This is a genomic window from Sporomusa sp. KB1, assembly GCF_007830295.1.
Lineage (GTDB): Bacteria > Bacillota > Negativicutes > Sporomusales > Sporomusaceae > Sporomusa.
On sequence record NZ_VLKC01000002.1, the window covers coordinates 2,791,920 to 2,840,099 of the forward strand.

Genomic DNA, 48,180 nt, shown 5'->3' on the forward strand with positions numbered 1-48,180 from the left:
TGCGTGGAATCGGCTCTGGCTAAAAACAGGAGGGAATTAACAAGGTTTTTCATGCAGATACTTTCCTCCTGGATGTTATTGAGCCATTTGCTTTGACTGGCTACCGTTTCGTCCAGGCTATCCTGGACAATATCCAGATTGGTTTGAATAATGGTCAGCGGTGTGCGCAATTCATGGGACGCATCAGAAAGAAAATCTTGCTGTTGCCGCCAGGCTTTTTTTATGGGAACCATAGCGCGGTTGGCCATATAGAAGCTGGCACCAAAGGAAAGGATTGCACAGACAAGGCCGACAGCAAGGAGAGTTGTCAGTACAAGTTGCAGCATATTGGTTTCTTGGGTTAGATCATGGAAAACGATTACAGTGCCATACTGGTTGTCCAGCGGGGCTTTAAGATAAATGTAGCTTGTTTCTTCTAATATAAGGGTGTCTTGATTGGCGGTCGCCTGCAAAGCCTGGTTGGTAAGCGCTGTCAGGCGGCTTGCATCAAGGGGCTGATTGGAGGACTGAAAGGTAATCGCATCCTCAGGTGAAGTCTTAACAAAGAAGAAATTAGGTCCGGGCGGAGGCCCCGGGGGTGAAATCGGTGGCGGTCCAGGCGGAAGAGGACGGGGATCGCGGCCGGTACCACTCGGCCGCTGCGGCAAATCACTGATTATCCCTGCTTGAATATCAGCGGTAATTCTTTGCAACCCGGCATTGGTATGTTTGGTCATATCGATTTTGGCAAAAAAATAGGTGCCGCAAATAAGCAAAAAAAACAGGGCCAGCATGATTGCTACATTAATTAAGGTAAGTTTAAGGCGCAGCTTCTGAAACAATACTATAGAACTCCTTTATTCACAGCCTTGTGAAGAGTACCCATCCGTGGAAATATAAATTCATTCTCTCAAATAAATATTAAGAAAATGTTGTTTTCGGTTAATAATTTACCAATAATTTGTCGAAAAACCCCTAGTATATTGTAAAGCAAGTAAGGGCTTTTTGCCAAGTATTACATAAAATTAATCTCAACATACAAAATCTAAAAAAATGTCTGAATAAAGCTTTATTGTATGCATGGATAACCGAGCAAGTTAATAGGATGTTAGTAGCAAATACTGAGCAGGAGTAAAATATGAACATGCATTTTTTTAATGTAAATACCAAGCGGACCAAAACCCGGTTTAGTATTATTATTATTGCAGCGCTATTTGTTCTATTTGGCGGTATCTGGTTGTTTGAATATCTGGATGCTGCTGCTCTCAACTACTCAGTCAGCCAACCGTCGCAAGCACCAGAGGGTGAAATGCATCTAATCATCAGGATTCCCGACCGGGTGCTTGAACTATATAATAATGGGAGGCTATTTAAGCGTTACCGGGTTGCTGTCGGCAAACGGGCGACACCAACGCCTTTTGGGGAATGGAATATTGTGTATAAAGGCTGGAGCCCCCAAGAGGTGATGGGCACCCGCTGGATGGGGCTTGATATACCATGGGGAAGCTACGGTATACATGGAACAAGCGCCCCTTGGTCAATTGGTAACTTTGCCAGCCATGGTTGTATTCGCATGCGCAATCAGGATTCGGAAGAACTGTATGAATGGGTGCCTGTTGGGACGGCTGTTGACATTCTTGGCCCGAAACCCGGTCTGAACCGGGTGCTGCGCCGGGGAAGCCAGGGGCCTGATGTTGTTGTATTGCAGCTCAAACTAGTGCAGCTGGGCTATTACCAGGAACGGGCCAAGGGAACCTTTGGCAAAGAAACCGAGGCGGCGCTGCGGGCTTTTCAACGGGACAACAGGTTGCCGGAAACTGGTATTACAGATGAAAAAACCTTGCAATTGCTTCAACTGTAAAGCAACAAAAAACAGGCTCCAGTGGCGTTTTGCCGGCGGAAACCTGTTTTTTGTTTCGGCCTATGACAGGCGCATTGCCTTTTTGATACGATCAAGGCCTGCTGCAATATTTTCGCAGGAGGTTGCATAAGAGAAACGGAGATATTCCTGAGTTTCCCCGATATTTCGCCCCCCAAAAGCTGAGCGGGGCAGTACGGCTACATCGGCGTTATAGAGCAGATGCTGCTGCAGAGCCTTGCTGTCAGGCAGGCCTAAACGCTCACAGGCCTCGGTGACATTAGGGAAAACATAGAAGGCACCAGTAGGTGTTTGGCAGGAAAAGCCGGGAATGCTGTTTAGTCCGGCGGCAATTAAATCACGTCTGGCTTTAAACTCGCTAACCATGTTGCTGACAAAATCCTGCGGGCCAGTTAACGCCGCCAAACCGCCATATTGTACAAAGGTGTTTGTGCAGGATTCACAGTTAGTGATTAGGCGGGCAATATGTACAGCTAACTCTTCCGCCATAACTCCATAGCCTAGACGCCAGCCAGTCATAGCATACGATTTAGAAAAGCCATCAAGAATGATGGTTCGTTCCTGCATACCTGGCTGTGAGGCGATGCTCACAAAAGTTCCCTCATAGGCAATTTGGCTGTAAATTTCGTCAGATAATACCCACAAATCGTGTTTACGGGCAAGTGTGGCGATGTTTTCAATATCCTGGGCAGTCAACATACCGCCAGTGGGGTTATGGGGACTGTTTAAAATAATGAGTTTGGTTTTGGGAGTGATACGATTTTCCAGTTCATTCGTATCCAGGCTGAAATTCTTTTCTTCCAATATCGGGGCGGCTACCGGTAGACCACCGGTGAAACGGATGACCGACTCATAAATGGGAAAACCCGGATTAGGGTAAATGACCTCGTCGCCGGGGTCAACTAAGGCGTGCAGTACATAGTAGATGATTGGCTTACCACCAGGGGTGATCACTACTTGTTCGGGTTTTACCTGTAGCTGGCGGGTAGTGGAAACGTGGCTGGCAATGGCTTCTTTAAGCGGCAAAATACCAGCCGAGGGACTATAGTGGGTAAAATTGTTCTGGATAGCGGTAATACCGGCTTGTTTAATGTTATCAGCAGTGTCAAAATCAGGTTCACCAATGGCAAAGCTAATAATATCGCGGCCAGTCGCTTTGAGACGGTTTACTTCATTAAGTACATCAAAAGCGTTTTCTGTACCAAGATTGCCTAAACGAGCAGCTAGTTTCATAGCGCGATTATTCCTCCTGAATATGATATGGGTAGCTCCTGGCTATGCATGAATGCAAAATAAATATGATTCAGTAACAAAAGGAAACAATTAAAAACTTAAATAGTAAGAAAAGGAGCCTGTCAGTGACAGTCTCCTCCTATATTACTGTGATTTTCTCTAATAGTCAAGATTGACTTAACACTGTTGTTATTCCCGAAACACAAAATTCCGTATCCGGTGGCTCTGTCATTCGTAAAAATATCGCAAGGATATCAATTCCCATAATCGCGCCAAACGGTGCTAAACCGTTTGGCGTCAATTTTAAAATCGCCATGCGCCGAATAAACGCGTCTCAAAATATTGGGCAGAGCCTGTTCACCATGAAAACCCTTTAATTCAGCCATGACCTGAATAATCTGAAAGGCCATTTCACTAAGGCCAATGACTCCCTTTGACTTATGAATGACTTCACCAAGATTTACCTGGCAAGTAGACCAGAGATTGGCTTGTTCGACAGCTTGAATAAGCATAGCCATTTCTACGCCGTAATTTGCCGGTATGCGCATTCTGAGCAGGGAATCGCGGTATATCGCCACCGTTCCGGCTAGCGGTTGAATATAGCCGGAAAGCTCAGGACTGAAGGTGTTAATCCAGGGGCGGGCTAATATTTCCGTAACACGGCCGCCGCCCAGTTCTAGTCCGGTTGCTTCGACACGCACCGGGCGGGAAAAGTAGCCTTTGGAAAACTTTATCTCAGGATGGGTAAGCATCGGCCCTAATAGACCATAGAAAAAGCGGGGTGTGATTGTTTCAATATCAGTGTCTACCCACGCCAGAATATCAGCGTCGGTAACATAGGCACTTTTGTACATAGCCTCGCCTTTACCCCGGTAACTGCCCTGTTCCGGGACTATTTCGGCATGCTGATAAACGGGAATTCCATGGGACTGGGCAATAGCTGTCGTGTTGTCTGTAGAATTAGAGTCTATGAGAATAATATCGTCAATGACTCCGGCATCTTTTACCTCAAGGGCAGTTTGTATCACATTGCCAACTGTTTTTTCCTCATTTAGACTTGGTAGAATAATAGCAATTTTGACACCTAAGTTTTTTTTGCATGCCCGCAGAACCGAGGGTAGAGAAAAGTCAGCTGCTTCATAGGTTCTCTCCCGCACCCAACGGTAAATGGCATCACTTTGATCGAAATCAATATCCTGTACCGGCCCGCGTACTAGGGTTATACTGCCTTCATATACTTGTCTCAATTGCTTATAAAGGGGATCAATTTCTGATTGTGCCAGCGGTGCACCAAAGAATAACATGTTATAGTGGGAGCCGATGCCTTTGATCAAATCAAAAATAGTAGCCTCACGCCGCCAAGTAATATTCACATTGTCAAACAGTGTGTGGGCAGGTGCTACTACTGATGACAGGAAGACTTCCTCCAATTGAGGAATTTTTTCTTCTAAGTGATATATATGCGCCTCTTTGATACCTGCTTGCACCATAACATCAAGTACTGATCGGGCATTACTGCCACCGCGGAGAACTGCTGCGACTGGGCCGTCGACCCAACCGTCGGTAACGGCGGCGATCTGCTCGTGATAATTTGGCAGCTCTGTTATATCAGCAATATCCTTAATTATGATTTGAGGGTTACCTTGAAAGGGCCATTTTTTCATAGAGGCAGTCATAACAATTCCTCCCATACATATCTGGTAGAGTCTTGGCGAAAGTACAAAACAACGTTATTTTTACCCTGTTTTTATAAAGTGATACATTCTGTTAGGTAATAAAAGGAGCCTGCCGGTGACAGTCTCCTCCGTATTCAATAACAAGTCCTATTATTTTACATATATTACCACAAAAAACCCTCAATAGTCAAGTCAAAGCTATTATTTGCCCAGAAGAATTATAAAGGCCGACAAGTGAGGAGTATGCTTTCCGCCTGTCGGCCCTAGATTAGATTAGTTAAAAATAGCGCTAGAGGTAGATATGAGAGATAATAATCGATACTATCATCAGCGGAAAAGCAATCTTCAGATAGTGATTAAAGGTGAGCGAAATGCCATTTTTTTCGGCGGTTCCCGCTACAATAACATTAGCTGAGGCGCCGATGAGGGTGCCGTTGCCGCCAAGGCAGGCACCCAGCGACAGTGACCACCACAGGGGAGCCAAATCAGGTTCTTCCCGGTTGACCAGCATCAGCAGGATAGCTCCTGGAAAGGCAATAGTAGCCTGATTCCAAATGTAACATTCCGTGGAAGATGAAAGCAATTATAGTAATTTTTGCATGCTGTATTTACCACTCTATTCCTTAATAGGGAATTTAGTCCGCATAAGGTAAGCTTGACAATCAATCTGGTTTTGATTATGATTGAATCACAAAAAAATATGTTTTATTTTAAGGAGGAGCCTGTCACCAAGGGCTCCTTCTGTTTTTTTAGAAAATACTAGTTGGAGGAGTAAAAAATGGAAAGTAATCAGGCAGCTATTGCTGTAGGTGTTTTTCTTGTGGCCTATGCGTTCATTATTTCCGAAAAAATTCATCGCACTGTTGTTGCTCTAGCCGGGGCGGTACTTATTATCATGCTGGGGGTTGTCAGTCAGGAACAGGCCATTCATCATATCGACTTTAACACCCTGGGGCTGTTGGTAGGTATGATGGTCATTGTCGCCATTACCAGCGAAACAGGTCTGTTCCGCTTTTTGGCTATTTGGGCTGCCAAGGCCGTTGGTGGTGATCCCCTGAAGTTAATGATCGCCTTAAGTGTTATTACGGCGTTATGTTCAGCCCTGCTAGATAATGTGACAACTGTGCTGTTAATTGTTCCGGTAACGCTGAGTATTACAAAGCAGCTCAATGTTAAGCCAGCTCCTTATTTGATATCGCAAATCATTGCGTCTAATGTTGGCGGAACAGCGACCTTGATTGGAGATCCGCCTAATATCATGATTGGCAGTGCGGTTAAGGAGTTAGACTTTCTCGCGTTTGTTAATAATCTTACTGGCATAGCAATGCTTATCCTTATTGTCAATATCATTATCCTTGTACTAATCTACCACAAGCAGCTCAAAACAACTGCAGAGTTGAGTGCAAAAATCATGAGCCTTGATCCAGGCAACCAGATTAAAAATGCAAAGCTGCTAAGGATTTGTCTAGCTGTTCTGACTTTGACAGTAACGCTCTTCTTTTTTCATCAGCAGCTGCATCTGGAGTCAGCGACAGTGGCTATTTTCGGCGCTGCGTTATTAATGCTGTTAGGGAAAAAGAACTCTGATCATGACCTGGAGAGTATTTTCCACAAGGTAGAGTGGGTGGCGCTTTTCTTTTTTGTCGGACTGTTTATTTTAGTTGGTGGACTTGTCGATACAGGGGTAATTTCTCTATTGGCCCAAAAGGCGATGGAACTTACTGCAGGCAATCCTACAACTACGGCTATGATCATTCTGTGGCTTAGTGCGATTGCCTCAGCTTTTGTTGACAATATTCCGTTTGTTGCGACGATGATTCCATTAATCAAAGATATGGGCGCTCTAGGAATGACTAATTTGGAACCGCTCTGGTGGAGTTTGGCGTTGGGGGCTTGTCTGGGCGGCAACGGTACGATCATTGGTGCCAGTGCCAATGTCATTGTGGCAGGATTGGCAGCACAAGAGGGGTACCCAATATCTTTTGTAAGATTTATGAAAGTGGGTTTTCCACTGATGCTATTGTCGATACTGATTGCCAGTATATATGTGTATCTGAGGTACCTTATCTAATTGTCGCCGGGTTGGCAACTTAGGCAGGGTAGCATATATCTTGTATATGATTCCTAGTCAAGGGTTTTCTTATATGCTGCTTTTGATTATGATAAATTGAAAACAGCATATATTTATATTCACGATTACAAATAGTAGATATAACTAGATGAAAGGTGTGTTTTAGAATATTTGCATAACTAACAATTTTACATTATAATTAAGTTGGATGTAATAAAATTGAAAACTATTGAAAATAGTAAATAGTAGTTGGTTATTGATATCGCTGTGAACGCTTGCTAACAGGAGGGAAAGAGGAATGAGCCTTAGCTTGAGACTAGAGGTTGACTTGGACAAAATCAAGTACAACGCGGCTAAAGTCATAGAACTGTGCCATAGCCGTGGGATTGCAGTACTTGGAGTTACCAAAGGATTTTCCGCAATTCCGCAAATTGTTATTGCGCTCCGCGAAGGAGGCGTTGATGGGTTAGCTGATGCCAGAATGGAAAATATTTTTGAATTAAGAAATGAAGGGTGCTTGGAGTCCATAACTTTACTACGCATCCCCCGGTTAAGCGATGTGGACAATGTAGTAAAATACTGTAACGTAAGTGTCAATTCAGAAGTAGCTGTTATTCAAGCTTTGGGGCAGGCGGCTAAGAAAATGGGGGTAGCTCACCAAATTATTTTGATGGTTGATGTGGGTGACTTGCGTGAAGGGATTATGACCGAGAATGTGCTGGATACTGTTCGCAAGGTAGTAAAAGTGGAAGGGATAAGGCTAGTGGGGCTGGGAACCAATATGGGGTGTTTTGGTGGTATTTTGCCAGAGTACAATAACCTCAACATTTTAGTGAACCTTAGTAAAATGATCGAAGCCAGACTAGGTGTACCTATGGAGGTTCTTTCTGGTGGTGGTACGTCATCACTATTACTTGTGGAAAAAGGGGAAATTCCTCCAGGTATTAATCAACTACGTATTGGGGAAGGAATATTGCTTGGAACTGACACGACAAATCACCGAATAATAGATTGGCTCAAAAATGATGCGTTTGTATTAAAAGCTGAAGTGATTGAAATTAAACTCAAACCATCGGTTCCCATTGGCAATATTGGCCGCGATGCTTTTGGCAATATTCCGGAATTCACAGATGTGGGTATTCGAAATAAGGCTATTGTTGCTTTAGGTAAACAGGATGCATATATTGAAGGCCTTATTCCTGTTGATAAGGGCATAAAGATATTAGGCGCTAGCAGCGATCACACGATTCTTGATATTACTGATACAACAAGCAAGATACATGTTGGTGATGAACTGGCATTTCATGTAACTTATTCAGGGTTGCTTTCAGTGAGTCAATCCAGATATGTAAAAAAAGTGTTTAGAAAGGATAATATATGGTCGAATTAATCATTGGGGCAGAAGCAAAATTGCTGGAACGTTTAGTAGAATTGGAACAAGAAGCTTTTGGCTGCGGGGGAATGAACGAGTGGCATCTGGTGCCGATTATACGGCACGGCAAAGTATTTGTCAGTAAGGATAACGATGTAATAGTCGGGGCAGTACAATATATGCGGGACTGGAATAACCCTGAAGTGGCCTATATGATTAGTGTCTCGGTTATTGGTGAAGCTCGCGGCAAGGGAATAGGTACTGAACTTCTTGCCAAAAGCATCGAAATTCTGTTTGATGATAAAATTATTGCAGTTGAGCTTACGGTAGAAGCTGACAATGTAGCTGCTGTTAAGGTGTACAAAGAAAAGCTGGGATTTGAAGTAACTGAGTTTAGAAAAAATGAATATGGGCCAGGTCAAGACCGGTTAGTTATGGTGCTTACCAGAGAAAAGTTTACAGGGAGACAGGCTGAAATAACAACTAAGTGAACTCGTTTCAGCATAGCTGAAACATTGGGGATTCGGGTGGAGAGTCTACTCCACCTGAATTAACGCCGCCTATAGAGGCGGGAGTCTTGACTCATATCCAAGATAAAAGGCTAGTTCGATTTTCGCTAAGGGAGGCATCTATTAATGAAGGGGAATGCCCCGATATTTCGGGCAATTGCACTGGATATAGCGCAGCGTATTATCAACAGTGAATTTGAGGAAGGAAGTAAGATTTCTGGCAGGACGTTACTTGCCGGCCACTATAATGTGTCACCCGAAACCATTAGGAAAGCCATATCACTACTGAAAGATGAGGATGTTGTTGAGGTATCACAAGGAAAGGAAGTAACAATACTCTCGGTAGAAAAGGCCTATAATTTTATTGAACACTATAAAAGTTCAGAATCGGTATACTCATTGCGCCAGGATATAGAAATCCTCTTGAAGGACAAGCGTCAACTTGACGAAAAATTTGAGGCAGTGCTTACAGAAATAATTAATTACTCTGATAGATTGAGAAACCTTACGCCTTATAATCCGGTGGAAATTGCAATAAAACCTGATGCTCACATTGTAGGACAAACCATCGGGCAACTCAGATTATGGCAGCATACAGGCGCTACAGTGATGGCTATTCGCCGCGGGACAGAAATAATTATATCCCCTGGCCCAAGCGCCGTAATCGCGGCCTATGACAGAATTGTTGTAGTTGGCGAAAACGGCATATATCAGCGGACCTCAGAGTATTTTAATCGAACTAGTAGATTAGTCGTTCAATCCAGGGAAAGCTAACCTTTCTATCTGGATAAATGAAACCGCCAGGGTCAGAGCGAATGCTCTGTTCCTGGCGGTTTGCGTTTAGTCTATTTTCTCAAACGTTTAGTTATAATTCGGGCAGCATGGATGCCACTGGCACTGGCCTGTGACAGGCCGCGGGTAATACCGGCACCATCACCGATGGCAAACATGTTCTCAATCTCGGTTTCCAATTCTTCGGTTAGTTTAAGGCGCGAGCTGTAGAACTTGACTTCAACTCCGTATAGCAGCGTGTCGTCATTTGTCATGCCGGGAGCAATTTTATTGAGGGCATAAATCATCTCAATAATATTGTCCAGATGGCGTTTGGGCAATACTAAGCTCAAATCACCGGGAGTGGCTTTTAGAGTAGGTTTGGTAAAGCTTTTGGTCATACGGTGTTCATTGGAACGGCGGCCTTTTAACAGATCACCAAAACGCTGCACCAGTACACCGCCGCCGAGCATGTTGGAGAAGGAAGCAATGCGTTTACCATATTGGTGGGGTTCGGTGAACGGTTCGGTAAATTTATTACTAACCAACAGCGCAAAATTGGTGTTCTTACTATGAAGCTTTTCGTCGCGGTAGCTGTGGCCGTTTACAGTAACAATGCCGTCCGTGTTTTCGGCAACAACATAGCCTTTGGGGTTCATACAGAAGGTTCGGACTAAATCACCATATTGTTTGGTTCGGTATACCAGTTTGGCTTCATATACTTCATCGGTTATGTGTTGGAACACCTCTGCCGGGATTTCCACCCGCACTCCGACATCCACCTGGTTATTGGTTAGTGACAAACCAAGGTCATGACATTGATGGGAAAACCACTCAGAACCGGCGCGTCCAGGCGCAGCTATCAGATAGTCGCATTCAATGGCTCCGTTTTTGGCTGTTTCCAGGATAAAGGTACTGTCTTGTTTTTTTATGGTATTTACCGTTACGCCGAATAGCATAGTGATATTTTTCTGAAGATAGTCATAGATCGATTGTAGGATTTTTAAATTATTTTCAGTGCCTAAGTGGCGAACTTTAGCATCTAATAAGTGCAGGTCAACTTTTAAGGCCTCTTTGCCCAGCCCACTGTTTTGCGTGCTGAAATATTCTGCTGGTGCACCGTACTTCAAGTTGATTTGATCAACATAATCAATTAAATCAAGTACGGTTTGATCAGGAAGATACTCATTGAGCCAGCCGCCAAACTGGGTGGTGAAGTTATACTTGCCGTCAGAGAATGCTCCTGCACCGCCAAAACCGCGCATAATACCGCAGGGGTTGCAGTTAATGCAAGTAAGAACTTTTTTATCGGAGATGGGGCAATGGCGCGAATAGATGTCCTGTCCGGCTTCTATCAGAATAATGTTGATAGCAGGATTAGTGCTGACAAGCTCATAAGCGGCAAATACGCCAGCTGGGCCGCCGCCGACAATACCAATGTCAAATTTATCAGCCATAGTAAAATCACCTTCCTTGTGCTTATGGTATAAACCATTCCACAATATACTTTATCAAATAATGATTGCAAAAAGCAAATTAATCATAAAAGTGTTCATTCTTTGTTCACAGTTTGGTCACACTTTGGTAAAAAAAGTACGCTATACTAAAGTCAAATACTATCAAGGAGTGATTGACATGAAAAAGTTCACTAGTTTTGCTTTAATCGGTACGCTCGTATTGTCGCTAGCGGGTGCAGTCGCATTCGCGGCTCCAGGAAACAATCCCGGTCAGGCTTGCCCATTCTTCGGAGCGGCCGGACAACAAGCCAATCTGACTGACGAACAAAAGGCCCAGATGGCAACTTGGCAACAAGAGCGATTTGAGCACAGAAAACAAGTGCTGCAAAAAAAGGTTGAATGGGGCTGGATAACCCAGGCTCAGGCTGATGAGCAAATTTCTTTTATGGAACAGCAGCAGAAAGACGGTAATTTCGGCATGATGGGTATGGGACGTGGTCATGGTCATATGGGGCAAGGACGGGGCATGGGGCCGATGAACGGCAGTTGTGGTAATAACAACGTTCAGGCTCAACAATAATACCGGTTGAAAGAGCCTGTCGCTTTTGCGGCAGGCTCTTTTGAGCAGACCTATGTGGGCGTCGTTTGACTTCCATTGTTGTAAGCGCACCGGTCGACTGCAAAAAGTTAGCGTGTTGTATATAGCTTGTGGTATGCTGTTGCTAAGAGGTGAAAGTTATGACAGGTAAAACAGTATTGCTTGTTGATGATGAACAGGCCATCAGGGAGTTGTTGGCTTTATACCTAAATAAAGAGGGCTTCACAGTGCATGAGGCGGCTGACGGTGCAGAGGCACTTATAAAAAATCAGGAATACAAGCCGGATATTATCATTTTGGATATTATGATGCCTGTTTTGGATGGCCTTGAGGTCTGCCGTCAGATCCGTAAGTTTTCCAATATACCTATTATTATGTTGACTTCGCGGGCTGAAGATGAGGATCGCATTATGGGTCTTGAGCTTGGGGCCGATGATTATGTGACAAAGCCCTTCAACTCCCGGGAGGTGGTTGCCAGAGTTAAGGCGGTATTGCGCCGTTTGGCTGCGCCGCAGCAACAGCCAGCACCCGCTTTAAACTATCCACACCTGACAATTGACATGGCTAAGCATACGGTCACGGCTTTTGACCAGGAAATTTCCTTTGCTAATAAGGAAATAGAGCTGCTCTGGGAGTTGGCCGCTCAGCCAGGACGGGCATTTTCTCGCGACCAGTTGTTAGAGAGTGTCTGGGGTTACAGCTATTGCGGCGATACGCGTACTGTCGATACCCATATTAAACGGATTAGAAAAAAGTTGGCGATAAATGCGGCTTCACCCTGGGATATAAAAACAGTATGGGGTATAGGTTACAAATTTGAGGTGAAAAAGTGAGAATATCGCTGCAACACAAATTGCTAAGCAGTTTCATTATTGTTGTTGCCTTGGTATTGGTAATTGTATCTACCGGGGTTTCGCTCTTAATCCGCGATTACTTTTTTGCCAGCAAGCAGCGTGAACTGACTGACAAGGCCTATGAAACCGCGCGGGTGGTAAACAGCTATTATAATGGCGAGATCAATTATGGTCAATTGGCTAATTTTATTAACAGCATTGACAGTTTGCTCAGTGCCAGAGTCTGGGTGGTAGACAACTCTTTTAACTTAATCGCCGCCTCCGAAGAGCAGCAGGCACCATCAGGCGGCATTCGCCGCCGGGCCGGGATGATGAAAAAAAGTCCTATGGATCAGGATTGCGATATAACAAAAGGTCAGGGCAGGATGCGGCGGCATGGCGCTGGTATGGGCCATGGCATGATGTCTGCTGCGACGCCAGACGGGTCTTCAGACAAGGCAGCAGAGCCGCAGACCGGGCAATCGCCAAGCCTTGCAGCCATAAGCGGCATTGATGAAGTAAGGCAGCAGTTGGAAGCAGCTAGCGGGACAGCTTGGACAAAAAAGGTATATCATCCCTATTATGAGGAAAACATGCTGCTTGTTGCTGTGCCACTGAACCAAACGGAGAATCAGCCGCAGGGTACTGTGCTAATTAATGCGCCTTTATCCGGATTTGACGGTTTTCTCAGCCGGATTTACTGGTATATTGCCGCAGCCGGAACGGTGGGGATACTGATTACGATAGTTATCGCCAACTATCTTTCGACAAGCATTATCCGGCCACTGCGATCCATGCAGGCAGTTGCCTCAGCTATGGCGGGCGGTGACTATTCAGTTCAGGCCAAAGTCGAGACCAACGATGAGGTCGGCGATTTGAGCCGGTCATTAAATCTGCTGGTTAAAGCACTTAATGAGTTTGTGAGTAAAACCGAAAAAACAGATAAACTCAGACGTGATTTTGTTGCCAATGTGTCACATGAACTCAGAACACCGCTGACGATTATGTGCGGCTATAATGAGGCGCTCTTGGACGGGACAATCTCCCAGCCTGAGCAAGTGGAGAAATACCACAAAGTCATGCGCGATGAATCCATACGGCTGCAAAAGCTAATCAATGAGTTATTGGATCTTAGTCACCTGGAAGCCGGTACGGCCACGCTGGAGAAGGAACCGGTATTCCTGGCAGAAATTGTGGATAATATTGTAACTTTGTTTAAAAAGCCAAGTCAGGAAAAGGGGGTTACCTTGCAGACCGCGCTTGCTGATGGCTTGCCGGAAATGCAGGCCTATGGTGATCGCCTGACCCAATTAGTCCTGATTTTGCTGGACAATGCGCTTAAATTTACCCCGGCGGGCGGAACAATTACCCTAAGTGTGGGGGCAGTTAACAATATATTGACACTTAGCATCGCAGATACTGGCTGCGGTATTCCTCCCGAAGACTTGCCGTATATTTGGGAGCGGTTTTACAAAGTAGACAAGTCCCGTACCCGCATCACTGGCGGTACTGGTCTGGGCTTAGCCATTGCCAGGGAAATCATCAACCTGCATGGTGCTGCGGTTGATGTAGCAAGTGAAGTAGGCAAAGGAACGGTGTTTACTATTCAGTTTAACATATAGAAAGCGCCTGCTGCTTGATTGAGTGCAGCAGGCGCTTAGCCTTTTTAGGAGAGTATACTAAGTTCTTTGTGGCAGTTTCTCTGTAACCTTCCACCACATAATTCCAACAGTGGTTGCTGATTGTTCAGTACACAGGCCATCAACGGCGCGGGACTCTAAGAAGTCGCGAATACTGGCTTCAATATCTGGCCCGCTTATGCCAAACACAGTAAAATAGCGGGTGTAGTGCTCAATCAGATAATCAAGCGGCTCTTGCTGGTCTTGACTGTAGCTGTAAAAAGTCAAGTTAGGACGATAGCCTTCTTGGTAGAGGATGTTGAGAGGGTAAATAATGTTAAAAGAGGGGCCGGGCGGAGCTTGGCCGCGAAGTCTTTCCCACAACAGGCGGCGCAAAGTAAGGCTGTGCTGACCGGCAAAGCCAATGAGACAGCAAACTTTGCGGGCTACTTTGATCATTTTCATGAGGCTGTCATAGTCATCAATGGCCGGGCTTTTGGCGGCAAATGTAATATCATAGGCCGGTTTGGCCGCTAAGTCATTCCAATCGGCATGCAAGCAATCAATATGAGCGGATAGCCCTGCTTTATCAGCCTTGTGTTGGAGTGCAGACAGCATTTGACTGGCTGTGTCCAGACCAGTCACTTTAACGCCTTTAGCAGCCAGGGGCAACGCATAGGTGCCAGGACCGCAGCCAATATCAAGTAAGCTATCGCCTGGCTTGACGGCTCCCTGCGCTATCAGCTGTTCAATGATATCCTGATGGGTTTGCCGGTTGGTGTTAGTATTTTTTGTATAACTGCTGGCAAAGCTGTTCCAAAATTCGATCCAGGCTTGGGGATCAGGACTCTGTTTTCGTACAGTTTGGCGGTACTCGTCCCACGCCTTGGCCCAAAATTCGGCATTGTACATAAAATCACCTCGCTCTTGTCTTTACCATCCCCGGCTATATTCTTCGGTACAGGCCAGACAAGCAATTTTGCCATTTCTCAACCGGGCGCGGGCTTCCATGACTTTTTCGCCGCAGTACTCGCAGATAACAGAGTTGAAGATTTTGGCTTCTGAGGGTAGTTTGAGTTCGACGTCCTGGATTTTAAATATTTCCTCAGGCGGGGCAGCTAGCAGACAGGCAATGCGCTCAGACTGAAGCTTTTGCCAGGATTCTTCCTGCGCTGGCGTAGCTTGTCCGCTGAATACGGCAGTTTTACTGATTTCCTGCTCAGGTGTCAGGGGTATTCTATCGCCTGTTACAACAACCCGCACAGCCTTACCTGTGCTGCGATTGCCAACCGTATAGGCTTGCTTGCCATGATCTTTGTAGATCAGATTGCCTTTACCGATGGTGCAGCCTAAAATAGCCTGTATGGCATCAATGCCACAGCCGTCAGATTCGACAATAGCAACAAGTTCTTCATCGGCGGCGCGTTCTACCTTGAGATGTGCCAAGGCAGCCTTGGCGGCCAGGTAGCCGATAGTAAGTCCGGGACAGCAGTGCCCATGAAAGTCGATGGCCTTTTGAAAATCGGCAGGACGATTGTTCATGATAACCTCCAGTATTTTTTATTTATTTATTGTTATGCGGTCTCAATTCGGCTGTCTGCCTGTAAGCCTAATTTTTGAATTTCCTGTTCGCGCATCTTATATTTCATGATCTTTCCGGCGGCATTCATCGGGAATTCAGTAACGAAATCGATGTAGCGGGGGGTTTTATGTTTGGCCATGTGGGAACGGATATAATCCTTAAGCTCGTCGGCCGTTAGGATCATCCCCGCCTTGAGGATCACGCACGCAACAATCTCCTCGCCATACTGCTTGTCTGGCACGCCAATCACCTGAACATCCTTGACTTTGGGATGTGTATAGATAAAATCTTCGATTTCCTTAGGATAGATATTTTCACCACCCCGAATAATCATATCCTTGATGCGTCCGGTAAGTTTGTAGTAGCCATTTTCATCACGCCTTGCCAGGTCGCCGGTGTGAAGCCAACCGTCCTTGTCAATGACGGCTGCTGTTGCTTCAGGCATTTTGTAGTAACCCTTCATGATGTTGTAGCCGCGGGCTACAAACTCGCCATCCATATTGTCAGGCAAATCTTTGCCGGTTTTGGGATCTACAATCTTACACTCAACGCCAGGTAACTCACGGCCTACGGTGGTAACGCGCAATTCAACAGAATCATCTACGCGGCTTTGGGTGCAGCCGGGCGCAGATTCGGTCTGCCCGAACACTATTGTTATCTGAGTCATGTTCATCTTGTCTACAACATCCTGCATTACCTTGACAGGACAAGGGCTGCCGGCCATAATGCCTGTTCGTATATTAGAAAAATCTGTTTTCGGAAAGTCCTCATGCTCTAACATCGCAATAAACATGGTGGGGACTCCGTGGAAGCAGGTTATTTTCTCCCGGTTGATGCATTCCAGTGATAGCTTAGGTGAGAAATACGGCATCGGCGACATGGTGACGCCATGCGTCATTGAAGCTGTCATGGCAAGCACCATACCGAAGCAATGGAACATGGGTACGTGAATCATCATGCGGTCGGCTGTAGAAAGATCCATGCAGTCGCCGATATTTTTCCCATTATTCACCACGTTATAGTGGGTGAGCATGACACCCTTCGGAAAACCGGTGGTCCCTGAGGTATACTGCATGTTGCATACATCATGTTTGTTGATGGAACGTTCGCGGCGATAAACCTCTTCAATGGGAACGTTATTAGCCATTGCTATGGCATCTTCCCATGTCAGGCAACCTTTCTGCCTTGAATCAACCGTAATTATATTGCGCAGAAAAGGCAGACGTTTTATGTGCAGTGGTTTCTCCGCATCGGCGGTTTCAAGCTCTGGGCAAAGCTCTTTGATAATACCGACATAATCGGAATCCTTATAACCGTCGATCATCACCAGTGTATGTGTATCTGATTGACGGAGCAGATATTCTGCCTCATAAATTTTGTAGGCTGTATTTACAGTGACAAGCACCGCACCAATCTTGGTCGTGGCCCAAAAGGTAATGAACCACTGCGGGACATTAGTTGCCCAGATGGCAACATGATCACCTGGTCTGACGCCTAAGGCAATTAGCGCACAGGCAAAGGTATCGACATCGTCCCGAAATTCCGAATAGGTTCGGGTATAATCTATTGTGGTATACCGAAAAGCATACTGATCGGGAAACTCATTAACCATGCGGTCAAGCACCTGAGGGAAGGTCAAGTCAATGAGCGTATCTTTCTCCCAGACGTATTTGCCGGTTTTGGCGTTATTGTCGAATAGACGGCCTTTGGCTGTGGTTTTCTCAATGAAACGGCTCATATAGTTTGCGAAATTTGGGAAAATAACGCCTGTATCATCAAGGTCTGGTGCCCAGTGCCTGATCCATTCAAGTGATACATAACCATCGTATTTTATGGAGCTTAATGCCATCATGATGGCGTCAATTGGCAAATCTCCTTCACCCATTACGCGGTAGTGGATTATGCCATCTACCATAATGGAATCCTTAATATGTACATATTTAATATAGGCACCAAGATTTTGTACCGTCTGTCCTGGTGTCTCACCTGCAAAGCGGTAGGGATGATGTATATCCCACAGGGCGGCCACTGCGTCGCTTGCCACTTGATTAAGCAGCAGGCATAGGCGGGCGGTATCGGAATAAACACCATTGGTTTCCACCAGCAGGGTTACGCCATTTTCTTCGGCTATGGGAACCAGGCGCTTTAAGGCGTTAAGTACAACCCCATCATCAACATCACCGTTTGGTTGGGGATCAAGGTCGGCCAGAATGCGGACATAGGGCGTGCCAAACTTGGCGGCTAGTAAAATATACTGCACAAGCTGTTCATGGTTTTCTTCCGCCTTTTCCGCGTACTTCAGGCAGCAACCGGAAGAAAAGCAAGGAATTTCGAGGTGTAATTCTGAGAGCTTTTGGACTGCTTGCGGGATCTGAGTTGCAGTAAAAGGATGTACAAGAACAGTATCGTTGCCTTGTCCGCGGATTTCAATGCCGTCAAACCCAAAATCCTTGGCCATGGAATAGATATCTGTCCAACTGAAGTTGGGACAACCAAGGGTAGAAAAAGCAAGTTTCATTGCAGTCTCCTCACAAATCTTTTTTAGAACCATTATTAATTGGTCTGCTTATTTAGCTATGCCCAGCAATGAAAAAAGCTTTCGTCCTTGAAGCATTTCTGCTAAGAGACGAAAGCGTAAACTTCCGTGGTATCACTCTTGTTGATATGAAATATATCAACTCTGCGGCATTGTCAAAATGACGAATGCTGTCTCATAATAACGGCGAGAAAACCGTTCACACCTACTCGCTTCAACCACCAGGAAACGATTTTGCCTTCAGTTGACTGCTAGGGTGAGTTTCACGACTGCTCTGCGCGCTGTTTCTCAGCAACCAACAGCTCTCTGGAGCGTCATACCGCAGTGTATTTTCCCTATCAATGCATTAACTACTTATTTATAAACCATTTTATAGTTTTTGTCAAGATGATTTCAGTAAATCCAGTACCATAAAAGGTCTAAATATAAAATATGATGCCAATGATTTTAGATAATTCATACTATGTCTTGACATATAAAAGTGAATTTTGCTACAATCAGAATAATGAAGGTAGCTGAAGCTGCCGAATGCCGTGTGAAGTACGGTTGTTTGTTTTACTGAAGACTGGTAATAACTTATAATGTGAAATGCAGCCATGAAGGTTTCGTGTGAAGCGATTTTCATGGTTTTTTTCATTCTAAGCATTCTTCTGTCGTCTGACAGTTTACCCGGTGTTGCCGTATCCCGGGAGGTGCTAAGGGTTTGCAGGAGTTTGATTGTTGCTGGCCGAATATATACGGCAATCGTCCAGTTCTAGCGGAAGGTGGTAATAAGGTAATGTTAATCGCGGTTATTGATGGCATGGGCGGAGGCCTTGGTGTGCAGCTGGTTGCCCAGTTATCAGCACAATTGGGGCAGAAAGCAGATATTATTGCGCTGGGAACAAATGCATTGGCGACCAACAATATGGTACGGGCGGGAGCTATGCGTGGTGCGACAGGCGAAAACGCTGTTGTTGTTTCCATCCGCAAAGTCGATATAGTAGTAGGGCCAATTGGTATTATTATTCCTAATTCCTTGATGGGTGAGATTACGCCTAAAATTGCCGAAGCCGTTGCTTCGGCGGATGCGCATAAAGTACTGGTACCTGTTAGTCAACAACACTTCGATATAGTCGGATTAGAAAACCGGCCACTGGTGGTGTCTATAAAAGAAGCGGTTGCGAAGGTAAATGAGCTTGTTCAGGGTAGATCGTGGTAATTTATTACAGCAAACAGAACTCCCCCTCTATTTTATAATAATTGTAACAACTACTATAAAATAGGGGGGGAGTTCTGTTTACCGTAAAAGATGGTAGGAGGCATTGTATGGAAATGATTAGTAAATCCACCAAGAAAAAAGATCATGAAGCGAAAATAAGCGGTCGTGCTCTTTATGTGGATGATCATGTAATGGACGACATGCTTTATGGCAGGTTGTTGCGCTCTGCAAAAGCAAAAGCACGCGTCACCAGGATTATTCTTCCGGCATTGCCTACAGGTTATTTTGTTGTTGACAAGAACGATGTTACTGGTGAAAATCGTGTTGCTATAATAGTTCATGACACTCCGGTTTATGCCGAAGATACGGTAGAATATGTTGGTGAGCCAATTTTGATGGTTGTCGGCCCGGCTGTTAAAGAAGTTGAGAGAATTTTGCATGATATTGTCGTCATATACGAAGAGCAAGTTCCAATTCTCGATATGCGCCAATCAGATACTGTTTTTTTCAATTACAATTATGCCAAAGGGGATATCGAGCAGGCTTTGAAAGCAGCTGATTATGTTTTCATCGAGACATTTCAGACTGGTTATCAGGAGCAGGCTTATCTTGAGACACAGGGGCTAATTGCTTATCCGCATGCAGGACGAATGACTGTACGCGGTTCCATGCAGTGTCCTTATTATGTGCATGCTGCAGTCGCTAACGCATTAGGCTGTGAGGAACAGGATGTTCAGGTTATCCAAGATGTTACTGGTGGAGCTTTTGGTGGCAAAGAAGCGTTTCCCTCCATACTTGCGTGTCAAATCGCAGTAGCGGCCAAAAAGGCAAACAAACCAGTTAAGGTCATATTTGACCGGCGCGAAGACATGGAGTTTACGTCCAAACGTCATCCATCACTATGCACCTATAAGGTGGCTATTAAAAACGGTGAAATTACTGGCATGGATATTGATGTGCTGTTTAATAGTGGTGCCTACACCACACTTTCCGCCGTTGTTTTGCAGCGTGGCTTAATTTGTGCAAACGGTGTATATCGCATCGATAATCTGCGTGTTGCCGGACGGGCAGCTAAGACTAATACGGTACCTTGCGGAGCATACCGCGGTTTTGGCGCACCGCAGACTTTCTTTGCAGTAGAAATGGTTATGGCTCATATTGCTAAGAAAATGGGGCTTGATTCGCTTGAACTTAAAGAAAAATATATTGTGCAGCAAAGCGATGCTACATCTACAAGCGGCAAGTTTCATTTCCATGTACCTTTACCGGAAATGATTCAGCGGCTTGATGAACTTACTGATTACCGTGCCAAACGTAAGCTGTACCAGAATCAGACAGGGCGCTATCGTAAAGGTATTGGTATGTCGATGTTTTTTCATGGCTGTGGTTTTACTGGCAGTGGCGAGCGTGATATTATTAAGGCCGTTGCCAGGATTCGAAAAAATGCCGCTGGTACGGTAGAGATTCTGGTGAGCAATACCGATATGGGTCAAGGTATCAAAACGACTTTCTGTAAAATTGTTGCAGATACTCTTGGCATTTCTTATGACAAGGTGTATATTGACAACCCGGATACGGATCGTGTGCCAGATTCAGGTCCGACTGTAGCAAGCCGGTCGCTCATGACAGTTGGCGGTTTGTTGCAACAGGCAGCAGCGAAGCTTAAACAAGAATGGATCGAGGGAGAAGAACAAGTTATCGAAGAACATTTCAGCGAGCCTGATTTTGTAATTCCGTTTAGTCTGGACGAATTCAAAGGAGATGCTTACCCAACATATTCCTGGTCTGTTAATGCGATTGAAGTGGAAGTAGACACGCTTACTGCAACGACAAAGATTTTGGGGGCCTGGGGGATTTTCGATGTTGGTGTTCCTGTTGATATGAATATTATCCAGGGACAGATGCAGGGCGGTTTCCTGCAGGGGATTGGTTATGCCGCGATGGAGCAGATGGATTACAATGAGAAAGGGATGATTCGTAATAATAGTTTCAGCGATTACATCATTCCTACAGCGCTAGATGTGCCAAAGCTTGTGACTGAAATTATGAACAATCCCTATACTCACGGCCCATATGGAGCAAAGGGGGCAGGTGAACTTCCTCTTGTCGGTGCCGCTCCGGCTTATGTGGAAGCAATGGAAAATGCACTTGGCACTAATTTGCATAAGGCGCCGTTCACCCAGGAAGATACCATGAGAGTTTTGCAGGGAGGCGATAAACGATGATAAAATTTACGCTTAACGGCCAAGAGGTTACATCGTTTGCCAAAGCAAATGAGCGTTTACTTGATGCTTTGCGCAATGAATTTAGTCTCACTGGTGTAAAATGTGGCTGCAAAGCAGGAGAATGCGGCGCCTGTTCTGTTATTCTTGATGGTAGATTGGTTAACTCGTGCCTGGTAGCCATGGGGCATATTGAAGGCAGTACGCTGGTGACTATTGAAGGTTATCGTGAAACAGACCGTTTTGCGGCTCTGGCTAAAGCTTATGCTGCTGTCAGTGCTGTACAATGTGGTTTTTGTATTCCAGGCATGATTCTTGCTTCCGAATGTATCCTTGCCAAAAATCCAAACCCTACCGAAGCAGAAATTCGCGAAGGTATTTCTGGTAATCTGTGCAGATGTACTGGCTATAATGCGATTGTTGAAGCGATTGGTATTGCAGCAAAGGAGGGGCAAGGATTATGGTAAATGGCTATCAAGCAACATCGCTAAACGAGGCTTTGGCTATTCTGGCCAAGGAAGCGGTTACCCCTTACGGCGGAGGTACTGATTTAATGATTGCAGCAGATGAAAAGGCAAAGTATTTGTTCCTTATGAAAGTACCTGAGATGAAAAATATAGTGGAAGACAAGGAGTATATTCGTATTGGTGCTGCCTGTACGTTTACTGAGATTATTGAAAGTACATTGGCTCCCGCTATATTAAAGGAAGCAGTAGCACAGATTGCGGCACCGTCAATCCGCAACCTTGGTACTGTTGGCGGCAATATCTGCAACGGCTCGCCGAAGGCTGACAGTGCGCTGATCTTTTTTGCGACAGACGCTAAACTGCGCCTTGTTAGCAGCAAGGGCGAACGGGTGATTCCTATTACCGAGTTTTATCTTGGTAATAGAAAAACATCCCTTCAGGCAGATGAACTGCTGGTAGAGATTTTGATGAAGCGAACAGGTTGTAATAATTACTACTATAAGAAGGTCGGGGCCAGAGCTGCTTTGGCTATTTCCAGAGTATCGTTTGCAGCCGTACTTAACATCGAGCAAGGTAAGATTGTTACTTGTAAGACAGCTTTTGGTGCAGTCAGTGATGTTATCATCAGACGGGCAGATATTGATGCTATGCTTGTTGGGAAGACAATCAATGAAGCAAGGGCTGTCAAGGAAGACTATCTTGCCGCCTTTTCGCAGGCGATTGTTCCTATTAGAGGTAGAATTTCGGCAGAGTATAGAAAGACTGTTTGTATGAATTTACTGCGTGACTTTCTTGAAAGCAATGGAATCTGATTTTCACTTGGCACAGGAAAACACCCCGCTGCCTGATAAAGTGGAGTTGCAAACACTTTACCAGGCGACGGGGTGTTTTTATAGGATACTATATGTATGCGCATGATATATAGCCAGGCTATTCTAAGATAGTTGTCTTTCGGTCAGCACGCCACCACAGCACACCAATTGTTGTATTAATTAGTTCGGAGCAATAATCCTCGACAGCCCGGTTGGTCAGAAACTCGGTAATTTTCGCTGTTGTTTCCGGTCCTTCCAGTCCAAACAAAGCAAAATAGCTGGTGTAGTACTCAATCATGTAGGCTAAGGTTTCCCGGTAACGCTCGCGGTAACTATAGAATTTGAGGTTTGGCAGGAAGCGCTCATGGTAGAGAATGTTAAAGGGATATTGGATGTCAAAGGCCATATGCTCAGGTGGTTCTCCCATAAGATGTTCCCAGAGGAGGGCCCGAACTTTAATATGGTAGGTGCCGGCAAAACCGATAAGGCAGCAGACACCGCGGGACACCGCATTCATTTTCATTAAGCTGTCATAATCATTGATGGCAGTTGTGTTGGCCGCAAAGACGACATCATAGGCAGGCTCGGCCGGAAAATCCAGCCAGTCTGCTTGTAACGGCTCAATCCGGCAGGTAAGTCCTTCATGTACGGCCTCGGATTTCAGCATCGACAGCATCTGGCCGGCCGTATCCAGGCCAGTCACTTGTCTGACCTTGGAAGCCAGGGGTAAGGTATAGGTACCGGCACCACAGCCTATATCAAGAACCATGCTGAAGGGACTGATCACACCATCAGCCACGAGTCCCTCAACAACTGCATTATAGATAGAACGGCTTTGGCGGTTGCGCAAGGCATATTGTTCGGCGAATAAATTCCAGAACTGCTGCCAGCCCTGCTTATTGCCATAACTGGGAGCCTGATTTGAGGTATCTCGGACTTCCTGCCAGGCATCTGTCCAAAACTTAGTAGTGCACATATATTTTCACCTTCCTGAATGCAGTTAAAAAAGGCATGAACATCCAAGGAGCTATTCCACGGATTTCATACCGAAATGTTGAATCTTCATGATTCAAAACAACTACTTTAACTATAAGTTGTTTTGTCATAATTGTCAATTAGTAATCCTTGCACTGGTATTGACACTTGTTTATGGATATGGTATGGTAACAATAGTATACCAAAACTGAATAGTTTGAGATAGGTGCCTTAGAGGCTTAATAGGGAAGACCGGTTAAACGCCGGCGCGGTCCCGCCACTGTAACGGGGAGCAAGCTTAAGATATGCCACTGGGATGTATTTCCTGGGAAGGTTTAAGCAAGCAACGATCCGGAGTCAGGAGAACTGCCTGTCTGACAATCACCGTTTGTTACCCACGAGGTATGGGGAGGGGATTACAGTAGGCACTTTTAAAAGTGTAGCATAGCTTAATTCACTCCTGGTTAACTGCCAGGAGTTTTTTGTTAGCTTACTGGTTATAACTCCTGATTTTACGCGGTCAGGGGTTTTACTATTTTAATCACATCTAAAGGAGTTGTTGCTTACCTATGAAAAATATCTATTCTTTTATTACTACTCTATGTCTGCTGGCAGTATTTGGCTGCGTAAGCCTGATACCTTCGCTGGCAGCCGCCGCACCAGGCAATACCGGCAAAAAGGCTATTCTGGTTGTAAGCTTTGGCACTACTTATCCGGAAACTATGAAGGCAACTATTGAAGCTATTGAAAACAAAATGGCAGCTGAGTTTCCTGATTATGAAATCCGCCGGGCGTTTACTTCGCGGATTATCATCAAAAAACTGGCCGAGCGGGATGGCGTAAAAATTGATACCGAGGAAGAAGCGCTTGCCAAGTTAAAAGCCGAAGGCTTTAGTGAGGTTATTGTACAGCCGCTGCATATTTCGGCTGGAGAAGAATTTGACATGGTGAAGGATGTTGTCAGGCGTCTTGAAGCAGCTAACGCGTTTGACAGCATCGTGCTAGGCAGACCGATTCTTTACTATATGGGCCAAGCAGGCAAGATTGACGATTATCTGGCAGCTGCCAAAGCATTAGAACTACAATATCCGAAGCGGAAAAATAACGAGGCGATTGTTTTAATGGGGCACGGCGGGGTACATCCTGGCAATTCGTCCTATGCAGCCATGCAGCAACGCTTGAGTGATGCAGGTTATAAAAATGTATATGTGTATACAGTCGAAGGCTACCCTTCGCTTACTGGGGTTATAACTAAGCTTAAAGCGAATAAAGTGAAAAAAGTTACGCTGATGCCGTTTATGCTGGTAGCAGGTGATCATGCTACCAATGATATGGCAGGTGATGAAAAGGATTCGGCAAAAAATGTCCTATTAGCTGCTGGATTTAAAGTTAATACCTATCTTCATGGCATGGGAGAAAACGTCAATATTCAGGAGATTTATGTCCAACACACGAAAGATGCTATTGCTGAATTGAGTAAGCCCAAAACTAAAAAACACTAGGAATTCGTAAAACAACTCTTGGTGCAAAAGGCTCACCATTGCTCGGGTAAAGACAACAAAGCAGCGCTCCCTTATGGAAGCGCTGCTTGAACATGGAATTACTGGTGTCCCATATGCTGCATATGTCCACCGCTGGCAGAGGGATTCCACCCCATAATTGTTGGATCAACCATACCAAAAACCATGGCTACGTGGGCCACAATGAGAAAGACGGTCAAAAGGATAAAGTGAAGCTTCATTTTATCATCCGCGGATTTTCCTTTGCCGATTACGCCAAGCTCCAGTAAGGCAATGCTAAAAAGAGGAATAACCCCGCTAAGATAGGAGCCGACTGCCAATATATCCGCAGTACCGCGCCATTGAATGTTGGGAATAACGGTAGTTATTAAATTGAGAAAAACGCCTAGGAAATAAAACCCCAGAATAATTCCAATCCATTTATTCCAGGTTCTCCAACTACTGTTATTGGAACCTCGAAGAAAAACGGTGAAAAATTCTGTTGCAACAAGTGCTTCCGCTAATGCAACCGGAATGACCATGTACATAATAAGATTCCATGGTTGATTAACAGCCAATAATTCCATATAGTGTGTCATTGTCATAATGCTAACACCTTCCTTAAATTAAGATTTAAGTATAGTATAGATACCAAATGTGAAGAACTTATGAAGAACCTATGGTTTTTTTCAGACGATGCTCATTTATCGGTTTACTGTTGGTCTTGCTGGAAAGGAAAAGAAAGCGCCAATATCGAACGTAATCCCAATACTATGTAAATAATTGATATTATTGAACATTGAACACGGGTTGGCGATACGGTAAATGACAAAAAAATATTGGATCATAGGATTATTGGCATTTCTGACCATTATTTCCAGCGGCTTTTTCGATAGAGCCTATGCTTCGCAAAAGTCGGAACATAGTGCATATCCGATAACTACTTTTGAATTAATTGAGGATGTAAGGGGAGAATATGACTTTGCGGCCATAAGCTCCTCTGTTTTTGCTAATCAATTTAAGCAGTATCCCCACCAAATCATTTCTCTGGGTATTACAAAATCAATCTACTGGCTGCGCTTTCAACTACCGCCCAATAATCCAGGCGCTATTACGGCTAGTCAAATACTGGAGCTTAAGAATCCTAATATTGACAAAATAGATTTGTTTATACCGGTTAACGATAGCAGTGCGGTTGCCGGTGTAGGTTATCTTGCAAAATCGGTGGGGGTAAGCAGGCCTGCCGCCAATAGGGATGTCTTGGATAATAGCTGGGTGTTTTCCATTCCAGATCAATACCGGCAGGACCAGTTTTTGTATCTTCGGCTGGAAAGTAGTTCGGCTCTTAGGCTGCCGGTAGTGCTATGGCGGGATAACTCTTTCTATACAGAGGCTTTTTTGAAGAATCTTGGTTTTGGCATTTTCTATGGGATTTTGCTAGCCATGTTTTTTTATAATCTGTTTATATTTTTCGTTTTGCAGGACAAATCTTATTTGTGTTACGTGTTATATATCGGCTTTATGCTGCTCTATCAATTTCAAGTGCACGGGCATCTCAAGCTGTGGCTTGATATTGCTTATCAAAGCTATAATGCGATTTTTTGGGTGTGGCTAACTGCTGCCTTCCTTGCGTCGATTTACTTTACTCATTATTTTCTGCAGGTTGAGTTCAATGCTCTTTGGAATAAAACGAGGGCAGTACTTGTGGTAGCAGCTTTGGTTCAAGGTTGCTGGGGCTTTTTTGGCTATACTATTTGGGCTAATCAGCTGGCACATGGGCTGGGTCTGTTTGGCCCGATCGCATATATGGCGGTGGCTGTTTGGCGTTTACGTCAGGGATTTCGTCCAGCTAGGTATTATTTACTAGCCTGGGGTGTGCTTGCGGTAGGGATTGTAGTATGGGTAATGGCCGCATATATCCCTGATACATTTACTGCAGTCAATTATCTATTAGTGGCAACAGCCTGCGAATCAATCTTACTTTCTTTTGCCTTATCGGAAAGATTTAAAACTTTGCGTTTAAAAGAAATGGTATTGACAAAACACATGAAATACTATCGGAATTTAAGTCTCACTGACGAATTGACCGGCTTATATAATAAACGTTATTTTACTAAGGTTATGGAGCAAAAAATAGATGCAGCCCTGGAGTGTGACAGGTTATTGACATTAATGATAATCGATATTGATCATTTCAAAATCTATAATGACAGATATGGACACCTGCGGGGTGATCAAGTGCTTAGCCAGCTTGCCCAAGTATTGCTGAATGTCCTTGAACAGTCCCAAATGGCTTTCCGGTATGGGGGAGAAGAGTTTGTTGTCTTACTGCCAGGCAGCAATTGCGAGGCGGCCGTACAGATTGCAGACAGTATTCGTGGTCAACTCCAGGCCGAAGCATTTATGCCTGCAGGGGAGGCTAAGGTAACAGTAACTGCCAGCATAGGTATTGCTGAGCTGCGGCAGGACGATACGCCGGCCAGGCTTTTTCAGCGGGCTGATGATGCCTTGTACAAAGCCAAAGCGGCCGGAAGAAACCAGGTTGTCTGCATGTAACGTGATGCATTTATCATTATGTAAAATGAGGGGAAATACTTATGAATCAAGAACAAGCTGTGAAAAAGCAAGCCATCGTAGTTGTTAGTTTTGGCACTTCTTATCCGGAAACATTGATGCTGAATATTGAAAGTGTGGAGAATCGCATCCGTGCTGCTTTTCCTGATTATGAGGTGCGCAGGGCATTTACTTCCCGGACTATTATCAAGCGGTTAGCTGAACGCGATGGTGTCCGGATTGATAATGAGAGACAAGCTTTAGAACGTCTCCAGACGGAAGGGTATCAGGAAGTGTATCTTCAGCCGCTGCATATTGTGCCTGGGGCCGAATATGATAAGATAAAGGAACTTGTCTGCCATTATGCCCAAGGGAAAGAAAAGGTTTTTGAAAAAATCCGGCTGGCTCGTCCGCTGCTTTACTGCATGGGGCAGGACAACCATCCTGATGATTATGAAATTGCTATAAAGGCACTGGCAACTCAGTTGCCAGAAGCTGACCCTGCAAATGCCGTTGTACTTATGGGGCATGGCGGGATGCATCCGGCTAATGCCGCCTATGGTATACTGCAGTTAAAACTCGAAGATGCCGGCTTTAGTAATGTCTTTGTCTACACGGTGGAGGGATTTCCATCTTTGAGCCGGATTATCAATAAACTAAAACAGAAGCAAGTTAAAAAAGTTACCTTGATGCCATTTTTGCTGGTAGCTGGCGATCATGCCACTAACGATATGGCTGGTGAGGCAGAAGGCTCTGCCAAATCCCAGCTAGTGGCGGCTGGTTTTGAGGTAGATGTATATTTCCGGGGCTTGGGTGAAAACATAGCCATTCAAGATATCTACGTAGGCCATCTCAAAGCCGCCATTCTCCAACCGCCTCATGGGTACAGAGATTCATAAATCTCTGTAACTTCAATTAGTTTTTTGAAAAACAAAGCTCATTTCTGATATATTGAGTGATCCTGTTATGATGCAACTTTGCCAAAAAGATAAAGAACGTGTACTGAATGCTATAAAAAGCGGACATATCAATGCTATTGATTTAAGCTTACCGAATAAATATCAGTAATAACAACTATGAAAAAACCGGCATAGTCAAAATTGAAGGCGAGACTTTCAGCGGATACAAACTTGGCGTACTCCGTGGCCTTCTGGATGATGCAGGTGCTGTTGAAGAAATTGTTTTTGGCAGCATTCAGATACATGATCTTGAATTATGCCGGGAAATGTTGAAGACTACAGCATGCTTCAAAGAACACGATATCTTGATCAATGACCGAGGATTCCTGTCCCGTGACGTGATGAATTTTCTAAAAAAGGAACGACTTGTAGATACCTATATTCCGGCAAAAAAGAATATGATAATCTATGAAGATGCTGTTAGCCTAGCTAAGTCCTGTGATAAATGGAATAAGCATGTGTAATGGTTTAGATCACGTTAATAGCTTTCCACTTACCTCCTACAAACCTCTTCGTTAATACTAGCAACATAATTATTCTGTACCCTATTAGTATAATCCATAGTATTTCCAGTGAAAGTGAGCCCCTTACGCAGATTATGTATGGCATAATCACATAAAATATAAAAGGAATCACAGTATACGTGACCATCATAAATCTGGTGTCGCCAACGGCTTGAAGCGCACTACCAATAGTCGAGAACACCATTTCGAGTGCAACACATATTGAGGTAAGTCTGACCAGTGGAATAGTGGCATTGTTAATTAATACAAGCCGCTCCTTATCATGTTCACTATTAAAAATAGAAATTAGAAATTCGGGCAATAGATTGAAAAAAATAACGATTAAAACGACATAACAGAAACCTATTAAAATTCCTTTTCTTAGGATTATTGCAAGATTATTCGGTCTATTAGCTCCTCTCTCTTGACCGGCTAAAATACCTACTGCAGTTGTAATCCCATATGCTGGCAATATCGCTGCAGCTTGAAGCGCAACAGCGATGTTGGCACAAGTCAAATCAAATTCACCCACCATTCCAATAATGAGAAGAAAAATACTGAAATATCCTGTAATAGTAAACGACTGTATACCGGAAAACAACCCAAATTTCACTATTTTATGAAGTAGAAATTTGTTAAAGCCAAAGTTTGTGAAAAATTGAAATCGACTTTTAAAGCTTCTTTGGTTTAACCGCAATAAATATACTGCTAGACCAATTGCGCAACTAATATTCGTCGCCAGACCTGACCCAAACATCCCCATCTCAGGAAATCCGCACTTCCCAAATACCAAGAGCCAAGCAAAAACCATGTTTACAACATTGGTAAAAATTTCTATACGCATTGTCGTTTTGGTGTCACCAATGCCGTAACAAAGGCCGGATAAAGCAGTAGTGAATAATTGGAAGCAATTTGCAGATATAATAAGATAGAAATACTCCTTTTCAAAATGTATTACAGATTCATCATGTCCTAATATTTGAAATATATTTTCTAACCCTACTGAAGAGACAATTAACAGAACGGCAAATAGCGCACTTAAATACACTGCTTGCCACGTGGACGCAGAGCAATCATTATATCTGCGGGCACCAAAGTACTGTGAAACTAGCACCGAAGAGTAACCAACAATTCCTCCAAAAATACTTGCTATTGAGGTGGCAAACAAACCGGCGGGAATCATGGCCGCAAACTGCGTAAGATTATATTGCGACACAAACATTCGGTCAACAAATATCATTGCATTCATTGCTAGCATAGAAAGTGTAGCGGGATAAGCAATCTGCACAATATGCCGATAAGAAACTATATGTCTATCCATGAATTTTCTCCATTTAGCGTTAGCGCTCCTTGGTTAGCCGGTCTCAAATTAAAATCTGATGCTCTTAACTGTTTTGTAAAACAATCAACCTTTTCGGTGATCAGCTCGTGGAACAGTTCACCATGTCCTTTGCCTCCTATTACTTCTACATGCGAACCATATTTTAAGTATATAGGTCCTCAGATAACAAGCATGTTTATCAGTCTAGCCGAAGTTATATTCTAAACCGAATGAAATATAATATCATCTTTCTTCTTAGGACAGCCAATTCTACACGGGGAAAAATCATTGCTCAATTACTGGAAGAGGCTGTCCGTGTACGATCCATTGTCCGACCCAACAGAAAATTTGGCAGATACCGAAAAAACACTCGAAGAAGGTACTATATACACATGAAAAGTTGTATTTGACTTTTTATCTTTAATCTTAGGAAGATTAAGGCTATTTCTTTTTCATAATTGCGATAGCCTTGTTTGTGTTGGAATTCTTTTTTCGTTTGTCTAAAAATACCCCTTTTAATAAGGGGTATTTTTAGACAAACATCCTTAAGTTGACGACATTGCTAGCTTAGCTGGTGGTTTAGGCATTTAATGACAACGCATGCAACTACTTGGTTCAAATAAGCCCTCGCCTCTACTGGGCGAAAATAGTCAATTAGAACAATTTAAAAACAACTATATAGTGTTATAAAACACTAATATTCCTAAGCTAAATATAAGAAATAAAAATGTGGCTATATGCATTAGTTTAATTGCTTTGCGTATATCAGATAACTCTACTTCTTTCACTAACTCGCCTATAGTTTGTTTTTTAACTATTTTACCAAAGTGAGGGTAGGGACCTCCTAACCTAATTCCAAGAGCTCCTGCTACCGCTGCTTCAGGATATGCGCTATTGGGACTTTTATGATTTTTTCTATCTCTTATCATTATAGAGAAGCTTTTTAAAAAACCCATCCCACAAAAAAAGGAACTCAAAGGAATTAGAATTCCTGATAATCTCGCAGGTATATAGTTTGTGACATCATCTATTTTTGCAGAAAATTTTCCAAAGTTTATATATTTCTCATTCATATGGCCTACCATAGAATCCAATGTGCTAGCCGCTTTAAAAGCATAAGCTAAAGGAGCACTTATTCCCCAAAATGATCCTACGATTGCATAAAACAAAGGTGATATAACACCATCGACAGTATTTTCTGAAATACATTCAATAACTCCAAGCATTATTTCCTTTTTACTTAAGTCTTTTGTATCTCTATTGAGAAGCATTACGAGCTGCTTTTTCGCTGCAAGCATATTCTCGTTTTTCAACATAATATATATCTTCATGGCTTCATCGGCAAGACACTTTACTGCCATAGAAGAATATATAAAATAAACATTTATGATGTGAAATAAAACCATGCTTATTGATGCAGCTATTTTTAGAATTGAAAAAACAATTATAAAAGTTACAAATACAACAAATGTTGTCAAAATAAATCCAGCAAGCCTTTCTATTTTCACTATATTAACATTTCCAATTTTATTACAATAAATTTCTATTAAGCTTCTCAAAAATTGTTCCAACCTTATTATCAGCCAACCTATAGCTCTAACTGGATGAGGTAGCCAATAAGGATCTCCAATAATTAAGTCAAGTAAGTATGCCAAAACAATGTCAAAAATCAAATCTAAAGACATAAACCCTCCAAATTTAGACCATCGAAGCCTTTAAGCAGGTATGGCAAAGATTAAAACAATAATAGGTATGTTATATAAATTACCATTTTATAATTTTTTTGTCAATAATGTTATTAACTACCTTTAATTAGTTTTTTGAAAAACAAAACTCATTTCTGATATAATGAAGTGGAATTTACCACGGATCTTTATAAAACGGCTCGTCAGATTTTGCAAGTTTATGAAATACGTCCTGAAATTGAAGAAGATTTTCGCCAACTCAAAGACTTCTGGAAATTGAAAGATTTCAAAAGTACGAAATTCAACTACATTACGTTTTACATCGTGATGACATTGCTGGGATACCTATACTTCCAAGTCTTTAAAAACATAGATGAAGGATAGAAATACAGAGGAAAATCGCTGCCAGTTGTATTGAAAAATTATAAAGAGAAGAAGACTCAATCCGTCATTATCTACGCTGGACAATATTTTGGTGTATTTCCATTTTTGGAATTCATGCAGCTATATGCTGGATGTAGCCCTGCGATACGCAAACTTCTTGATCAAATCTTAGGTCAAGTATAGCAATGTTTACGGTTAAATTCCAAAAGACTAATTGAAGCTCAGTAAGGTAAACCTTGACAACTATTTTGACTGAGGTATATACTAATACTGAAAACAGAATATTCGAGGTAGGTGCCCAATTGGGCTTAATAGGGAAGACCGGTGAAAAGCCGGCGCGGTCCCGCCACTGTAACGGGGAGCAAGTTTAAGTTATGCCACTGGGATGGATTTCCTGGGAAGGTTTAAGCAAGCAATGATCCGAAGTCAGGAGAACTGCCTGTCTGACAATCACCGTTTATTACCCACGAGGTTTGGGGAGGGGATTACAGTAGGCGTTTTTGTGGCGCACTAGTTGATTCGCTCCTGGTTTTATATACCAGGAGCTTTTTATTAGCTTGCTGTTAGTACTCCCGACTGTAACCGGTCGGGAGTTTTGCTATTTGCATCTGTTTTCTTAATCAGCAGTGAATAAAAATAACACCGGTTGCTCTATTATGGCTATAAAGATGCTGCACAGCAGCGGCTGAGGAGACAACCCGTAGGAGATGATGCTATGACATTTGTAAATCCAGCTAAACGACCATTCCTCCACTGGAGCATGCTCGTGGTTTTAGGACTGCTGCTGCTATTCGCCGGTGGCTGTACCGAAAAGAATAATAGTAGTTCGCCCTATGGCAAAAGTACAGCTGGTTCTGGTGGCTACGAAGTGGTCGATAGTACTGGTTATGTATTGCAACTTCCACAAAAGCCCCGGAAGATTGTGTCGCTATCGATTAGCACTGATGAAATTCTTATGGCTCTGGTAGCCCCAGAGCGTATTGCGGCTCTGACGCATTGGTCTGGTGACAGCGGGGTATCCAATATTGTTGAACAAGCCAAAATTGTTCCTAAGAAAGTACAGGCCAATGCCGAAAGTGTTATTGCGCTGCAGCCAGACCTTGTCATTATTCCCGACTGGCTGCCGCCGGCGTTACCCCAAACACTCAGGGAAGTAGGTATTCCGGTCTATGTCAATAAAACAGCAGCCACCGTTGATGAAGTCAAACAATCTATTGCTACAATCGCTCAGGTTGTTGGTGAAGCGCAGGCCGGTGAACGGTTGGTAGCCGAGATGGAAAACCAACTGGCACAAATTAATGAGCAAGTGCGGCAGATTCCGGCAGGAAGCCAGCAGGTAGCCATCCGGTTTTCAACGATGGGTGACAACGGCGGCAAAGGCAGTACCTTTGAAGATATTTGTCGTCAGGCAGGGGTAATTGAAGGGGCGGCATTGGCCGGACTGAGCCGTGAGGACGTAATGTCCAAAGAACAAATTGTCAGTGTTAATCCAGATGTAATTTTGCTGCCTGTCTGGGATTATAGCGGCAAAACCGATATGAAGAAGTTTGCTGAGGATATACAGAATGACCCAGCCTTGCAGTCGGTCAAAGCCATTCGCAATAAAAAAATGATTGTCGTGCCTGACAGACACTTAACTGCTACCTCACAGTACATTGTACTTGGGGTGCAGGACGTAGCCCGGGCTGTTTATCCACAGTATTTTTAGGTCGAAAAAGTGAGCTTGTTTCAGCATAGCTGAAACATCGGCGGGTTCAGGTGGGGACTCTACCCCACCTGAACAAACGCCGCCTGCAGAGGCGGGAGGCTTAACTCGTCGCAAAAGATAAAGAGTACGAGGAGCAGTATCATGAAAATTTGTACCTTAGCTACTGGCGATCATGTTTACCGTTATTATAAAAGTATTGTCATTTTATTTGAGCAGCCACGCAAGGTAATCAGTACGGCTATTGTCAATGGCGGTTACCGGGAAGATTTGACAGCTGTGTTTAATAATGACTGTAATCCAGGGGCGGGGATGGCCTGCACTCTGCGTGCACCCACCTACCAGGAACATATAAAGCTCATTACTGAGGAAATTGGGCTTGACCCGCTGGCAACGGCCGGGATGGAGACGGCAGCCTCGATGCAGAATGTGGCTATCCATACAGAGCGCTATGAAACTCTGACGGTAACCGCCATTGTCACTGGTGGGATTGAGGTCAATGGTGGACGTGTTGGCGATCCGGCAGACTACTATCAGCCTATTGATAAAGGTACAGTGGAGAAACCTGGCACGATCAATATTATCCTGATTATTGACGCTGATTTGCCACCAGGCATTGTAAGCAGGGCCCTGGTTACCTGTACCGAAGCCAAGACAGCTGCCTTGCAGGAACTTATGGCAGGCAGTAATTACTCGACAGGCTTGGCTACCGGTTCGGGTACTGATCAGACGATTGTCATTGCTAATCCTGCTTCGCCGTTGCACCTAGAGTGTGCAGGCAAGCATTCGAAGCTGGGAGAACTAATTGGCCGGACAGTAATGCCGGCAGTCAAGGAAGCTGTATTTAAGCAGACCGGGTTGTCGCCAGAGCAGCAGCACAGCATGCTGCGCCGATTTAAACGCTATGGATTAGCGGAAGAAGAACTGTGGCAGGCTTATGCAGACAATACGGACAAAGCTGTGATCAAACCCAAGTTTTTACACGAGCTATATCAGCTAGACAGTGATAATTGCTTAGTGACTTATAGTGCTCTGTATGTACATCTTCTGGACGAACTGCAGTGGGAACTATTATCTGGTAGAGAAGTGCAGCAGGCAGGCAATGAACTGCTGACGGCAGTCGCTGCTAAATACGGTGTGGCGGCACCTGTGATTGCCGATACAAGCATGGTATCTTGCCTGAAAGCCTGGCAGGCATTGCTGCTGAGCATTATCACAAATACTATACATAAAACGGAGGAAGAAAAATGAGTATTATAGCAGAATCCTTTGGCATTTTTCATAAAGGCGGCCCGGTTATGTATTTGATTGCGGCCTGTTCCTTACTGGTAGTGGCCATCGGGGTGGAACGGTTTTTATATTATAAAAAGATGAATACCAATATGTGCAAGTTTACCGAACAGCTGACGCCATTGCTGGAACAGGCTGAGTGGGCGGCAGCCTATGAATTATGCCGGCAGACCCAAGGTATTGCAGCTGTTGTTGCAGCTAAGGGTATTGGTTATGTTCAGCGTAGCTGTGCCAATATCGAAAGTGTACTGGAAGGAGAGGCGGCGTTGGCTGTTGCCGGTCTGCGAACCAATCTAAGCCATTTAGACACCATTGTTACCATAGCGCCGCTCTTGGGCCTCTTGGGAACGGTTGTTGGCATGATTGGTTCTTTCAGTATCATGAATATCAAAGCCGGTCAACCTCAAGCCATTACGGGTGGGGTCGGGGAAGCGCTTATTGCTACTGCCTCCGGCTTGTGTGTAGCTACCTTAGCTATGATTGTATATAGTTATTTCAACCACCGGCTTGATAAACTGATCACCCAGATTGAACAGACTTGCCTATTGCTGATAGGGCATATCAAACAGGAGAAACGTCATGAAATTGCGTAATCTGCGTACTGAGCGCCAGCCTAAGCTGATGATTATTCCCATGATTGATATTATCTTTTTTTTGCTGGTGTTTTTTATTATGAGTACTCTCTATATGGTTGATCAGCAGACCATACCTGTTAATTTGCCACAAGCTGCCTCAGCGCAAAGTGACAAACCACGCAGTGTGGCGATTGCGGTTACTAAAGAGGGACGAATTTTATTTGAACAGGAAGATGTACCACTGGAATTGCTGAAAAAGCGGGTACAGTTGGAAATGAGTAAGCAGAGCGACCTGGTTTTTATCCTGCGTTCTGATAAAGCGGCTGAATATGGCAAAGTGGTAGCTGTCCTTGATGAATTGAAATTAGCGGGGGCCCAGCGGGTGGCTATCGCGACGGAAAGGAAGGATAAGTAATGGATTGGGCGGCAGGTTCGCGTTGGCGCAAAGCTACGGTTATCTCTGCGCTTGTACACAGCATTGTGCTTTCCGGTGTCGGTTACTTCGCCGGTACAGCTGTACTGCCAGCTCCCATACCGGAGACACTGATTGAACTGGAGCTAGCCAGTGATGAGCAGGCAGGCCTACCAGGCCTACCCATGACAGATGCACCGGCGGTAGCGCCGCCCAGCCAGGAGGTCGTCCCGCAGCTACCGCAAACCACACCTGCAGCTGAAACGGTAGCACAAGAGGCGATAGTGGCTGTTAGTGCGCTGGCGGTAGTAGCTGTTGACAGTGGGACTGGTACGCCGGCTGGTGCGACTGCAACTGGTGCTATCGGTGCTGGCGAGCCGGGTGCCGGCATTGCTGGCGGTAATTTAGGTTCAGGGGAAAGTACGGGCACAGCCAGAGAAGTCATTCCTCCTGGAATATTGTCACGCCGGGAACCGAATTATCCGGAGAAAGCACGCCAGGCAGGCATTGAAGGCACTGTAGTACTCAATATTGAAATTTTGGAAAATGGTCATGCCGGACAGGTTAGTATCTATCAATCAAGTGGTTCAGAGCTGTTGGATGATGCTGCTGCGGCTGCAGTGCAGCGCTGGCGGTTTGTACCAGCCAAAGTGCGGGGAACCAATCAAAGTATTGCCTGTCAAACTACCTTACCGGTGGCATTTAGGTTGAAAGCATAAAATAGGAGTGAATAATGGTGAAAAAAAAGAAGTCTGCAAGTACAAGCAAAGCATGGCTATGGGCTATGGTGACAAGCGCATTGCTAGTTCAGGTACCGGGTGTTTCATTGGCGGAAGAGGCAGATAAGCAAGACCAGTTTTCGTTTGATGAAGTGGTAATAACGGCTAACCGGGTGCCAACAGCAGCAACGAAAACAGCTGCAAATGTTGCGGTTGTTTCCAAAGAGCAGATTGAAAAAGGGGCTTTCGCCAACTTGGGAGATGTGCTTCGAGACGTTAATGGAGTGATTGTTACCACTAAAGGTTTTGCTGGTGCCAATCAGACAATTCGATTAAACGGCGATGACCGGGTGCTGGTTATGATTGACGGACGCAGGATTAGTCAGCCCCAGGGCGTCATTGGCAGCCGGGCCGGTATTGATCTAAACTCAATTATTTCTCTGGATAATATTGAACGTATTGAAATTGTAAAAGGCGGTGCCTCTGCCCTATATGGCTCTGACGCTGTCGGCGGGGTAGTTAATATTATTACCCGCAAAGGCGCAGAAGCGAAAACCACAATGGACCTTTCTGTCGGTTCCTGGGGCAAACGCAATTATGGGTTTAGTACCCAGGGCAGTGAAAACGGATTTAGCTGGTATATTACCGCCAACAAAAAGGAACAGGATTATACGAAATACAATGTGTTAAATCCAGCCTTAACGTCAGGCAGTAGTAAAGGTGACAGCTATCGGTGGCCTAATAGCAAATATGAGGGACAGGGCTTTACCATGCGGTTAGATAAAACAATTGATGATAATCGTTCGGTTACCTTTAACTTTGAACATTGGAATGATGAAGGCGGACAACCATTTGGGGTAAGTTACCCAAGTCTGGGATCGCTCAATCAATTGACAAAATTATCAAACAACTGGGCGCTAACCTATGATTTTAATAAACAAAAAGACGTGCCGGGTTTTGCCCGTATCTATGCTAACTATGCGGATCAAGGCTTTTACGGTACCTATAAAAGCAGAACACAAGGCTTTGCCTACCAAACAGGCTGGCAATTAGGTGACAAACATAAACTGATTACCGGCCTTGACTGGGAAAAGGGTGAAGTCCTGGAAAGTACATATCACGATGAATATTATGATATTGTAAACTACAAAAATAAATCGGTTACTAATACGGCATTTTACTTACAAGATATTTTTACAGTAACAGACAAATGGACGATGACACCAGGCGTGCGCTATGACCATCACAGCAAATTTGGCGGACAAACCACGCCGAAAGTGAATATAAATTATAGTGCTGATTCATCTACTGATATTTACTTATCCTACAATAAAGTATTTAAGGCCCCTAATTTGGATGACCTGTATTACGATCTGGAATATTATGGAACGTCAACGAAAGGGAATCCTAATCTTAAACCGGAAAAAGGACATGTACTTAGTGTCGGGGTGAATAAAAAACTTAATAATAATACATCAGTAACGGCCAACTGCTTTAGTAGCAAGCTTACAGACGCCATTGAGTGGGATTATGACAACAATTATAATGCGTGGGCACGTAATATCGCGAAACAAAAGAAACGTGGCTTTGAACTTGATATTCATCACAAGCTTTCTGAACATTATTATAGTGAAGTTGGTTATTCCTACGTGCATACGGAAAACAATCAAAATAATGCCGGTTATGTAGTTGAAGACAAAAACAGCCAACCAAACGGGTATCGTGTGAAAGTAGGTTATACTGATACGAAGTGGGATGTGAATGTCAATGGTCTGAGTGCAACTGGACTAAGTCGCAATCGATTTATTGACAGCAGTTACTGGGTCTGGAATCTGGCGGCCAACTATAAAATGACGCCGGCTGCCAGTGTCTACTTAAATGTTTACAATTTAGGAGACAAGGCCTATGAACTCACTTCCAGTGGAACCGGAAGTGGCCGGGGTAACTATCCCATGGCGTCTCGTAACTTCCAGCTAGGCATTAAGTATTCTTTCTAAATCATGAACAGAAGGACTAGATGATATGATAGGCAGGGTAAGAAATAAAGCTATGTTGTTTAGTGGGCTGGGTGTGCTGCTGCTGCTGATACTCGTATGCTCGCTAGCTTGGGGTCAGGTAACCGTACCTATCAGTGCCACGCTGACAGTTATTGGTCAACAATTACACCTGCCTGGCATGCAAGGCAGCGATATTAATCAGGAATATACATCTGTTATCTGGCATATTCGTATGCCGCGCACGCTGGTAGGGCTGTTGGCGGGTGCGGCACTTGCGGTGTCAGGAGCAGTTATGCAAGGAGTATTTGGCAACTCGCTGGCCGATCCAGGCATTATCGGTGTGTCAAGCGGTGCGGCATTAGGAGCCGTTATTGCCATTGCTTTAGGTTTGACAGCTAAAGGGATTTTTTACCTACCATTTTTTGCGTTACTGGGTGCGCTGTTGGCAGTGGGAGTGACGGTTACGTTAGCTATGCGTGATGGCAAAATCCCGGTAATGGTGCTTCTCTTGGCTGGTGTTGCCATAAGTATGCTAATGGGCGCTTTGACCTCCGGGATATTGACCTTTATAAATGAGTACCGGCTGCGAGAATTTTTATTTTGGACGGTGGGCGGACTGGATTACCGCCGCTGGGAACATGTTTATCTGGCTGCTGGTCCAATCATTATTGGTATTCTTATTTTGTTTTTATTAGCCAGACATCTCAATATTCTAGTTTTAGGAGACCAGGAAGCACGTTCGGTAGGCGTTCCAGTGGCCCTCTTGCGCCTAGTGTTGTTGTTTGTTTCAGCTGTGACAACCGCAACTGCCGTATGTGTTAGCGGTACAATTGGCTTTGTGGGCTTGGTTGTACCCCACATTATGCGTCTTTTGCTAGGGCCGGAGCATCGCACCTTGTTGCCAGCCTGCGCTTTGGCCGGAGGGGTATTTCTAGTGGCCTGTGATACACTGGGACGACTGTTAATGCCACCGTCTGAGATTCGGGTTGGTATTATGACAGCATTACTGGGTGCACCTTACTTTTTGTATCTGCTGCGTAAAGCGCAGAAAGGAGGCGGGCTGTCATGAATGCAACCAGTCCAATTGCTTTAGCTGCTAGTAATGTAGGGGTTACTATTGGTGATAAAGCTATTTTGCGGGATATTTCTTTCGCGGCTAATTCAGGCGAATTTGTTGGCATTATCGGACCGAATGGCGCCGGGAAAAGTACACTGCTCAGAGGCCTCCGCGGCATAGGAGCTATTACCTCCGGGACTGTTCAGGTTTTTGGGCAGCCGCTGCATACTATGGGTGACAAACAACTGGCGCGTAGTATTGCTTATATGCAGCAGGACGTAAATGTTGGTTTTGGTTTTAATGCCTTGGAAGTGGTGTTGGCCGGGCGCTACCCGTATTTGAAATGGTGGCAGAATGAGCAGAGCGAGGATTATGAAATTGCCCGGAAATATATGGCTTTCACCGGTGTTGAGGCCTTGGCTGAGAAATCGGTGCAGCAGGTTTCAGGCGGGGAACGGCAGCGGATTCTTCTGGCAAAGGTATTGGCACAGGAAACACCGCTCATCTTTCTTGATGAACCGACAGCCAGTTTGGATTTGGGGTATCAGGAAGAAATTTTTCGGCATTGCCAGGTCATGTGCCGAGAGGGCAAGACGGTGCTGATTATTGCCCATGATATCAAACTGGCTGCTAAGTTTTGTACGCGTTTGATTTTATTGGCTGGTGGCACCATACTTGCTGATGGAAGACCGGAAGAAGTCATCACAGCTCAAAATCTGGAAAAGGCCTATGGTTTACATTCCGATGTTTTCATTAATAAAGTGACAGGTAATTTGGATATTCACACCTATGAGGCGGCCGGGACTACTACACAGCAGCCGTCTGTCCACGTGATTGGCGGCGGCGGTTCTGCCGGAAATATTCTGCGGCTGCTGCACGAAAGGTCTTATAATTTGAGCGGCGGTGTTTTTCAACATGGCGATAGTGATGCAGATGTAGCTATGGCATTTGGCATACAGGCGATAGTTAGTCAGCCCTTTTGTATTATTGATAAGGTACAGGCAAGGGAGAACAGAGAAAAGATGCTTGCCGCCGATGTTACAGTGTTAAGTAATCTATATTATGGACACCAAAATTTGGATAATCTCGAGGCGGCGTTTGTTGCCAAAAAAGTTATTATTATTGAAGATACAGCTATTGAGGAACGCGATTTTACTGGTGGTAAAGCAACCAGGTTATATCGTAAATTGTGTACGCTGCCGCAGGTAACTGTGCTAAGCTCAGTACAGTTTGCCGAGCAGGTAGTGACAGGCGAAATTTTTAATTCATAGTATGGTAATAAGAATTTTTACAGTAAAGGAAAGGGGAGGATAGTATGCCAGAAACCAAAGGCTTGATAATTGTAAACACGGGAAATGGCAAGGGAAAAACAACTGCTGCCTTAGGGCAGGGACTGCGGGCATGGGGTCAGGGACTGAAGGTACTGGTTTTACAATTTATCAAAGGAAACTGGAAATATGGTGAATTACAGGCTGCTGAGAGAATGGGGGCTGACTTTGTAATCCGTCAGCTAGGTGAAGGTTTTGTGAGTAATGCCACCGGGGATGACAGAGCTGATCACCAGGCGGCTGCTGAAAAAGCACTCCAGGATGCGAGAACGGAAATTATGTCGGGAAAGTGGGATATGATTATTCTTGATGAGATTAACTATGCTGTTAAATTTGGACTGGTTTCTGGGGAAGCGGTAGTTGAACTGCTAGCGATGAAACCTCCTTTACTGCATCTTGTGCTTACCGGACGCGACGCATGTCAGGAAATCATTGATAAAGCTGATTTAGTAACTGAAATGAAGGAAATCAAACATCCCTATAAAAAAGGGATAAAAGCGCAAAAAGGGATAGAATTCTAAGAAGAGCATTAGTATGCTACCGAGGGTGATTAAAAAATAGCTGAATGAGGATACACTATGTTGCAGCTTGTAAATATATCAAATTATTGTTGTGATAATGATCTTATAAACAACGATCCTGCGCGCTTACAAGGACTTTTGGAACGGCATAACTTAGATGGTGTCGAAATGATGTTTTGCGGACCTTGGGACGCGCACCTTCACAGAGCAGAATGGATACAAGGGTGCCATCTGCGTTTCTGGCCTTGGTGGCTGGATTTTTGGCGTGGCGATCAGGATGCATTGCTCAGGCAGTTTGGTAGTCAAGCAGGCATTGATGAGTGTTATGGAGGATCAACCCGTGAAGCTTGGCTTGCTGTTTATCGTAATAATATCCGGACTGCCACAGAGGCCGGAGTAAAGTATCTTGTGTTTCATGTTAGCCATGCGAGGGTACCTGAGTTATTCAACTGGCAGTTTAGTGCTAGCTGTCAAGAGGTAATTGAAGCCACAATTGAGGTAGCTAACGCATTGGCGCCAGAAATTCCGCAGGATATAACCCTATTATTTGAGAATCTATGGTGGCCAGGGCTAACACTTAGAGACAAAGAAGTAACCGCCATGCTGCTTGATAACGTCATCCATCGTAATAGTGGTATCATGCTGGATACCGGACATCTAATGAACACGAATCCGGAATTACGAACAGAGGCTGAAGGGGTTAACTATATTCTAAATACCTTGGAAAATCTAGGCAGTTATGCGCATTATGTCAAAGGGATTCACTTGCACAAATCGTTATCCGGAAAATATCTTCGCGCCAGTCAAAGTTCCCGGAAGTTTAAAGCAGAGTACAGCATGGAAGAAGTTATGAATCATGTACTTAAGATTGATGAACACAGGCCATTTACCACTTCTGTCGCACAAAGTATCATTGATTATGTACAGCCTGAATTTCTTGTGCATGAGTTTATGTACAAAAATATGACTGACTGGGAAAAAAAACTAGGTCAGCAGCAAAAAACGCTTACTGTCAACAAATAATGATATAAAAAAATGAATTTATGTAATAAATTGCAGGATTTTACTATTTGTTGGGTTGCAGTTTTTTATTAACAAAGTTATACTAATAATCAATAGCATAGAATTTGGTAATATTAGCAATAGTTAAGTAATGTTAGCAATAATTGAAGTTGCATGTATAACAGTGGCATGAAACTGCAAAAGAGATTTTGTTGGTTCATGCCACTGTTATAGTTGAAATACGATGCATGAGGTGAGAAGTATGTATTGTTTTTCTACAGTGAAAGAATTTTCGGAATTACGGGAAGCTGTGCGAGAAAAACTGACCGAAATGCGGGTTGCAGGAGTTGACCCTTTCTTTGTCGCTATCAATGAGGCTGTGAATAATGCTATTTTTCATGGTAATAAGCAAGATGAAACTAAAAAAGTACAATTAACCATAACGAATTGGCCAGGGGAAGTCAGAGTCATTATTCGCGACGAAGGTCAGGGGTTTGCAACAGCAGAGGCAAAGCAAGAGGAAGGTTTGCAGGAAAGCGGACGGGGCATTGAAATTATCAGGCACTGCGTGGATCAGTATTATTTTTCTTCAGAACCTAGCGAAATGGTTTTAATTAAAAAAGTTGCTAGTTCTCCAATGAGACCTGAATCCGAAATTATAGAAAAGGGGCGTTTAGCGAATGCAAATTGATACCAGCATTGTCAATAACCAAGTTATTGTTGATTTGTCCGGCGGATTGTATGTTGAGGGAGCAGAGCTTCTGAGGGAAAAACTTATAAAATATATGGAAATGGGGCAAAAGCACTTTCTGGTAAAAATGCATAAAGTTGACTACATTGACAGCTCCGGACTTGGTGTATTGGTTTCCATCCATAAGCGGACACAGCAATGTAACGGCAGCCTGGTGATTACCGGTACAACCGGCTTTGTCAAAGAATTATTTGAATTAACCCGCTTGAATAAAGTATTTGATATGCAGTGACCAAAGTTGCAAGGGGATGTAGGAATGAGTGCTATTATGCAAAGCACCGTTGGTCAGGAAATGTGTGAGTATTGCCAACGGTTTGATCTATTGGACATGATCAATGACGCCGTGCTTTTATTGGATGCCAAAACCAATGATGTATTATTTATGAATCAAAAGGCATTGCATATGTATCGGTATGAGCAACAGGAAATTGAAAATCTGGCAATTGTCGATTTGAGCCATGAGTCGCGGGAAACCGCATGTGAAAAAATGGAAATGGTGGTTGAACGGGCAAAGCGGGGCTATATTTTTATGGCAAATCATATAAAGAAAGATGGAACACTATTCAAGGTGGAGATTAGTGCCCGTTGTTTGGTTATGCATGGGAAGTCTGTCATTGCTGCGCTGGTTAGGGATGCAACTGGTGACGGTAAAGTGAGGCAGGAGTTAGAAATTGCTGGAAAAATTCAGCGATTGCTCTTACCGGAGGAGTTTGAAACCGCACAGTTTTCTATGCGGACTATTTACCAGCCGTTACATGGCTTGAGCGGTGACTTATATGACGTTCAATATAATGAGGACAATCAAACTCTGTTTGGAATTATTCTTGACGTGATGGGGCATGGCATTGCTGCAACCAGTCAGGGCGGTATTTTGCGTTATCTTTTTCGCCAGGCGGCTGAGAAACATATAGCTGTCAGTGACAAATTAGCTTGGATTAACAATGAAGTTATGCCATTTTTTAGCTGTGGTGGTTTTGCCGCAGCCTTGTTGTTTGAGTTTGATTTCAAAAGCAAGATATTGACGTATTCTTCTGCTGGGATAAGCTATTTTCTTTGTTTAAACAGCAAGGGAGTAACCGTGATAAAGAGTCCGGGTTTGTTTTTAGGCATTAATGAAAAAGAAGCTTATGACGAGTGCGTGATGACTTTTCAGTCAGGCGACAGTTTTTTCTTCTTGACTGATGGTCTCTTTGAAATGCTGGCGCAGCCTATTGATAAATTGCATACTTTTGATACTTTGTACGAACAATGTAAAAATTTGCCAATTAGCAAAGCGATTAAGGATGATGCCTCCGGAGTGGGGATACTTGTGCATTAATTCATGGTTAATGTTGTGACAGATAATTTAGCGAATGGGAGAGTGAATATATTGAAAGCTAAATTAGGTTTTAAATTTGCAGTGAGTTTTGGTATTATCTTACTGCTGCTGATTATTATGACTATTACCTCTTTTGTCAATTTGCAAAGCGCAAAAGGAGAGTTAGTAAAAATTGATGAGGCTAATGCGAGGATGGCACTAGCTGATACTATTGCAGTGCAATATAAGAATACGATAGCTGCAATTCGTGGTTATGCTGCCTTTGGTGAAAACGTATACTTGGGACAAATGGATAATGGTTTTGATAAGCTTTTGACAGCGGAAAAAGAACTGCTGGCTATAGCTAGAGCGGACAAGCAGCAGGAAGTTCAGCTGCTAATTGATCAAACAAATCAGTATCGAGATATTATTGTAAAGGAATATCTGCCGGTAGCCAAGACTTATCATGCTGCCAAGGCGGCGGGAGACTTGGCGCTGGAACGAGAATCTGGGACAAAATTATATGGAATTACCAAGCGGTTGGCACCGTTAGCAGAATCAGTAACCGTAAAGGCCGATGGTATTGCTGAAAACAATGTAAATCTTGCGAAAAATTTGATTGATGATAGTATAAACAGGGCTGACAACGTTAATCGGTTTTCGATTGTGATCAGTCTGATTGTGATGATATTGGGACTGGTTATTGCGATAGTTTTAACGAATATGATCAGGAAACCTATACTTGCCCTCACTGCGATTACCAATCAATACGCTGCAGGAGATTTGCGGGATATTGTGGAACTCAAGTCTTCTGACGAAATTGGAGAATTGGGAAATTCCTTGCGTATTATGCATAATCATTTCGTTAGTATGATTACTAATATCCGTTCAGCATCAGGACAACTGGCTATGGCATCAGAACAAATGGCATCATCGACCGAGGAGGTCACAGCCACCGGAGAGTCGATTTCTCAAAGCATGCAGCACTTGTCTGGTGAGGCTGATACTGGTAATAGTTCTATGTTGGAAGCGTCTCAGGCGTTGGTGGAACTGTCCAGTCTTATTCAAATTGCTAAGAAAAAGGCCAATGATACTTGCAACAATTCAATAGAGACTTTGGCAGCAGCTGAAAATGGACGGACTAAAGTTACTGAATCAGTTAGCAAGATGGATAATATTACAGAGCAGACTAAACGATCCAGTCAGATAATAGGCGAATTGAATGATTACTCTCAGCAAATTTCTCAGATTATTGATACCATCACGGTGATTGCCAAACAGACTAATCTTTTGGCACTTAATGCCGCTATTGAAGCCGCCCGGGCCGGGGAGCACGGACGTGGATTTGCGGTGGTTGCGGAAGAGGTGCGCCAGTTGGCTGAACAGTCTAATCAGGGAGCACAGGAAATCACTGCATTAGTTGAGAAAGTTACAGAAAAAACACAACTAGCCGTGTTGGCTATGACACAAAATGTAACAGAAGTAGAAGGCGGTGTTATTACTGTTAATGAGGCAGGCCTGGCACTTGATAAAATCTTACAGGCAGTGAGGTTTATGGCTGACGAAGCTAAAGAAATTGGTAATATTACCTCAGAACAGGTAGCTAATTCAGACCAAATTGTGAACTTAATCAACGATCTTTCAAGTGTCATTGAAACGGTGGCTGCGCATACTGAAGAGGCGACAGCTTCCATTGAGGAGCAATCCTCAACAATGCAGACAATAGCAGCTGGTGCGGAAGAAACAAGTGCTATGGCAACCGAATTGAAAGAATCGGTGCAACACTTTTTGGTTTAAGCAATAAACGGGGCAATGAACGGCTGTATAATACTTTAAAGTGGCGCTTGACACTGGTGCTGCTTTAATGTATTATATGAAAGTCGCTTGCAGCAAATGAGGTTTATAATGAAGCATAAGCTTTTTATGACAATCGACAAAAATTACCAATAAAAGATATATTGACACAGTTAAAACCTTTGTGTTACTATATAAAAGTCGTCAGCAAACGACAACGGTCCCGGGAAAAACGTATTGTCATGATACGCCGGTGACAGCAGTACATCCATGTACGCGGTTCCCTGAAAACTGAACAGTGTAAGTAATGCATCATAAAAGCCAGATGTGCGGTTGTATGTCGCTTGCGACATACAAAACCAAAAACAATTTCTTAATTTGATTTATAGAGCCAACAAATGGCTTCAATAAAAATCTTTATTGGAGAGTTTGATCCTGGCTCAGGACGAACGCTGGCGGCGTGCCTAACACATGCAAGTCGAACGGGGAGTTACTTGTAACTCCTAGTGGCGAACGGGTGAGTAACGCGTAGACAACCTGCCTCTAAACTGGGGACAACACCGCGAAAGTGGTGCTAATACCGAATGTGGTATCTTGGTCGCATGACTGAGATAAGAAAGGTGGCCTCTGAATATGCTACCGATTAGAGATGGGTCTGCGTCTGATTAGCTAGTTGGTGAGGTAACGGCTCACCAAGGCGACGATCAGTAGCCGGTCTGAGAGGATGAACGGCCACACTGGGACTGAGACACGGCCCAGACTCCTACGGGAGGCAGCAGTGGGGAATCTTCCGCAATGGACGAAAGTCTGACGGAGCAACGCCGCGTGAGTGAAGAAGGTCTTCGGATTGTAAAGCTCTGTCGTTTGGGACGAACGTGGGATGTGTGAATAATGCATTCTAATGACGGTACCAAAGGAGGAAGCCACGGCTAACTACGTGCCAGCAGCCGCGGTAATACGTAGGTGGCAAGCGTTGTCCGGAATTATTGGGCGTAAAGGGCGTGTAGGTGGATTTTTAAGTCGTGTGTCTAAGTGC

Annotated in this window: 43 protein-coding genes, 1 pseudogene, 2 riboswitches and 2 other annotated features (2 of these 48 running past the window's edge); of the genes and pseudogenes, 31 read left to right on the top strand and 13 right to left on the bottom strand. The window is 44.1% G+C overall.

What is annotated here, in order from left to right; translation table 11 throughout:
- Positions 1-821: the 5' portion of a cell wall metabolism sensor histidine kinase WalK gene (locus tag SALPA_RS31560; RefSeq protein WP_255451238.1), read on the bottom strand. 472 nt of this gene lie to the left of the window's left edge; 821 of the gene's 1,293 nt are visible here — the first part of the coding sequence; the start codon lies at positions 819-821; the stop codon falls past the left edge of the window.
- Between the two features lie 296 nt (positions 822-1,117).
- Here SALPA_RS31560 and SALPA_RS16600 point away from each other — a divergent pair, with 296 nt between their 5' ends.
- Positions 1,118-1,840, top strand: a complete 723-nt coding sequence (locus tag SALPA_RS16600) for a L,D-transpeptidase family protein (RefSeq protein ID WP_145096403.1) — start codon at positions 1,118-1,120, stop codon at positions 1,838-1,840.
- Positions 1,841-1,900: 60 nt separating this feature from the next.
- Here the strand turns inward: SALPA_RS16600 and SALPA_RS16605 are convergent, their stop codons facing one another.
- From SALPA_RS16605 to SALPA_RS16615, 3 genes and pseudogenes are all read right to left on the bottom strand, one after another.
- On the bottom strand, positions 1,901-3,091 hold the full coding sequence (locus SALPA_RS16605; protein WP_145096406.1) for a pyridoxal phosphate-dependent aminotransferase: 1,191 nt from the start codon (positions 3,089-3,091) through the stop codon (positions 1,901-1,903).
- Positions 3,092-3,345: 254 nt separating this feature from the next.
- Positions 3,346-4,767, bottom strand: coding sequence for a glucosyl-3-phosphoglycerate synthase (locus SALPA_RS16610; RefSeq protein ID WP_145096409.1), 1,422 nt, complete (start codon positions 4,765-4,767; stop codon positions 3,346-3,348).
- A gap of 289 nt (positions 4,768-5,056) precedes the next feature.
- A pseudogene (locus SALPA_RS16615) lies at positions 5,057-5,254 on the bottom strand (hypothetical protein); the annotation flags it as partial.
- 291 nt (positions 5,255-5,545) lie between these two features.
- Here SALPA_RS16615 and SALPA_RS16620 point away from each other — a divergent pair.
- From SALPA_RS16620 to SALPA_RS16635, 4 genes are all read left to right on the top strand, one after another.
- Positions 5,546-6,838, top strand: a complete 1,293-nt coding sequence (locus SALPA_RS16620) for an ArsB/NhaD family transporter (RefSeq protein WP_145096412.1) — start codon at positions 5,546-5,548, stop codon at positions 6,836-6,838.
- A 298-nt stretch (positions 6,839-7,136) separates the two neighbouring features.
- Positions 7,137-8,228: an alanine/ornithine racemase family PLP-dependent enzyme gene (locus SALPA_RS16625; protein WP_145096415.1), complete on the top strand. Its 1,092-nt coding sequence runs from the start codon at positions 7,137-7,139 to the stop codon at positions 8,226-8,228.
- Positions 8,216-8,701, top strand: a complete 486-nt coding sequence (locus SALPA_RS16630; RefSeq protein ID WP_145096418.1) for a GNAT family N-acetyltransferase — start codon at positions 8,216-8,218, stop codon at positions 8,699-8,701. The genes SALPA_RS16625 and SALPA_RS16630 overlap by 13 nt, the downstream gene beginning before the upstream one ends.
- Before the next feature lie 144 nt (positions 8,702-8,845).
- Entirely contained in the window at positions 8,846-9,493 is a 648-nt protein-coding gene (locus SALPA_RS16635) for a TrkA C-terminal domain-containing protein (protein ID WP_145096421.1), read from the top strand.
- 71 nt (positions 9,494-9,564) lie between these two features.
- On the opposite strand, the gene SALPA_RS16640 is transcribed toward SALPA_RS16635, so the two are convergent.
- Positions 9,565-10,947: an NAD(P)/FAD-dependent oxidoreductase gene (locus SALPA_RS16640; RefSeq protein ID WP_145096424.1), complete on the bottom strand. Its 1,383-nt coding sequence runs from the start codon at positions 10,945-10,947 to the stop codon at positions 9,565-9,567.
- A 178-nt stretch (positions 10,948-11,125) separates the two neighbouring features.
- On the opposite strand from SALPA_RS16640, the gene SALPA_RS16645 reads away from it, so the two are divergent.
- The 3 genes from SALPA_RS16645 to SALPA_RS16655 all read left to right on the top strand — a co-directional run bounded on the left by SALPA_RS16645 (position 11,126) and on the right by SALPA_RS16655 (position 14,000).
- Positions 11,126-11,527 carry a DUF2680 domain-containing protein gene (locus SALPA_RS16645; RefSeq protein WP_186451099.1) on the top strand — a complete coding sequence of 134 codons (402 nt, stop codon included), beginning with the start codon at positions 11,126-11,128 and terminating at the stop codon, positions 11,525-11,527.
- A 158-nt stretch (positions 11,528-11,685) separates the two neighbouring features.
- A complete protein-coding gene (locus SALPA_RS16650) occupies positions 11,686-12,378 on the top strand; it encodes a response regulator transcription factor (protein ID WP_145096430.1) in 693 nt (230 codons plus the stop codon).
- Positions 12,375-14,000 carry an ATP-binding protein gene (locus SALPA_RS16655; RefSeq protein WP_145096433.1) on the top strand — a complete coding sequence of 542 codons (1,626 nt, stop codon included), beginning with the start codon at positions 12,375-12,377 and terminating at the stop codon, positions 13,998-14,000. Before SALPA_RS16650 ends, SALPA_RS16655 begins: the two co-directional genes overlap by 4 nt.
- A gap of 57 nt (positions 14,001-14,057) precedes the next feature.
- Here the strand turns inward: SALPA_RS16655 and SALPA_RS16660 are convergent, their stop codons facing one another.
- Genes SALPA_RS16660 through SALPA_RS16670 form a run of 3 tightly spaced genes read right to left on the bottom strand, consistent with a single transcriptional unit; the run spans position 14,058 to position 18,097 of the window.
- Positions 14,058-14,909, bottom strand: coding sequence for a cyclopropane-fatty-acyl-phospholipid synthase family protein (locus SALPA_RS16660; protein WP_145096436.1), 852 nt, complete (start codon positions 14,907-14,909; stop codon positions 14,058-14,060).
- A gap of 21 nt (positions 14,910-14,930) precedes the next feature.
- A complete protein-coding gene (locus tag SALPA_RS16665) occupies positions 14,931-15,539 on the bottom strand; it encodes an FmdE family protein (protein ID WP_145096439.1) in 609 nt (202 codons plus the stop codon).
- A 32-nt stretch (positions 15,540-15,571) separates the two neighbouring features.
- Positions 15,572-18,097 (bottom strand): AMP-binding protein, encoded by a 2,526-nt coding sequence (locus SALPA_RS16670; RefSeq protein ID WP_145096442.1) that lies wholly within the window; start codon positions 18,095-18,097, stop codon positions 15,572-15,574.
- Positions 18,098-18,818: 721 nt separating this feature from the next.
- Between SALPA_RS16670 and SALPA_RS16675 the strand changes: the two genes are divergently transcribed.
- From SALPA_RS16675 to SALPA_RS16690, 4 genes are all read left to right on the top strand, one after another.
- The gene (locus tag SALPA_RS16675; protein ID WP_255451239.1) at positions 18,819-19,316 is read left to right on the top strand and encodes a DUF3842 family protein; all 498 of its coding nucleotides are present in this window, start codon (positions 18,819-18,821) and stop codon (positions 19,314-19,316) included.
- A 107-nt stretch (positions 19,317-19,423) separates the two neighbouring features.
- Positions 19,424-21,541 carry a xanthine dehydrogenase family protein molybdopterin-binding subunit gene (locus tag SALPA_RS16680; protein WP_145096446.1) on the top strand — a complete coding sequence of 706 codons (2,118 nt, stop codon included), beginning with the start codon at positions 19,424-19,426 and terminating at the stop codon, positions 21,539-21,541.
- Positions 21,538-22,005 (top strand): (2Fe-2S)-binding protein, encoded by a 468-nt coding sequence (locus SALPA_RS16685; protein WP_145096449.1) that lies wholly within the window; start codon positions 21,538-21,540, stop codon positions 22,003-22,005. The genes SALPA_RS16680 and SALPA_RS16685 overlap by 4 nt, the downstream gene beginning before the upstream one ends.
- The gene (locus tag SALPA_RS16690) at positions 21,999-22,817 is read left to right on the top strand and encodes a xanthine dehydrogenase family protein subunit M (protein ID WP_145096452.1); all 819 of its coding nucleotides are present in this window, start codon (positions 21,999-22,001) and stop codon (positions 22,815-22,817) included. The genes SALPA_RS16685 and SALPA_RS16690 overlap by 7 nt, the downstream gene beginning before the upstream one ends.
- Before the next feature lie 118 nt (positions 22,818-22,935).
- Here the strand turns inward: SALPA_RS16690 and SALPA_RS16695 are convergent, their stop codons facing one another.
- Positions 22,936-23,793: a class I SAM-dependent methyltransferase gene (locus SALPA_RS16695; RefSeq protein ID WP_145096455.1), complete on the bottom strand. Its 858-nt coding sequence runs from the start codon at positions 23,791-23,793 to the stop codon at positions 22,936-22,938.
- 206 nt (positions 23,794-23,999) lie between these two features.
- Positions 24,000-24,181: riboswitch (cobalamin riboswitch) on the top strand.
- A gap of 180 nt (positions 24,182-24,361) precedes the next feature.
- Here SALPA_RS16695 and SALPA_RS16700 point away from each other — a divergent pair.
- On the top strand, positions 24,362-25,294 hold the full coding sequence (locus tag SALPA_RS16700) for a sirohydrochlorin cobaltochelatase (RefSeq protein WP_145096457.1): 933 nt from the start codon (positions 24,362-24,364) through the stop codon (positions 25,292-25,294).
- Positions 25,295-25,392: 98 nt separating this feature from the next.
- On the opposite strand, the gene SALPA_RS16705 is transcribed toward SALPA_RS16700, so the two are convergent.
- Positions 25,393-25,896: a DUF6803 family protein gene (locus tag SALPA_RS16705; RefSeq protein ID WP_145096460.1), complete on the bottom strand. Its 504-nt coding sequence runs from the start codon at positions 25,894-25,896 to the stop codon at positions 25,393-25,395.
- A gap of 220 nt (positions 25,897-26,116) precedes the next feature.
- Here SALPA_RS16705 and SALPA_RS16710 point away from each other — a divergent pair, with 220 nt between their 5' ends.
- The 3 genes from SALPA_RS16710 (at position 26,117) to SALPA_RS30490 (ending at position 29,267) form a co-directional block, all read left to right on the top strand.
- Entirely contained in the window at positions 26,117-27,847 is a 1,731-nt protein-coding gene (locus tag SALPA_RS16710; RefSeq protein WP_145096463.1) for a diguanylate cyclase, read from the top strand.
- A 41-nt stretch (positions 27,848-27,888) separates the two neighbouring features.
- Complete coding sequence (locus SALPA_RS16715; protein WP_255451240.1) at positions 27,889-28,743, top strand: sirohydrochlorin cobaltochelatase; 855 nt, start codon at positions 27,889-27,891, stop codon at positions 28,741-28,743.
- A gap of 326 nt (positions 28,744-29,069) precedes the next feature.
- On the top strand, positions 29,070-29,267 hold the full coding sequence (locus SALPA_RS30490; RefSeq protein ID WP_222428024.1) for a hypothetical protein: 198 nt from the start codon (positions 29,070-29,072) through the stop codon (positions 29,265-29,267).
- A 4-nt stretch (positions 29,268-29,271) separates the two neighbouring features.
- Here SALPA_RS30490 and SALPA_RS16720 read toward each other — a convergent pair whose 3' ends face one another.
- Positions 29,272-30,627 carry an MATE family efflux transporter gene (locus SALPA_RS16720; RefSeq protein WP_145096466.1) on the bottom strand — a complete coding sequence of 452 codons (1,356 nt, stop codon included), beginning with the start codon at positions 30,625-30,627 and terminating at the stop codon, positions 29,272-29,274.
- Between the two features lie 674 nt (positions 30,628-31,301).
- Entirely contained in the window at positions 31,302-32,312 is a 1,011-nt protein-coding gene (gene cbiB, locus SALPA_RS16730; protein WP_145096469.1) for an adenosylcobinamide-phosphate synthase CbiB, read from the bottom strand.
- A gap of 168 nt (positions 32,313-32,480) precedes the next feature.
- On the opposite strand from cbiB, the gene SALPA_RS33280 reads away from it, so the two are divergent.
- From SALPA_RS33280 to SALPA_RS16805, 15 genes are all read left to right on the top strand, one after another.
- Complete coding sequence (locus tag SALPA_RS33280; RefSeq protein ID WP_222428025.1) at positions 32,481-32,696, top strand: transposase; 216 nt, start codon at positions 32,481-32,483, stop codon at positions 32,694-32,696.
- Between the two features lie 275 nt (positions 32,697-32,971).
- Positions 32,972-33,154: riboswitch (cobalamin riboswitch) on the top strand.
- A gap of 257 nt (positions 33,155-33,411) precedes the next feature.
- Complete coding sequence (locus SALPA_RS16740) at positions 33,412-34,404, top strand: ABC transporter substrate-binding protein (protein WP_145096471.1); 993 nt, start codon at positions 33,412-33,414, stop codon at positions 34,402-34,404.
- Between the two features lie 141 nt (positions 34,405-34,545).
- A complete protein-coding gene (locus tag SALPA_RS16745; protein WP_145096474.1) occupies positions 34,546-35,652 on the top strand; it encodes an adenosylcobinamide amidohydrolase in 1,107 nt (368 codons plus the stop codon).
- Positions 35,649-36,284 (top strand): MotA/TolQ/ExbB proton channel family protein, encoded by a 636-nt coding sequence (locus SALPA_RS16750; protein ID WP_145096476.1) that lies wholly within the window; start codon positions 35,649-35,651, stop codon positions 36,282-36,284. Before SALPA_RS16745 ends, SALPA_RS16750 begins: the two co-directional genes overlap by 4 nt.
- The gene (locus tag SALPA_RS16755; protein ID WP_145096479.1) at positions 36,271-36,681 is read left to right on the top strand and encodes a biopolymer transporter ExbD; all 411 of its coding nucleotides are present in this window, start codon (positions 36,271-36,273) and stop codon (positions 36,679-36,681) included. The genes SALPA_RS16750 and SALPA_RS16755 overlap by 14 nt, the downstream gene beginning before the upstream one ends.
- Entirely contained in the window at positions 36,681-37,397 is a 717-nt protein-coding gene (locus SALPA_RS16760; protein WP_145096482.1) for an energy transducer TonB, read from the top strand. Before SALPA_RS16755 ends, SALPA_RS16760 begins: the two co-directional genes overlap by 1 nt.
- A 14-nt stretch (positions 37,398-37,411) precedes the next feature.
- Positions 37,412-39,394 carry a TonB-dependent siderophore receptor gene (locus tag SALPA_RS16765; protein ID WP_145096485.1) on the top strand — a complete coding sequence of 661 codons (1,983 nt, stop codon included), beginning with the start codon at positions 37,412-37,414 and terminating at the stop codon, positions 39,392-39,394.
- 25 nt (positions 39,395-39,419) lie between these two features.
- A complete protein-coding gene (locus SALPA_RS16770) occupies positions 39,420-40,463 on the top strand; it encodes an iron ABC transporter permease (protein ID WP_145096487.1) in 1,044 nt (347 codons plus the stop codon).
- A complete protein-coding gene (locus SALPA_RS16775; protein ID WP_145096490.1) occupies positions 40,460-41,722 on the top strand; it encodes an ABC transporter ATP-binding protein in 1,263 nt (420 codons plus the stop codon). The genes SALPA_RS16770 and SALPA_RS16775 overlap by 4 nt, the downstream gene beginning before the upstream one ends.
- A gap of 44 nt (positions 41,723-41,766) precedes the next feature.
- Positions 41,767-42,300, top strand: a complete 534-nt coding sequence (gene cobO / locus SALPA_RS16780) for a cob(I)yrinic acid a,c-diamide adenosyltransferase (RefSeq protein ID WP_145096492.1) — start codon at positions 41,767-41,769, stop codon at positions 42,298-42,300.
- A gap of 57 nt (positions 42,301-42,357) precedes the next feature.
- Positions 42,358-43,323: a TIM barrel protein gene (locus tag SALPA_RS16785; protein ID WP_145096495.1), complete on the top strand. Its 966-nt coding sequence runs from the start codon at positions 42,358-42,360 to the stop codon at positions 43,321-43,323.
- 259 nt (positions 43,324-43,582) lie between these two features.
- Positions 43,583-43,993: an ATP-binding protein gene (locus tag SALPA_RS16790; RefSeq protein ID WP_222428026.1), complete on the top strand. Its 411-nt coding sequence runs from the start codon at positions 43,583-43,585 to the stop codon at positions 43,991-43,993.
- On the top strand, positions 43,983-44,285 hold the full coding sequence (locus tag SALPA_RS16795) for an STAS domain-containing protein (protein WP_145096501.1): 303 nt from the start codon (positions 43,983-43,985) through the stop codon (positions 44,283-44,285). The genes SALPA_RS16790 and SALPA_RS16795 overlap by 11 nt, the downstream gene beginning before the upstream one ends.
- A 24-nt stretch (positions 44,286-44,309) precedes the next feature.
- Positions 44,310-45,371 carry a SpoIIE family protein phosphatase gene (locus SALPA_RS16800; protein ID WP_255451241.1) on the top strand — a complete coding sequence of 354 codons (1,062 nt, stop codon included), beginning with the start codon at positions 44,310-44,312 and terminating at the stop codon, positions 45,369-45,371.
- 51 nt (positions 45,372-45,422) lie between these two features.
- On the top strand, positions 45,423-47,147 hold the full coding sequence (locus SALPA_RS16805; RefSeq protein ID WP_370516710.1) for a methyl-accepting chemotaxis protein: 1,725 nt from the start codon (positions 45,423-45,425) through the stop codon (positions 47,145-47,147).
- Between the two features lie 170 nt (positions 47,148-47,317).
- Here the strand turns inward: SALPA_RS16805 and SALPA_RS30500 are convergent, their stop codons facing one another.
- Positions 47,318-47,497, bottom strand: coding sequence for a hypothetical protein (locus SALPA_RS30500; RefSeq protein WP_222428027.1), 180 nt, complete (start codon positions 47,495-47,497; stop codon positions 47,318-47,320).
- A gap of 72 nt (positions 47,498-47,569) precedes the next feature.
- Positions 47,570-48,123: a sequence feature (16S ribosomal RNA rRNA prediction is too short), on the top strand.
- Between the two features lie 28 nt (positions 48,124-48,151).
- Positions 48,152-48,180: a sequence feature (23S ribosomal RNA rRNA prediction is too short), on the top strand (it continues 298 nt past the right edge of the window).

Coding starts and splice junctions, on each gene's coding strand:
- SALPA_RS16765 (WP_145096485.1), top strand. CDS start 37,412: ATGGTGAAAAAAAAGAAGTCTGCAAGTACAAGCAAAGCATGGCTATGG.
- SALPA_RS16660 (WP_145096436.1), bottom strand. CDS start 14,909: ATGTACAATGCCGAATTTTGGGCCAAGGCGTGGGACGAGTACCGCCAA.
- SALPA_RS16700 (WP_145096457.1), top strand. CDS start 24,362: ATGAAAAATATCTATTCTTTTATTACTACTCTATGTCTGCTGGCAGTA.
- SALPA_RS16800 (WP_255451241.1), top strand. CDS start 44,310: ATGAGTGCTATTATGCAAAGCACCGTTGGTCAGGAAATGTGTGAGTAT.
- SALPA_RS16630 (WP_145096418.1), top strand. CDS start 8,216: ATGGTCGAATTAATCATTGGGGCAGAAGCAAAATTGCTGGAACGTTTA.
- SALPA_RS16775 (WP_145096490.1), top strand. CDS start 40,460: ATGAATGCAACCAGTCCAATTGCTTTAGCTGCTAGTAATGTAGGGGTT.
- SALPA_RS16745 (WP_145096474.1), top strand. CDS start 34,546: ATGAAAATTTGTACCTTAGCTACTGGCGATCATGTTTACCGTTATTAT.
- cbiB (WP_145096469.1), bottom strand. CDS start 32,312: ATGTCTTTAGATTTGATTTTTGACATTGTTTTGGCATACTTACTTGAC.
- SALPA_RS16690 (WP_145096452.1), top strand. CDS start 21,999: ATGGTAAATGGCTATCAAGCAACATCGCTAAACGAGGCTTTGGCTATT.
- SALPA_RS16695 (WP_145096455.1), bottom strand. CDS start 23,793: ATGTGCACTACTAAGTTTTGGACAGATGCCTGGCAGGAAGTCCGAGAT.
- SALPA_RS16685 (WP_145096449.1), top strand. CDS start 21,538: ATGATAAAATTTACGCTTAACGGCCAAGAGGTTACATCGTTTGCCAAA.
- SALPA_RS16625 (WP_145096415.1), top strand. CDS start 7,137: ATGAGCCTTAGCTTGAGACTAGAGGTTGACTTGGACAAAATCAAGTAC.
- SALPA_RS16610 (WP_145096409.1), bottom strand. CDS start 4,767: ATGACTGCCTCTATGAAAAAATGGCCCTTTCAAGGTAACCCTCAAATC.
- SALPA_RS16740 (WP_145096471.1), top strand. CDS start 33,412: ATGACATTTGTAAATCCAGCTAAACGACCATTCCTCCACTGGAGCATG.
- SALPA_RS16665 (WP_145096439.1), bottom strand. CDS start 15,539: ATGAACAATCGTCCTGCCGATTTTCAAAAGGCCATCGACTTTCATGGG.
- SALPA_RS16795 (WP_145096501.1), top strand. CDS start 43,983: ATGCAAATTGATACCAGCATTGTCAATAACCAAGTTATTGTTGATTTG.
- SALPA_RS16680 (WP_145096446.1), top strand. CDS start 19,424: ATGGAAATGATTAGTAAATCCACCAAGAAAAAAGATCATGAAGCGAAA.
- SALPA_RS16705 (WP_145096460.1), bottom strand. CDS start 25,896: ATGACAATGACACACTATATGGAATTATTGGCTGTTAATCAACCATGG.
- SALPA_RS16785 (WP_145096495.1), top strand. CDS start 42,358: ATGTTGCAGCTTGTAAATATATCAAATTATTGTTGTGATAATGATCTT.
- SALPA_RS16645 (WP_186451099.1), top strand. CDS start 11,126: ATGAAAAAGTTCACTAGTTTTGCTTTAATCGGTACGCTCGTATTGTCG.
- SALPA_RS16635 (WP_145096421.1), top strand. CDS start 8,846: ATGAAGGGGAATGCCCCGATATTTCGGGCAATTGCACTGGATATAGCG.
- cobO (WP_145096492.1), top strand. CDS start 41,767: ATGCCAGAAACCAAAGGCTTGATAATTGTAAACACGGGAAATGGCAAG.
- SALPA_RS16750 (WP_145096476.1), top strand. CDS start 35,649: ATGAGTATTATAGCAGAATCCTTTGGCATTTTTCATAAAGGCGGCCCG.
- SALPA_RS16620 (WP_145096412.1), top strand. CDS start 5,546: ATGGAAAGTAATCAGGCAGCTATTGCTGTAGGTGTTTTTCTTGTGGCC.
- SALPA_RS16760 (WP_145096482.1), top strand. CDS start 36,681: ATGGATTGGGCGGCAGGTTCGCGTTGGCGCAAAGCTACGGTTATCTCT.
- SALPA_RS30490 (WP_222428024.1), top strand. CDS start 29,070: ATGTTGAAGACTACAGCATGCTTCAAAGAACACGATATCTTGATCAAT.
- SALPA_RS16720 (WP_145096466.1), bottom strand. CDS start 30,627: ATGGATAGACATATAGTTTCTTATCGGCATATTGTGCAGATTGCTTAT.
- SALPA_RS16600 (WP_145096403.1), top strand. CDS start 1,118: ATGAACATGCATTTTTTTAATGTAAATACCAAGCGGACCAAAACCCGG.
- SALPA_RS16670 (WP_145096442.1), bottom strand. CDS start 18,097: ATGAAACTTGCTTTTTCTACCCTTGGTTGTCCCAACTTCAGTTGGACA.
- SALPA_RS16640 (WP_145096424.1), bottom strand. CDS start 10,947: ATGGCTGATAAATTTGACATTGGTATTGTCGGCGGCGGCCCAGCTGGC.
- SALPA_RS16715 (WP_255451240.1), top strand. CDS start 27,889: ATGAATCAAGAACAAGCTGTGAAAAAGCAAGCCATCGTAGTTGTTAGT.
- SALPA_RS30500 (WP_222428027.1), bottom strand. CDS start 47,497: ATGTCGCAAGCGACATACAACCGCACATCTGGCTTTTATGATGCATTA.
- SALPA_RS16605 (WP_145096406.1), bottom strand. CDS start 3,091: ATGAAACTAGCTGCTCGTTTAGGCAATCTTGGTACAGAAAACGCTTTT.
- SALPA_RS16650 (WP_145096430.1), top strand. CDS start 11,686: ATGACAGGTAAAACAGTATTGCTTGTTGATGATGAACAGGCCATCAGG.
- SALPA_RS16755 (WP_145096479.1), top strand. CDS start 36,271: ATGAAATTGCGTAATCTGCGTACTGAGCGCCAGCCTAAGCTGATGATT.
- SALPA_RS16710 (WP_145096463.1), top strand. CDS start 26,117: ATGACAAAAAAATATTGGATCATAGGATTATTGGCATTTCTGACCATT.
- SALPA_RS16770 (WP_145096487.1), top strand. CDS start 39,420: ATGATAGGCAGGGTAAGAAATAAAGCTATGTTGTTTAGTGGGCTGGGT.